The organism is Paenibacillus sp. OSY-SE, assembly GCF_000283315.1.
GTDB lineage: Bacteria > Bacillota > Bacilli > Paenibacillales > Paenibacillaceae > Paenibacillus_B > Paenibacillus_B profundus.
In genome coordinates, this window is record NZ_ALKF01000205.1 from 288356 (window position 1) to 346026 (window position 57671).

General features: G+C 51.6%; 50 protein-coding genes and 2 riboswitches (2 of these 52 running past the window's edge). Of the genes, 37 read left to right on the forward strand and 13 right to left on the reverse strand.

All coding sequences use genetic code 11. The annotated features are described in order from the left end of the window. From miaB to A372_RS0132220, 10 genes are all read left to right on the forward strand, one after another. Positions 1–805: the 3' portion of a tRNA (N6-isopentenyl adenosine(37)-C2)-methylthiotransferase MiaB gene (gene miaB, locus A372_RS0132175; protein ID WP_019425070.1), read on the forward strand. 749 nt of this gene lie to the left of the window's left edge; only the last 805 of its 1554 coding nucleotides appear in the window; its start codon lies beyond the left edge, outside the window; its stop codon occupies positions 803–805. An 87-nt stretch (positions 806–892) separates the two neighbouring features. Further along, the gene (locus tag A372_RS0132180; protein WP_019425071.1) at positions 893–1372 is read left to right on the forward strand and encodes a RicAFT regulatory complex protein RicA family protein; all 480 of its coding nucleotides are present in this window, start codon (positions 893–895) and stop codon (positions 1370–1372) included. 597 nt (positions 1373–1969) lie between these two features. After that, a complete protein-coding gene (locus tag A372_RS35160; RefSeq protein WP_019425072.1) occupies positions 1970–3667 on the forward strand; it encodes a GspE/PulE family protein in 1698 nt (565 codons plus the stop codon). Continuing rightward, positions 3668–4741, forward strand: coding sequence for a type IV pilus twitching motility protein PilT (locus A372_RS0132190; protein ID WP_019425073.1), 1074 nt, complete (start codon positions 3668–3670; stop codon positions 4739–4741). A 42-nt stretch (positions 4742–4783) separates the two neighbouring features. Next, positions 4784–5995 (forward strand): type II secretion system F family protein, encoded by a 1212-nt coding sequence (locus A372_RS0132195; protein WP_019425074.1) that lies wholly within the window; start codon positions 4784–4786, stop codon positions 5993–5995. A gap of 109 nt (positions 5996–6104) precedes the next feature. Then, positions 6105–6509 (forward strand): prepilin-type N-terminal cleavage/methylation domain-containing protein, encoded by a 405-nt coding sequence (locus A372_RS35165; protein WP_019425075.1) that lies wholly within the window; start codon positions 6105–6107, stop codon positions 6507–6509. Positions 6510–6572: 63 nt separating this feature from the next. Next, positions 6573–7343, forward strand: a complete 771-nt coding sequence (locus A372_RS0132205) for a prepilin peptidase (RefSeq protein ID WP_237728731.1) — start codon at positions 6573–6575, stop codon at positions 7341–7343. An 11-nt stretch (positions 7344–7354) separates the two neighbouring features. Beyond that, positions 7355–8524 carry a type IV pilus biogenesis protein PilM gene (gene pilM / locus A372_RS0132210; RefSeq protein ID WP_019425077.1) on the forward strand — a complete coding sequence of 390 codons (1170 nt, stop codon included), beginning with the start codon at positions 7355–7357 and terminating at the stop codon, positions 8522–8524. Further along, a complete protein-coding gene (locus tag A372_RS0132215) occupies positions 8521–9132 on the forward strand; it encodes a hypothetical protein (RefSeq protein WP_019425078.1) in 612 nt (203 codons plus the stop codon). Before pilM ends, A372_RS0132215 begins: the two co-directional genes overlap by 4 nt. 1 nt (position 9133) lies before the next feature. Then, complete coding sequence (locus tag A372_RS0132220) at positions 9134–9874, forward strand: hypothetical protein (protein WP_019425079.1); 741 nt, start codon at positions 9134–9136, stop codon at positions 9872–9874. 387 nt (positions 9875–10261) lie between these two features. On the opposite strand, the gene A372_RS0132225 is transcribed toward A372_RS0132220, so the two are convergent. The 5 genes from A372_RS0132225 to A372_RS0132245 form a co-directional block, all read right to left on the reverse strand. Next, positions 10262–11785, reverse strand: coding sequence for a hypothetical protein (locus A372_RS0132225; RefSeq protein WP_019425080.1), 1524 nt, complete (start codon positions 11783–11785; stop codon positions 10262–10264). Positions 11786–11936: 151 nt separating this feature from the next. Further along, positions 11937–12593 carry a prepilin-type N-terminal cleavage/methylation domain-containing protein gene (locus A372_RS0132230; RefSeq protein WP_237728733.1) on the reverse strand — a complete coding sequence of 219 codons (657 nt, stop codon included), beginning with the start codon at positions 12591–12593 and terminating at the stop codon, positions 11937–11939. After that, on the reverse strand, positions 12590–13045 hold the full coding sequence (locus A372_RS0132235) for a type IV pilus modification PilV family protein (protein WP_019425082.1): 456 nt from the start codon (positions 13043–13045) through the stop codon (positions 12590–12592). The genes A372_RS0132230 and A372_RS0132235 overlap by 4 nt, the downstream gene beginning before the upstream one ends. Before the next feature lie 259 nt (positions 13046–13304). Then, positions 13305–14309: an electron transfer flavoprotein subunit alpha/FixB family protein gene (locus tag A372_RS0132240; protein ID WP_019425083.1), complete on the reverse strand. Its 1005-nt coding sequence runs from the start codon at positions 14307–14309 to the stop codon at positions 13305–13307. Between the two features lie 116 nt (positions 14310–14425). Beyond that, the gene (locus A372_RS0132245) at positions 14426–15202 is read right to left on the reverse strand and encodes an electron transfer flavoprotein subunit beta/FixA family protein (protein WP_019425084.1); all 777 of its coding nucleotides are present in this window, start codon (positions 15200–15202) and stop codon (positions 14426–14428) included. 488 nt (positions 15203–15690) lie between these two features. On the opposite strand from A372_RS0132245, the gene A372_RS0132255 reads away from it, so the two are divergent. The 9 genes from A372_RS0132255 to A372_RS0132295 all read left to right on the forward strand — a co-directional run bounded on the left by A372_RS0132255 (position 15691) and on the right by A372_RS0132295 (position 27322). Then, positions 15691–16017, forward strand: a complete 327-nt coding sequence (locus A372_RS0132255; RefSeq protein WP_026011425.1) for a (Fe-S)-binding protein — start codon at positions 15691–15693, stop codon at positions 16015–16017. Between the two features lie 127 nt (positions 16018–16144). Continuing rightward, positions 16145–18562: a 3-hydroxyacyl-CoA dehydrogenase/enoyl-CoA hydratase family protein gene (locus A372_RS0132260; RefSeq protein WP_019425085.1), complete on the forward strand. Its 2418-nt coding sequence runs from the start codon at positions 16145–16147 to the stop codon at positions 18560–18562. A 68-nt stretch (positions 18563–18630) separates the two neighbouring features. Further along, complete coding sequence (locus A372_RS0132265) at positions 18631–19851, forward strand: acetyl-CoA C-acyltransferase (RefSeq protein WP_019425086.1); 1221 nt, start codon at positions 18631–18633, stop codon at positions 19849–19851. Positions 19852–19884: 33 nt separating this feature from the next. After that, a complete protein-coding gene (locus A372_RS0132270; RefSeq protein ID WP_019425087.1) occupies positions 19885–21669 on the forward strand; it encodes an acyl-CoA dehydrogenase family protein in 1785 nt (594 codons plus the stop codon). Between the two features lie 61 nt (positions 21670–21730). Then, positions 21731–23437, forward strand: coding sequence for a long-chain-fatty-acid--CoA ligase (locus A372_RS0132275; protein ID WP_019425088.1), 1707 nt, complete (start codon positions 21731–21733; stop codon positions 23435–23437). Positions 23438–23689: 252 nt separating this feature from the next. After that, positions 23690–24109, forward strand: coding sequence for a PaaI family thioesterase (locus tag A372_RS0132280; protein ID WP_019425089.1), 420 nt, complete (start codon positions 23690–23692; stop codon positions 24107–24109). A gap of 88 nt (positions 24110–24197) precedes the next feature. Next, positions 24198–24740 carry a cysteine hydrolase family protein gene (locus tag A372_RS0132285; RefSeq protein ID WP_019425090.1) on the forward strand — a complete coding sequence of 181 codons (543 nt, stop codon included), beginning with the start codon at positions 24198–24200 and terminating at the stop codon, positions 24738–24740. A gap of 50 nt (positions 24741–24790) precedes the next feature. Continuing rightward, positions 24791–26317 (forward strand): nicotinate phosphoribosyltransferase, encoded by a 1527-nt coding sequence (locus tag A372_RS0132290; protein WP_019425091.1) that lies wholly within the window; start codon positions 24791–24793, stop codon positions 26315–26317. Positions 26318–26464: 147 nt separating this feature from the next. Further along, complete coding sequence (locus tag A372_RS0132295; RefSeq protein ID WP_019425092.1) at positions 26465–27322, forward strand: SMP-30/gluconolactonase/LRE family protein; 858 nt, start codon at positions 26465–26467, stop codon at positions 27320–27322. Between the two features lie 498 nt (positions 27323–27820). Here the strand turns inward: A372_RS0132295 and A372_RS0132300 are convergent, their stop codons facing one another. From A372_RS0132300 to A372_RS0132310, 3 genes are all read right to left on the reverse strand, one after another. After that, positions 27821–28492: a hypothetical protein gene (locus tag A372_RS0132300; protein WP_026011427.1), complete on the reverse strand. Its 672-nt coding sequence runs from the start codon at positions 28490–28492 to the stop codon at positions 27821–27823. A gap of 93 nt (positions 28493–28585) precedes the next feature. Next, on the reverse strand, positions 28586–29263 hold the full coding sequence (locus tag A372_RS0132305) for a GNAT family N-acetyltransferase (protein ID WP_019425094.1): 678 nt from the start codon (positions 29261–29263) through the stop codon (positions 28586–28588). Between the two features lie 11 nt (positions 29264–29274). Next, positions 29275–30129 carry a carbon-nitrogen hydrolase family protein gene (locus tag A372_RS0132310; RefSeq protein WP_019425095.1) on the reverse strand — a complete coding sequence of 285 codons (855 nt, stop codon included), beginning with the start codon at positions 30127–30129 and terminating at the stop codon, positions 29275–29277. Positions 30130–30269: 140 nt separating this feature from the next. Between A372_RS0132310 and A372_RS0132315 the strand changes: the two genes are divergently transcribed. Next, positions 30270–31292 (forward strand): P1 family peptidase, encoded by a 1023-nt coding sequence (locus tag A372_RS0132315; protein ID WP_019425096.1) that lies wholly within the window; start codon positions 30270–30272, stop codon positions 31290–31292. 596 nt (positions 31293–31888) lie between these two features. On the opposite strand, the gene A372_RS0132325 is transcribed toward A372_RS0132315, so the two are convergent. Next, on the reverse strand, positions 31889–32842 hold the full coding sequence (locus A372_RS0132325) for an L-lactate dehydrogenase (protein ID WP_019425098.1): 954 nt from the start codon (positions 32840–32842) through the stop codon (positions 31889–31891). Positions 32843–33263: 421 nt separating this feature from the next. Between A372_RS0132325 and A372_RS0132330 the strand changes: the two genes are divergently transcribed. The 4 genes from A372_RS0132330 to metE all read left to right on the forward strand — a co-directional run bounded on the left by A372_RS0132330 (position 33264) and on the right by metE (position 37098). After that, positions 33264–33467: a cation transporter gene (locus tag A372_RS0132330; protein ID WP_019425099.1), complete on the forward strand. Its 204-nt coding sequence runs from the start codon at positions 33264–33266 to the stop codon at positions 33465–33467. A gap of 104 nt (positions 33468–33571) precedes the next feature. Continuing rightward, complete coding sequence (locus A372_RS0132335) at positions 33572–33862, forward strand: HesB/YadR/YfhF family protein (RefSeq protein ID WP_019425100.1); 291 nt, start codon at positions 33572–33574, stop codon at positions 33860–33862. 448 nt (positions 33863–34310) lie between these two features. Continuing rightward, positions 34311–34506: riboswitch (cobalamin riboswitch) on the forward strand. Further along, positions 34464–34601 (forward strand): hypothetical protein, encoded by a 138-nt coding sequence (locus A372_RS37835; protein ID WP_157259900.1) that lies wholly within the window; start codon positions 34464–34466, stop codon positions 34599–34601. Its footprint overlaps the riboswitch before it by 43 nt. Positions 34602–34770: 169 nt before the next feature. Beyond that, positions 34771–37098: a 5-methyltetrahydropteroyltriglutamate--homocysteine S-methyltransferase gene (gene metE / locus A372_RS0132345; RefSeq protein ID WP_019425102.1), complete on the forward strand. Its 2328-nt coding sequence runs from the start codon at positions 34771–34773 to the stop codon at positions 37096–37098. 113 nt (positions 37099–37211) lie between these two features. Here the strand turns inward: metE and A372_RS0132350 are convergent, their stop codons facing one another. Then, a complete protein-coding gene (locus tag A372_RS0132350; RefSeq protein WP_019425103.1) occupies positions 37212–38015 on the reverse strand; it encodes an SDR family oxidoreductase in 804 nt (267 codons plus the stop codon). Between the two features lie 199 nt (positions 38016–38214). Between A372_RS0132350 and A372_RS0132355 the strand changes: the two genes are divergently transcribed. The 4 genes from A372_RS0132355 (at position 38215) to A372_RS0132370 (ending at position 41195) form a co-directional block, all read left to right on the forward strand. Continuing rightward, complete coding sequence (locus A372_RS0132355; RefSeq protein WP_019425104.1) at positions 38215–38694, forward strand: DUF3939 domain-containing protein; 480 nt, start codon at positions 38215–38217, stop codon at positions 38692–38694. Between the two features lie 270 nt (positions 38695–38964). After that, on the forward strand, positions 38965–39903 hold the full coding sequence (glsA, locus tag A372_RS0132360) for a glutaminase A (protein WP_019425105.1): 939 nt from the start codon (positions 38965–38967) through the stop codon (positions 39901–39903). 89 nt (positions 39904–39992) lie between these two features. After that, positions 39993–40412: a hypothetical protein gene (locus tag A372_RS0132365; RefSeq protein WP_019425106.1), complete on the forward strand. Its 420-nt coding sequence runs from the start codon at positions 39993–39995 to the stop codon at positions 40410–40412. Positions 40413–40418: 6 nt separating this feature from the next. Beyond that, entirely contained in the window at positions 40419–41195 is a 777-nt protein-coding gene (locus A372_RS0132370; RefSeq protein ID WP_019425107.1) for a hypothetical protein, read from the forward strand. A gap of 101 nt (positions 41196–41296) precedes the next feature. On the opposite strand, the gene A372_RS0132375 is transcribed toward A372_RS0132370, so the two are convergent. Further along, positions 41297–41947, reverse strand: coding sequence for a nitroreductase family protein (locus A372_RS0132375; protein WP_019425108.1), 651 nt, complete (start codon positions 41945–41947; stop codon positions 41297–41299). A 436-nt stretch (positions 41948–42383) separates the two neighbouring features. Here A372_RS0132375 and A372_RS0132380 point away from each other — a divergent pair, with 436 nt between their 5' ends. Next, positions 42384–43268, forward strand: a complete 885-nt coding sequence (locus A372_RS0132380) for a DUF72 domain-containing protein (RefSeq protein ID WP_019425109.1) — start codon at positions 42384–42386, stop codon at positions 43266–43268. A 131-nt stretch (positions 43269–43399) separates the two neighbouring features. Here A372_RS0132380 and A372_RS0132385 read toward each other — a convergent pair whose 3' ends face one another. Continuing rightward, positions 43400–44254 carry a VOC family protein gene (locus A372_RS0132385; RefSeq protein ID WP_019425110.1) on the reverse strand — a complete coding sequence of 285 codons (855 nt, stop codon included), beginning with the start codon at positions 44252–44254 and terminating at the stop codon, positions 43400–43402. A gap of 241 nt (positions 44255–44495) precedes the next feature. Between A372_RS0132385 and A372_RS0132390 the strand changes: the two genes are divergently transcribed. From A372_RS0132390 to A372_RS0132400, 3 genes are all read left to right on the forward strand, one after another. Then, on the forward strand, positions 44496–46046 hold the full coding sequence (locus A372_RS0132390) for an ABC-F family ATP-binding cassette domain-containing protein (protein WP_019425111.1): 1551 nt from the start codon (positions 44496–44498) through the stop codon (positions 46044–46046). A gap of 143 nt (positions 46047–46189) precedes the next feature. Then, a riboswitch (purine riboswitch) is annotated at positions 46190–46290 on the forward strand. A gap of 328 nt (positions 46291–46618) precedes the next feature. Then, entirely contained in the window at positions 46619–47215 is a 597-nt protein-coding gene (locus A372_RS0132395) for a xanthine phosphoribosyltransferase (RefSeq protein WP_019425112.1), read from the forward strand. Further along, positions 47212–48558 carry a nucleobase:cation symporter-2 family protein gene (locus tag A372_RS0132400; protein ID WP_019425113.1) on the forward strand — a complete coding sequence of 449 codons (1347 nt, stop codon included), beginning with the start codon at positions 47212–47214 and terminating at the stop codon, positions 48556–48558. Before A372_RS0132395 ends, A372_RS0132400 begins: the two co-directional genes overlap by 4 nt. Positions 48559–49646: 1088 nt before the next feature. On the opposite strand, the gene A372_RS0132405 is transcribed toward A372_RS0132400, so the two are convergent. Continuing rightward, positions 49647–51986 carry a helix-turn-helix domain-containing protein gene (locus A372_RS0132405; protein WP_157259902.1) on the reverse strand — a complete coding sequence of 780 codons (2340 nt, stop codon included), beginning with the start codon at positions 51984–51986 and terminating at the stop codon, positions 49647–49649. A 103-nt stretch (positions 51987–52089) separates the two neighbouring features. On the opposite strand from A372_RS0132405, the gene A372_RS0132410 reads away from it, so the two are divergent. The 5 genes from A372_RS0132410 to A372_RS35170 form a co-directional block, all read left to right on the forward strand. Then, entirely contained in the window at positions 52090–53061 is a 972-nt protein-coding gene (locus tag A372_RS0132410; protein ID WP_019425115.1) for an ABC transporter permease, read from the forward strand. Positions 53062–53078: 17 nt separating this feature from the next. Further along, entirely contained in the window at positions 53079–53954 is an 876-nt protein-coding gene (locus A372_RS0132415; protein ID WP_019425116.1) for a carbohydrate ABC transporter permease, read from the forward strand. A 5-nt stretch (positions 53955–53959) separates the two neighbouring features. Beyond that, a complete protein-coding gene (locus A372_RS0132420; RefSeq protein WP_019425117.1) occupies positions 53960–55510 on the forward strand; it encodes an extracellular solute-binding protein in 1551 nt (516 codons plus the stop codon). Between the two features lie 43 nt (positions 55511–55553). Continuing rightward, positions 55554–56507, forward strand: a complete 954-nt coding sequence (locus tag A372_RS0132425; RefSeq protein ID WP_051004571.1) for a Gfo/Idh/MocA family protein — start codon at positions 55554–55556, stop codon at positions 56505–56507. Between the two features lie 120 nt (positions 56508–56627). Further along, positions 56628–57671: the start of an Ig-like domain-containing protein gene (locus tag A372_RS35170; protein WP_157259904.1), read on the forward strand. It continues 1260 nt past the right edge of the window; 1044 of the gene's 2304 nt are visible here — the first part of the coding sequence; the start codon lies at positions 56628–56630; its stop codon lies off the right edge, out of view.

The window sequence follows — 57671 nt, forward strand, 5'->3', positions numbered from 1 at the left end:
GGACGTGATCGCGGAAGTGCGTGAGCTTGCCCGTCAAGGCTTTAAAGAGATTACTTTGCTGGGACAGAACGTCAATGCATACGGCAAAGATTTTACAGATATGAAATATACGTTCGGGGATCTGATGGATGACATTCGCAAGGTTGACATTCCACGGATTCGATTCACGACTTCCCATCCACGAGATTTCGATGATCATCTGGTGGAAGTGTTGGCGAAACGCGGCAATTTGGTGGAACATATCCATCTGCCGGTACAGTCCGGGAGCAGCGAAATATTGAAGAAAATGAGCCGCAAGTATGATCGTGAACTGTTTTTGGATCTGGCCGGGAAAATTAAAAAGGCCATTCCTGACGTTGTGCTGTCGACGGATATTATCGTCGGTTTCCCTGGAGAAAGCGACGAGCAATTTGAAGAGACCATGTCGCTGGTGAAGGAAGTGGAATTCGACTTTGCCTTTACGTTCATCTATTCCCCGCGTGAAGGAACACCAGCAGCCGGAATGGAAGATAACGTTCCGATGGATGTGAAGAAGGCCAGATTGCAGCGATTAAATGAATTGATGAAACAGCTTAGCCGCAAGAGCAATGAAAAGCTGCTTGGCGAAACGGTGGAAGTGCTCGTCGAAGGCGAAAGCAAGAACAATTCGGACATTTTATCCGGCCGTACGCGCACGAACAAGCTCGTTCATTTCGCAGGATCGAAGGAATTGATTGGCCAATTCGTCAACGTCAAGGTGTATGATGTCATGACATTTTACATTAAAGGCGAGCTTGTCACAGAACCGATGCAAATAAGTTCTTAAAATTTTCCTCTTTTTAGGTTACAATGAACAGAGGATGCTTGATACATTTTCCAATACACTAGTTCGAATAGATGGGAGAGGTTCTCATTGTCGCAACAATCACAATCTTCGCCACAAGACTCGCAACAAGCCCATCAGACGGGCTGCGGTATACCTTCGTTCAATACGCGCGATTTACTCGTGCGCGATGATATTATGGCAAAGGCCAAACAAATGGCCGAATTGATATGCACAACTGACGAAGTGCAGCATTATCAGCAGGCAGAGAAGCTGGTTCAACAGCATAAGCGTGTGCAGGAGCTCATCCCCCTCATCAAGAAGAAGCAGAAGGAAATCGTCGCTTTCAAATCGTTCAAGAACGTGCAAATGGTAGACAAAATTGAAACGGAGATCAATTCGCTTCAAGATGAGCTGGATAACATTCCGCTCGTTGTTGAATTTCAACAGAGTCAGAGCGATGTAAACTACTTGTTGCAGCTCATTATGTCCGTCATTCGAGATACGGTGTCGGATAAAATTAATGTAGAGGCGGCAACACCAGAGGATCCGGAGACATGCAGTGACTAAGGTCTGCACAATGTAGGAACCAGCACCAGAGCGGTGCTGGTTTTTTTGTTTTTTATTTTGCAATATAGAATATATAAAAGTCATAGCGGAAGATCTTTTCATCTAGGAGTCGTCCCTTTCCCCATCGCGGAGAAGATATGCCTGTTTCATCCCTTGCCGTACTCTCCCCTTCATTCAGACTGATAGCATTACGCTTTCATTCAAACGAAACATACTGCCAGTCTTTCGTACAATGCCCTTAGCTCCATTCTCCCATACTGTCAGGAAGGAAAACGTCTAGGATAAAGAAAAGCCCTGCTTTTTCGTATGCCATACCATGAAACGACTGATTATACTGGCAGTTATCCAGAGCAAGTAGTCGATTTATGAACATAGGAAAGAGATAATGACAATTTATTGAACGAAATCGACAGTGTTATGGATAACAGTTGTCAAATGTGAGACAAATTTAAAATATATATGTGGGATATATTGACAATGGGAATAGGGTATGGTTATATAGCACTAAGAAAAAGTTTAAGCGCTTATCGTTATAGGTATATAGTATTACATATTTGAGGCAGGAAATAGTCATCAATACTCTGTACGAGGTGACTCATGAAGCAGCGCAAGCGAATCGGAGAATTATTGGTCGACGTCGGTCTCATTACACCTACCCAATTGCAACATGCTTTGGCGGAGCAAGCGAAGCGGAAAGGTCGTTTAGGAGATATTTTGCTGTCGGAAGGTTTCATTAATGAGCAGCAGTTAATCGAAGTGTTGGAATTCCAATTAGGGATTCCTCACATCCAGCTATACCGCCAACAGATCGATCAGCAAGCCATTGATCTCATTTCGCAGCGTCTTGCCGAACAATACCGGGTGCTTCCTTTGCGAATTGACGGGTCGAAGCTCATCGTAGCTATGGAGGATCCGTTGGATTATTATGCTCTAGAAGAGTTGCGTCTTGCCACCGGATACCGGATTGAACCGACAATTGCCTCGCGAGAGGAGCTTGCGCGCACGATTCGGCGTTATTACGGAATGCAGGAATCGGTGGACGAAATGCTGCAGCAGCTGCAGATGCATGAGGAAGAATCATTATCCGCCCAACTCGAAGACGAGCAATCCCCAGTTGTCAGAACGGTAAATCAATTAATTACACAGGCAGTTAATATGCGGGCGAGCGATATTCACCTCGATTCTCAAGATGATGAACTAGTAATTCGTTATCGTGTAGATGGCGTGCTGCGTACCGAGCGGACGCTTCCTAAGCATATGCAGAATGTCATTGTAGCCCGAATCAAAATTTTGGCCGACTTGAACTTGACTGAACGCCGTTTGCCTCAGGACGGCCGGTTCGAATGGCTCCACGATCATGCTCAATGGGACGTTCGCGTCTCTACTCTTCCTACGATCCATGGCGAGAAAGTCGTCATGCGGTTGCTCAATCAGCACCACGGCCTGACCGGGTTGGAACAGCTCGGTTTCACCCCACATAATTTAACCCAATTTCAGCAAGCAATACAATCGACATATGGCATTGTACTGCTGACCGGACCGACCGGCAGCGGCAAATCAACAACTTTATATGCGGCGCTATCTCAGCTTTATCACGAGGGCATCAATGTTATGACGATTGAAGATCCGGTCGAATATCAGCTGCCAGGAATCAACCAGGTGCAAGTGAACGCGGCAATTGGAATGACCTTTGCCCGCGGGTTAAGGGCGATGTTGCGTCAAGACCCGAATATTATTATGGTCGGAGAGATTCGCGATCTAGAAACGGCAGAAATCGCTATTCGAGCGGCGATGACCGGGCATCTTGTACTGAGCACATTACATACGAACAGCGCTGTCAATACGATGACACGATTGATGGATATGGGGGTAGAGCCGTATCTTGTCTCCTCATCTCTGCTCTGTGTCGCCGGGCAAAGGCTCGTGCGGAAGGTCTGCCCGCACTGTGCGCGGCCATATAGACCTGCATTGGAAGAGTGCGAGTGGTTAGGACGATATAACTTGCCAGTCGATGGGTTGCGACGCGGCGAAGGGTGCGAAACATGCTCACGGACCGGATATCGGGGAAGACTGGCCATTCATGAGGTGCTGACGATGGATGATAAGCTGCGGATGCTCACCATGAATAAACGTCCGGATAGTGAATACCGTGCGGCGGCGGCCGAGCAGAACTTTGCCTCTCTATTCGAGGATGGTCTGCGCAAAGCGGCAGATGGTCTAACGACGATTAGCGAGGTGTTCCGCGTAGCGAGCCCGACGGATGAAGAACGGCAGGAAAGGGGTATGCAGAACTAAATGAGCATTTTAAAGCATTGGTCCGAGTGGCTTGCAATCGCAGTGGCCAAGGAAGCGTCCGACATGCATCTGTCACCTGATATGCCCCCGATGATGCGCGTGATGGGCGAATTGCAGGTGATGGGGAACCGCATTCTGACTGGAACGGACTGTACCGAGCTGTGTGAAGGGTTATTGTCGCAGCAGCAATGGAAGCAATTCGTCATCCGGGGGGATGTGGATGCCGCAATCCAGCACAGCGAGGCTGTTCGCATCCGTCTGCATGTGTATCGCATGCAAGGAAATCCATGTCTTGCGGCCCGGATCGTTCATAGCAAGGCGGCCTCCATCGATTCGTTGGGACTGCCAGAAATCACGCGACAGCTTATTCAACAGAAGCAAGGACTTGTGCTTGTCGTTGGTCCGACGGGCAGCGGGAAGTCGACTACGCTGGGTGCTTTTGTGAACGAATTGAATCGGACGAAGCCGCTCCATATTGTGACGCTGGAGGATCCGGTGGAAAAGGTGCATCGCTCCCAAAAAGGTCTTGTTCATCAAAGGGAAATTGGAATTGACACGCCTACGTTTTATGATGGCTTGCGTGCTGCGCTACGGCAGGATCCAGACATTATCGTCATAGGAGAAATGAGGGACAATGACACTATCTCGACAGCCCTGAGTGCTGCAGAGACGGGGCATCTCGTATTCGGAACTCTGCATACGTCCAATGCCGCCATGGCTATCGATCGGCTCATCGACAGCTTTCCAGGCGAGACGCAGCAGCATATCCGCTCGCAATTGGCGTCGGTGCTCGTTGGCGTAGTGGCGCAGCGTCTGGTGCGAAGACAGTATGAGAAGGGGATGACAGGCATATTCGAATTGCTGGTCAATATTCCAGCAGTGGCGCACTGCATCCGCTCGGGCAGGACACATCAATTGCCCGGTATTATGCTGACGAGCCGAGCCAACGGTATGATTACCTTTTCCCAAGCGTTTGCAGACGCGGCGGCCAGCGGACTCATAGCTTATGATGCGGTGCAGCCGGATATCGATAGAGGCGCAGAACTTGGAGAAGCGGTTCGAGGCGAACACTAAATTAAAGCGCTTATATATTTGGGTGAAATGAGGTTGTTAACGATGCCTGATTTTCATTTCCAGGCGATTGATGAATACGGTGTGTTCCGGCGCGGCGTCGTGAAGACGTCGACGAAGAAGCAAGCTGCGGAGCAGCTGCAAGCAAGGAACTGGTGGGTTACGAAGCTTGAGGATCGCAAAGGTCATTGGCTGCATCACGATATTGCTCTTGGTGGACCGCGTGTGAAGGTAGGGGAGATGACTGTATTCTGCCGGCAGTTCGCCACGATGGTGCGTGCCGGTATCCCGCTGGCGGAATCCATTCGCATCCTTGCTGAGCAGACGGGCAATAAGCCGTTCGGCGAGGTGCTGCAGCAAGTGCTCGAGGATTTGGAGTCGGGCACGTCGTTGTCACAAGCTGCCGAACGATACCCAGGCGTATTTAGCCAAATGTTCGTTAACATGGTAAAGGCTGGCGAAGCATCGGGAAAGCTGGACGAGATGTTGGAGCGATTGGCCGTCTTCTATGAGAAGGAGCACCAAACACGCGAAAAAGTAAAATCAGCCATGATATATCCGATCATTATGCTCATCATGACCATCGTCGTCGTTACGGTATTAATGATATTCGTCATTCCGAAGCTCGTATACAGCTTCACGACGATGGACATCGAGCTGCCGCTGCCGACCCGGATCGTGATGGCAGTGAGCGAGTTCATGCAGCACTACAGTTATATTGTCATTCCGGTCATGGCGCTGCTTCCGTTTTTATGGATGTTCCTGAAGAAGCTGCCGCGCTTGAAGTACCCTTGGGACATGGCAAAGCTGCGCATGCCGGTGTTCGGCACGCTTCAGCAGAAGCAAGCGCTGGCGCGGTTCACCCGAACGTTCGCTTCGCTCTTCGGCGCAGCGATACCGATTGTCGACACGCTGACCATTGCGGCTCGTGTCACTGGCAATGAAGTGTACGGCCGCATCATACGTGATGCGCGAGAAGATATCAAGAGCGGGCAGTCGTTGATGGAAACGTTCAGTGAGCATGCTTGGTTTCCCCCGATGCTGGTGCAGATGATGGCTGTCGGGGAACGGACAGGTAATTTGGATGAGATGATGGAGAAGGTCGCCGATTTTTACGAGCGCGACGTGGAAACGATGTCGGATCGCTTGAAGGCAATGCTTGAGCCGCTCATGATTGTCGTGCTTGCTGTAGTTGTCGGCTTCATCGTGCTGGCGGTTATGCTGCCGTCGTTCAAGCTGATGGACAATCTGAGGTAATCAGTATTCCTAAAGGTGCAAGTTCAAACAGGGGACCTTCCACAAAAATTATAGCGGTTTTACGGGAGTAAAACATATATCATTTTTCTAGAGAGGGGAAAGGTAAATCATGAGTATGACATGGGTACAGGAGCGGGTGAAGGCCGCTCGGAACGAAAAGGGGATGACGCTGATCGAGCTGCTGGCGGTTATCGTCATTCTGGGGATTATCATTGCAATTGCAGCGGTTGTCATTATCGGTCAGTTTGATAAGGCGAAGACGACATCGGATGATGCATCGATGAGAATTGTGACGGATGCAGCACAGCGGTATCTCTTGGACCATCCTGATATTACGATTAATGAGACTGATGCTAGAGCAATCACTATGAATCAGCTAATTACAGGGGGGTACATCAAAGAGGCACCTGTAAACTCTATACGTGAAGAATTGACTGGAATTACAGTTCGGTATGCAGGACCTAATGATAAGACTCTAGTTATTGGTTGGACAGGATGGTCAAATACACCATAAGCTTTACTGATTACACGTAAAAAAAGGTAACTCGCAAGAGTTACCTTTTCCTTAGGGGGGACGATGATGGAAATGGCATTGTGGGTCGTTAGCTTCGCCCTGCTTGGGCTCTGCATCGGCAGCTTTCTTAACGTCGTCGCTTACCGGGTGCCGCGAGGGGAATCTGTCGTGGCTCCGCCTTCGCGTTGCCCCCACTGTGGGGAGCAGGTGCGGCCGTACGATCTGATCCCGGTCATCAGCTACATTATCCTGCGGGGACGCTGCCGCTCTTGCGGTATGCCGATCGCTGTGCGCTATCCGTTGGTGGAGCTGTTGACGGGTATCGCCTTCGCTGTCGTAGCCTGGAGCATGCCGTGGAACGGGGAAGCCATTGTCGGAGCACTGCTTAGTTCGGTCCTAATTGCAGTCGCGGTGACCGATATGGATTGGCGCATCATCCCGAACCGCATTCTTATATGGGGGATGGGGCTCGGGGTATTCATGCGCTGCTTCATTCACCCGCTGCCATGGTGGAATTATGCGCTCGCTGCCGTTGTATGCTCGGGGCTGCTTCTTGTGCTTGCTATCGCAAGCAATGGTGGAATGGGCGGAGGGGATATTAAGCTATATCTATTCATTGGGATGGTGCTCGGTCTAGCTTCAGCGCTGTTGTCGCTGTTTACAGCGAGTGTGCTGGGGCTATTGTACGGCTGTGTACTTCTATGCTTCAAGCCTGCCTTCGGCAAAGACCGCTCTTTGCCGTTCGCGCCATTCATTGCTGTAGGCGCATGGTGGGCCTATGTGTACGGGGAAGAGTTTCTGCATGCGATGCTTCAATATATCGTTGCTGCATAGGAGGTGTGCGTATGAAGCTGCGCAGGAACAGCAATAGAAGAGTAGGGCTGGAGATTAACGATACGTGGCTGCAGGCTGCTGAAATTATTGAACAGCCGTCGGAAATCCAAGTTGTGCAGGCAAAACGGATGCCGCTGTCAGCAGGGATCGTCGAGGAAGGACGCGTCATTCATCCGGAGCTCTTGACGGCAGCCATCTTAGAGCTATGGGAGGAAGCTGGTTTTCAGTCGCGCGAGGTGATTTTCGGCATTCCAAGCGCTTTTGTGTTGATTCGGCATTATCAGCTGCCGTCTGTCGTGAAATCGGAGCTGAAAAAAATGATTGATATGGAGCTTGAGCTGCGAACTCGGCTGCCGTTCGCCGATCCGATTTATGATATTGTGTCTTATCCGCAATCTCCGATTGAACGAAAAAAAGAAGATGACGAATTGGAACTGGATCCAGTACTGGCAGTCGGCAATGCATACGATGAAGCTGCGGCTGCAGTCGTAACAGAACGGCGCATGACCACGTTATGGAGCAGGCTCCGAAGCGGGTTGCGCAGGCCCTCGCACCGTGATCAGCCTCATGTCGAATTAACGGTGCGCAGCGATGTATTGTTGGTAGCTGTGCCGAAATCGGAGATGATTCGGTACCGCGATGCGATGGAAGCTGCCAAGCTAGTGCCGCGCGTCTTCGACATCAAGCCATTGGCGCTGCATCGATTGCTGCAGCGCCTCCCGCAGGTCGACGATGCCCGTACATATGTTACGGCCAGCATACATGCGATGCATACGGATATCTTTCTCTTCCATCGCGGGCAGCTGCGTCTGACGAGGAGCTTATCCATTAACATATCCGCCTCCATATCGATGAGCGGAAGCAGAGTATCGTACTTGTCTGGGACGATGAAGAATGAAACGGAGATATATGAATCGGTGTGCGATGAGTTGGCAATGGAATTGGAGCGGTTAATAGATTTTTACCGTTATTCATCCCAGCAGGAGAGTGAATCGATCCAGTTCGTGTTCATTTGCGGGGATACAGACGGCTTAAAAGCAATATATTCAGTGCTGGAACGGAAGCTGGACATGCCAGTCAGGATGATGGAGGAAACGGACGCGTTAACGACGGAGCTGGATGATCCTCTTTATCCATTTGCAGTTCCAGTTAGCTTGGCGTGTAGAGGAGGGGGCGTATGAACCTGATGCACAATACGGCGCCCATTCATCCAGAGCATATTAACTTGCTGCCGATTCGTCCGCGTCTCGAACAGCGTTTCCTGCTCTATTTATGGTCCGGCATCGGTGTGATGGTCGTTGCAGCTGCGTTGCTGACGTTCGCCTCCATTCAATATAGCCAAGGGACCGAACGCATGAAGGCGGATATGAACCGGCTGAGCAGTCAGATTGCCGAGGCGCGATTGCAGAAGGAGCCGGCCCCTGCTACAGTATTTTTCACACAATTGACAGGTCAATCTAACGCGTTGAAAGCAGAGCGGCTCGACTGGGGAAGCATGTGGAATCGGTTGACTGATGCGATGCCAGATATGATGAACTGGAAGCGAGCTGACGCGGAATCCACCGCAGATGGCAGGACTGATATCATCAACATGTCATTCATTGCTCGCGATGCGGATGCTGTCGCGGCTTATCTATCTCTTTTGCAGTCAATGGATGAGGTGCAGTCCGTACAATTCCAGCAATGGTCAGGCAATACCGAGCAAGGAACCAATGTGGAGCCGCCGTTATTGGAAGTGGATTACATCGTCACGTTACGGCCGCGCGGCATGAGGGAGGCGACGAAGTGATATGGCGGACACGATAGGCAGACGAACGCAGTCCTCATTAAAGAGCAAGAAGCTCTGGTTAATTCTCATATGGGTAGGCGGGCTCTTGCTTCTGCTTGCCATCTTTCTGTTCGGATGGCTGCCTGTCCAAGAAGCGCGTCAACAACTCACTGCATTAGAAGATGTGGAGATGCTTGAAAAACGGCTTGCAAGCATAAGCAGTCAACCTGATCCGATCCAAACAACTGCAGCAGATTGGCTCAGGTGGCATCGGGCTGTCCCCGGGCAGCATGACGAGAGCGCATGGCTGCAGCAGGTGCGGGAGCTATCGCGCAGAACAGGGATTAACGTGAAGAAGCTGCGCTTCGTAGAGCGTCAGCTTCTGCTTGCTCCGTCCGAGCAGAGGCTGGAAGAAGCCGATGCGAATGCGGCAGGAGCGGCATCAGGCGCCGAGAATGAATTCGGCGATGAAGGTGCACCTCCCAGAGTGGAGGAGAGGGCGCAGTTGGCAAACGAAGGAACTCCTGCGATTGAACAGTGGACGTATGAGCTGGAAGGAGCGGCTGATTACGAAAGCTGGTTGTCGTGGCTGTCAGATATACAGCGGCAGGAGCGGCTGCATCGACTGGAGAAATGGACCATGCAGCATTCGTACAGTATTGATATGGCTGCTACAGACAGCCACAGTAAGGAGCTGTACAATGTGCAGCTGACCATTCATGTGTATACATCCCCTGGTACTGACGCACTGGCGACAAGTTGACAGCTCTATTAGAAGTCCGGTGAAAAGTTAGACAAACTGCAAAAGTGCGTGTCAATGGGGTATTGAGCGTCGTTTACATGTACAATTACATCCTATGCCCCGAATATCGTCTGTTTTTACAAATTTGCATGCATATTTGCAGTTCCTCAAGTTGCCGATAGCAGGACTCGACGGTATCTACAGACTTCTGGCCGTTATTCACCAGACTTCTAGAGACATGCTACTAGTAAAAGAAGCGCTGGTTGCGCATGTCAATCATCAACGGTAAGTGGCGTGACGGTGGTAATCATTGATTGTCGTGAAGGCCACATCTCATTATACATCGTAGAACGTAAAAACAACCGGAGGCGGCAAACCTCCGGTTGTTCCTTTTGCTCCCTATGTTCCTTACTGTTCGCGGCGCGGCTCCCAATCGGGAATGCCGATGCAGATGCCGCCATCAATGATGATCGACGTGGAACGATCGCTATTGTTCCGCGGCAGGAACCGATTTTGGGACCCTTGCAAATCCATATTGCCGCCTATAGCGAGCGTGCCGCCAAAGTCAAATATAACGTTGTTATTCACAGTTAGATTATCCTTCACGAGAATATCCCCACGCACCTCTATTTTTGAAATTGTACTAGGGTCGGATTTGGCTTGAAGTAGAATATTTCCTGCTATAATATCACGAGTATGAGCGGAATCGATAAAGATGAGGTTATGGGCAATCAGGTTGTTGACAACGACAATGCGGTCTCCTCCCACTGTAGAATTCCCGCTGGTGGTGATGTTTTCGGCGTATAGCAGTTCGGTTGCCAGCAGTTGAGCATTGTCGTTTACCTCCAGCTTGTTTTTTACTATGATACGATTCGCCTTGATAACAGTGCGTTCGATCGTAGATCTGTACTCATTTTTCCAGTCGCTTGCAACAAGCGGACCGTCAATAATGAGATCACCATGAATCGTCAAATGTCCGCCATTATGCAACGTTAGCGATGAGAGATGCATGTTCCCGTAAATCTCTACGTTAACGTAAGAGTCGTAAGTGAGGCTGCCCCCAACGATATTCACTAGTCGATCGGGAGCGCCGATAGTATAGGAGCTTCGCTCCCCATTTCGATCGATAACAGCATTACCCAGAGCAATCGTTTCTCCAGCCAAGGCTTCCGGCTTGTCTACTTCAGACAAATCATTTTGGCACTTGCTTCCGCAGCTGCGATCATGGGAGGGGGCTGTCATTGCCGAACTTTCCTTTTGCTTTTCTTCTAAAAATTTGCCGATAGGCGTCTGCAAGTCAGAATGCTTGCGAATAACAACATCCTCAGCTTCGTTCTCTTCATCGTCGCTTTGTTTGAGATATATGGGCGGGTCTTGCCAATCATTGTGGTGCGGATCCTTGAATTTTCCCTGCAGCAGCAGCTTATCCAGCGTACAGTCACGATCGTCCGGATTTGGGGATACGACCGTTTCTCCGAAGCGCGGCGCCTTTAAAAAGGAATAGACCATTTCTTTCTTGCCTTTCTGCAAGGAGGCTTCGCTCTTCATATAGAAGCGGTCAGATTGTGCGTCGAGAAATTCATCGGTTACATCGTTCATGCACACGGTCGTCGACCAGCCGCTTCCCGTCTGTACGGTTTTATTACCCATTCCCGCGTAAGTGTTGCGATAATGCTCCGAAGCGACTGGCGAGCCGCCTATCTTGCGTTGGTATTGGTTTAAATAGCTAATGTAGCTTTCCATATTGCCTACCGTTATTTCCTGGGCAATGCGCTGCTCCGAGCTTAAATGCTGCTGCACCACACCGGTGCCGACGACCTGGAGCAAGAGCGGGACGGTAAGAAATAATAGGATCATGCACAAAAAGACAATCATCATAGCGCTGCCGCGTTCACGGCGCAGGATGTTCAAGCACAAATGCAACTTGTTCACGATATCAGTTCCTTTCCTTCAGATAACTCTTGCCGAGCTCAACGGAACGTTACGGGCAGCTTGCGGCATACCCCGCGGGCGGAGGGTCATCATCCGCGGCAGCATGTTCCACCAGATTCAGCATAATAACAAGCAATGATGTCCAGCTGCATTACCGATCCTTCATCAACTTTGCCGTAATCGTGTAGCGTGAATTGGCATTGCCGGACGTTAGCTCGGGCCGCCCCATCGAGTCTCTGCTGATGCTCTGGAATTCCAGCACTGCTTCCAGAAGGCTGCCTGCCTGAGCGATGGCGGGAAACTCCGCCGTATTCACCGACGTTCCATCCGGCAATTGAATGATGCGGATTAGCGGAGCGGCCGGCATGCTATGGGCAAGCGAATACAGGTAACGATAGCGATCAGGATGCGACTTCAAGGTGACGGAAGTATCGGCAAGCTTGACCATCACTTCTTCGTCAGTTAGGTCGGAGGCGGAGGGAATAGAGAATGAGTACACATTCCACTCCTCTGTCGATGAATGATGGATGATGGCCCGATAGTCCTTGCCAACTCGAAGTCTAATCTCCTGAGGAGACGAGAGGGCGGCAAGAGAGGCTTCCGATATGAGATGGTGGAATTGCTTGCTTGTCCAGCGGACGGATGTCTCTTGCATTTGTGCGGCAGTAACCATATTGCTGTTCGTTTGCAAGCTCCACCAGAAGGTCAGGGCTCCGCCCAGAATGACGGAAGTGATGAGCAATGCCGCCATCAGCTCCAGCAGCGTCAACCCGCGTTCATTGCGGATGAGGGACGGTATGTGCATCATGATTCCTCCCATGAGACCGAGACCGTCAGCAGCATCGGCCGATTGTGATAGGATGGTTCGTTCATGTAGACGATCGATTGTACGACAGCTAGATGGTCAGTAGATATGGGTGCGGGGGCTGCGCCGTCTACATATGACTGTAGCGGATGGATGGTCACTTGGTATGTGTTGGCTTGGCCAGGATGGGCGCGCACATCGTCGCGGGTGATGCCGCTCGGCCCGATCGATTGCGGTTGGGAACGATATTTATGTATGAATGATTCCGCGATCGTGACAGCTTCGTGAGAGCGGCCCATTGACTTGTCCGTCTGCTGCACAAAGGCGCTCATGGTGATAAAAACGATAAGCAGCATGCTAAATATGGCGGTAGCAGCCAGCACTTCGATCAGCGTCAGGCCGTCTCTGCGATACAGCTTAAAAGAAAAGCGCTTTAACATTAAGCGGGCAAACATGCGGGAACACCTTCCTTTATGAAGTGATCCAATAGGACTTGAGAATGATAGGTGAGACCATTATACCACTTATTCCGTAATTTGACAGTTGATTCTGTGAAAATATGATTACAAGATCGTGTTCAAAAGGGGGCTTTTTGAACAACCTCTACAATGACGACGAATATCCTTACATCGTCCGGTCCAATTCGACAAGAGACGATGTAAGGATGATAGGGTCTGTATGGAGCAGAAATCGAGAGCTACACGTCTGGATGTCTTAAACGAGCATTTTGCGGAATTCCGTAGTTAATAGCGGCACGACTTCGAACAAATCCCCGACGATGCCGTAATCCGCCACTTGGAAGATGGGAGCTTCCGGATCGATGTTGATCGCAATGATGACACGTGATTGGCTCATTCCCGCCAAATGCTGAATTGCGCCACTGATGCCGCAAGCAAAATAAATTTCAGGTGTGACGACCTTCCCGGTCTGACCGATTTGTAAAGCGTAGTCACAATAACCGGCATCGCAAGCCCCGCGTGATGCGCCGACTGCTCCGTTCAACACGAGGGCCAGCTGTTCAAGCGGCTTAAAGCCCCCCGCGCTTTTGACGCCACGGCCACCGGAAACAATAATTTTGGCTTCGGTCAAATCAATCGAACCGCTCATCTTCGTGACGACATCACGAACTACGGTCCGCAGCGAAGGCGCAGGAGCGGGAAGCGCAACGACAGCAGGGGAAGATACCGTCGCATGTGTAGGCAGCGTACCGTTTTCCGGTGTAAATGCTGGAAAGTTATTCGGCCGAATCGTAATAATCCACGGGTTCGATTGAGTCGTAAATCGTCGGGTCTCAAATGCTTTGCCTGCATACACCGGACGCCGGAAGGCGAATCCGTCCGTGTCTTGCGAGATCGAGCTGACATCGGAGATTTGCCCGGTGCGAAGGTGTGCAGCCAACATTGGGGCGAGATCGCGTCCCATCGCAGTATGTCCGAAGAGGACGACCTCTGGCGACTCTTGTTCCACGAAAGCGCGCAACGCAGAGAAGTACGCCTCCGAGTCGTAATATTTATATCGCTCATCCTCGGCGCAATACACATGAGCGATTCCAGGGATAGATAAACTTTGTACCGCTTCCTGCAGACCATATCCAATCGCAAGAACAATAATCCGATCGTCGGAAGAGGCCATCTGCTGAACGGCGTCAAGCGCCTCGAACGTTACCTGACGCAGTTGGTTTCCCCGCATTTCGGCGATGACAGCATAAGTGCAGCTCATATCGCAGCACTCCTTTCTTATAATCATCCATGTTGTTGGTCTCTTAAGAAGTTGCTTCAACGTACATTTCATGCTCGAAAATACATGTTTGAATGCTCTTTAAATGGAAACAGATGTCAGAGACATTTTGCTTCCTCATGCAGCAAGCGAATTAGCTCTTGTACTTGAGCAGCAGCATCGCCTGCAATCATTCTGCCTGCTTGACGCGGCGGCGGCGGCTCTAACGCTAGACGTTCTGTTCGGGGCTCCAGCGCCGCTTCTTGAGACAGCTCAGCTGCAGAGACTACGCGAATTGGCTTGCGCTTTGCTTTCATAATTCCGGGAAGAGAGGGGTAACGTGGTTCATTCAGCCCTTGCTGCGCTGTGAACAGGGCGGGCAACGATACATCGAGAAGTTCCGCGTTCCCTTCGGCATCGCGTTGAACTTGAACGAAGCTGTCTCCCGTCCTTTCTAGTCCGGTAATCGCGGATACGTGCGGCATATTGAGCAGAGTCGCGACGCGAACCGCAACCTGGGCGCTGCCTTGATCCACGCTGAAATGACCGCCAAAGATGATGTCCGGCTGCTGCTCCTGCAGAATGGATGCAATCCAGGATGACACGATATATTCATCATCTGACGTTCCCCGGCCCTCTGGAGGAACGATATGGATAGCATCATCGGCACCCATGGCTAGGGCGGTGCGCAACGCTTCCTGTGAACGTTCTGGACCTGCGGTTAGTACCGTTACGGTGCCGCCATGCGCTTCTTTCCAGCGCATAGCTTCTTCTAGCGCGTATTCGTCGTAAGGATTAATGACCCACTTTATCCCATCTTCCGAAAGCACTCCGTCTGTGAGGACGACTTTTTCTTCGGTATCGAATGTTTGCTTGATGAGGACAAAAATGCTCATGAAATCACCTCGAGTTATGGCTTCTTTAATACATGATATGCTCGGACGAGCAAGATATCTCCTGTTTAACCCATTGTCAACTCGGGGATATGAATTGCATTTTTTCTATCAAGCCTACATATCCATCAAGCAAGGGCAATCCTCTGGTTGTTGTGTCACAGCAGGGGATGCATTTGTTCATATCAGACATCGGTGGAGGGGGATAGAATGCTAATTTATGTTAAATGGCTTGTCTTTATTATCGTTGCTTCCATCGGTGTCGGCATGTTTGTCGAAATTTGATTTGCAGGCGTGTGCTCTATATGCGTCACGGTCAAGCAGGCGACCCGGTATCGAAGCGGTCGGTTCGGACGATGCAGGCGCTCGGACAGATACTCAGCGAAGGTAAGCTGTGACGAGATTTGCCAAGTGGTCTTATGCACGCAGTGTTGTTCTATGGGTTTATCTACTTGCCAATCGACTTGATGGGGGCGTAACGTACGCAGCGCGTGACGCAAGCGCTGGTCCGTCTGCTGCATGAGGCACTCCACTATTGTGACGGCCTGACCCCACACGTATCATACGTTGAAAGAAGAATATCCGGACTGCGGACTGCAACCGGACATCCAAGGAAAATCCAAGTATTTCATCACACGGAATGGTTACATAAGCTGTGGCTGGCCGGCAGGCTGCGTCCCGTTCACTCGATCCAGAAGCAGGTAGCATGGCATGACTCCTGTTACCTGGTGCGCTCCAACGGAGTGCTGGTAGCGCCGAGACAATTGCTGAAAGCGATTCCCGGCCTAGATCTGCTCGGACTGGAACGGCACGCATGAATGTCATGTGCTGCGGTGCGGGCGGAGACCGCATGTCAAGTGACCACGATAAAGTGGTTGGTACGGGCCAAGGGGGCAATACGCAAGTTGATGATGGTTGCGAGTGCATGATTGAGGAGGGACGAAGGTGAAGAAATGGAACGAGGTGGAGCGGGCGGCCGTGATCGGATCGGGCGTCATGGGAGCCGCCATCGCGGGGCAATTGGCGAATGCGGGCATCTCCTGCTTGCTGCTTGATATGATTCCGCCAGCGTTAACGGCGGAAGAAGAGAAAGCGGGTCTGAGCCTGGAAGACTTCCGCGTTCGCAATCGGCTGGCGAGGTCTGCGGTGGAGCGTCTGAAGCGAAGCAATCCGGCGTCATTATACGTGGAAGCGTTCGCAGAGCGGATTACTCCTGGCAATACGACCGACCATATGGCGGATCTGCAGCGCGTGGATTGGATTATTGAAGCGGTGACCGAACGGCTGGACATTAAACGCGCCGTATTGGAAGCAGTGGAACGGCAATGGCAGGAAGGAACGTTGGTCAGCACGAATACGTCGGGCATTTCCGTCGACCTCATGCTGGAAGGCAGGACAGAAGCGTTTAAAGGCTCTTTTGTCGGCACTCACTTCTTCAATCCGCCGCGCTACATGCATCTGGTAGAGCTGATTCCTGGAACCGATACGAAGACGGAAACACTGGCACAGGCAAGAGAATGGTGTGAACGCCGGCTCGGCAAAGGAGTCGTTGTAGCGAAGGATACGCCGAATTTCATTGCCAACCGCATCGGAACGTATGGATTGCTCATGACATTGAAGGAAATGGAAAGACTCGGCTTAAGCATCGAGGAGGTCGATACGCTCACTGGACCTGTCATGGGACGCCCGAAGAGCGCCACCTTCCGCACGCTGGATCTGGTCGGGCTTGATACGTTCCAGCATGTGGCGAACAATGTGGCCGAACAGGTGCAGTGCGATGAAGAGCGCGCCGCGTTCCAGCTCCCTGCCTGGTTTCAGGAAATGGTTCAGCGCGGCTGGATCGGGGAGAAAAGCGGGCAAGGATTTTACCGCAAAGAGCGGACAGGAGCTAGCGCCGATCCAATTCGAGCCGTGAGATGGTCGGATTGGAGCTATGAACCGCGCAAACCGGTGAAGTCTGCTTCGCTGGAGCAGGCGAAGCGCGCCAAAGGAACGGAGGCCAAGCTGCAGGCCATATTGAAGCTAAGCGATGCTCATGCGCAGTTCGTCTGGAATGTGCTCAAGCATGTGCTCTGCTATTCCGCTGCTAAGCTAGGGGAGATTGCCGACGATATTCGCGCCATCGACAAGGCGATGCGCTGGGGATTCAACTGGGAGCTCGGTCCGTTTGAATATTGGGATGCGATAGGCGTGCGCGCCAGCGTGGAACGGATGGAAAGGGAGGGAACAACGGTCCCTTCATGGGTGACGGATTGGCTCGCAGCGGGCCATGAACAGTTCTATGAACGTCGACCGGAAAGGTTGTTCCATGTTTCGCGCGGAGAATGGAAGCTGGTGGAGACAGACCCAGAATTGGTATCGCTCCGTGAATGCAAGGAGCAGGGGAAGACCATTACGCGCAATTCGGGAGCGAGTCTGATTGATATTGGGGACGATGTGGCCTGCCTTGAATTCCATTCGCCGAACAACGCGATCGGCGAAGATATATTGTCGATGATTCAGAAAAGCGTGGATATTGTTTCCCGCGATTACAGAGGTATGGTCATTGCCAATGAAGGCCGCAATTTCTGTGTCGGCGCCAATATTATGCTGCTTCTAGCAGAGGCGCAGGCCGAAGAATGGGATGAAATCGATCTGATCATCCGTCAGTTCCAGAATACGATGATGAAGCTGAAGGCGCTGAATCGTCCCGTCGTGGCCGCACCACACCAGATGACGCTCGGCGGCGGCGTGGAGGCGTGTCTGCCGGCCGATATGATTTTGTTCAGCGCGGAGACGTATTTCGGCCTCGTCGAGACGGGAGTCGGCCTCATTCCGGGAGGAGGCGGTTGCAAGGAAATCGCCTTGAGGCTGTCCAAGCGCTTCCCGCACCCGGAGGATGATGTCACGCAGCCGCTGCTGCGCGCCTTCGAAACGATTGCGATGGCCAAAGTATCCGGCAGCGGGCATGATGTGGAACGGCTTGGATATATGAGTCCGCAGGATAGGGTACTCATCCCAAGCGCACGCAGAGTGTTCGAGGCGAGGCAGGCGGTACTGTCACTTGATGCTGCCGGGTATTGGAGAACGGCGGCGGATGCAGGCAAGCCTACGATTCGCGCAGCAGGCCGAGAAGGGCGAGCTGTGCTGCAGCTGGCGGTCTCGTCCATGCTCGAAGGCCGATATATTAGCGAGCATGATGCCAAAATTGCGTGCAAGCTGGCCCGCGTGTTGACGGGAGGTGACGTTCCGGCCAATCGTCTCGTCTCTGAAGCGTACATGCTGGATCTGGAGCGCGAAGCGTTCCTGTCGCTGTGCGGAGAACTGAAGACGCAGCAGCGGATGCAGCACATGTTAAGCAAAGGCAAGCCGCTGCGGAATTAAAGGTAGCCCTGCATATGCCCAGGTTATCAGGAAGGAATATGGATGCGATGTGAAAAGGAGGGGCTTATATGGAAGCAAGCGCTTCCTCCCGTTCAGGGCACGAGGCGGTTATTGTTGCCGCCGTTCGAACACCCGTAGGAAAGGGCAAGCGCGGCGCCTTGGCGGAGACGAGAGCGGAAGATTTGGGCCGCGCTGTAATAAGGGCGGTATTGGAACGCGCGCCAGCCTTGCAAATGGCCGAGGTAGAGGACGTTATCCTTGGCTGTGCCATGCCGGAAGGCGAACAAGGCTTAAATGTCGCGCGGGTGATTGCATTGCATGCCGGGTTGCCGTATTCGGTGCCCGGAGTCACGATCAACCGCTTCTGCTCATCGGGGCTGCAGGCGATTGCCTTCGCGGCGGAGCGCATCATGGCGGGAGCGGCAGATGTCATTATCGCGGGCGGAGTGGAGAGCATGTCGCATGTGCCGATGACCGGCTTCAAGCTGGCACCGCATCCCGAGATAGCGGACACGATGCCGGAATTGTACATGAGCATGGGACATACCGCGGAACGGGTAGCGCAGGCGTATGGCATCTCCAGAGAGATGCAGGACGCCTTTGCGCTGCAGAGCCATGAGCGGGCGGCCGCGGCGCAGGCGGCGGGCGCATTCGATGCCGAGCTCGTCCCGGTGCAGGCGGCGCGTACGCGCGCGGAAGCGAATGGCCGCTTGCGCACCGTGACGGAGCCGTTCGCGCATGATGAATGTGTGCGCCCGGATACGAGCCTCGAAGCGCTCGGCATGTTGAAGCCGTCCTTCAGCATGGGGGGAACGGTGACGGCCGGCAACTCCTCGCCGTTCAGCGACGGCGCAGCAGCCTTGCTCCTCATGAGCCGGGAGCGGGCGGAAGCGCTTGGTCTGGAGCCGCTTGCCGTGTACCGGACGTTCGCCGTTGCGGGCGTTCCGCCGGAAGTAATGGGCATCGGCCCGACAGAAGCGATTCCGAAGGCGCTCCGTCAGGCTGGGCTGCAGGCTGATGACGTGGCGCTGTACGAGTTGAATGAGGCGTTCGCCGCGCAATGCTTGGCCGTCATACAGCAATTGCGCTTGAACCCGGAGCGGGTGAACGTGAATGGCGGCGCCATTGCGCTCGGGCATCCGCTCGGCTGCACCGGAGCCAAGCTGACGACGAGCCTGCTCTATGAGCTGCGCCGGCGCGGCGGCGGCTATGGCGTAGTGTCCATGTGCATTGGAGGCGGAATGGGGGCGGCCGGGGTATTCGAGGTGCTTGCCCCGGCCTCGGTATAAAGCAGCAATCCAGTAATGAAGGAGGAATTGCATATGGGTGCGACTTCCGAAGCGAGACAGGTTGGAGGCGGCTTTCTAATCTTTGATTCGGATCCGGCGCTGGTCGTTACACCGGAAGACTTTACAGAAGAGCAGCGCATGTTCGCGGAGACGACACGCGCTTTTTTGGAAGGGGACGTTCTACCTCAAGATGAGCACATCGAGCGGTTGGATTATGAATTGACGATTCGCCTGATGCGGAAGGCAGGCGAGCTCGGACTGTTGGCGGCAGATGTGCCCGAAGCCTACGGCGGACTCGGACTGGATAAGGTAAGCTCGACACTTATTAACGAAACGCTCGCCCAAGCATCATCGTTCGCCCTGTCCATAGGGGCACACGTTGGCATCGGCACCTTGCCTATCGTGTTCTTCGGTACGGAGGCGCAGAAGCAGAAGTATCTGCCTGACTTGGCATCCGGCGCGAAGATCGCGGCGTATTGCTTGACGGAGCCGACTTCGGGCTCGGATGCGCTTGGAGCGCGCACCACCGCCAAGCTATCGGAGGACGGCAAGCATTATATATTGAACGGCTCGAAAATTTACATTACAAACGCCGGATTCGCCGATATTTTCATCGTGTATGCGAAGGTGGATGGCACGCAGTTTTCGGCCTTTATATTGGAACGCGAGATGGAAGGCTTCAGTATCGGTCCGGAAGAGAAGAAAATGGGAATCAAGGGCTCATCTACCTGCCCGCTATACTTCGAGGACGTGCACGTCCCGATCGAGAACGTGCTCGGGGAGATCGGTAAAGGCCATCTCATCGCATTCAACATCCTGAATATCGGCCGCTTCAAGCTCGGCGCGGGCTGCCTCGGCGGTGCGAAGGAGACAGTGGCCCTCGCTGCGGCATATGCCAATACACGCGAGCAATTCGGGAAGCCGATAAGCCAGTTTCCACTCATCGGGAAGAAGCTGGCCGAGATGAATATCCTGACCTATGTGCTGGAGAGCATGGTATATCGGACATCCGGCTATATCGATGACATGCTGAAGAATCTGGATCATGCGGATGCGGAGGCCGGCAAGAAATCGGTTAAGGCCATTGCTGAATATGCGATGGAGTGCTCCATCAATAAAGTGTTCGCTAGCGAAGCGCTGCATACCATCGCTGATGAAGGGGTGCAAATTCACGGCGGATACGGTTACGTCCAGGAATACAAGGTCGAGCGAATTTACCGCGATGCGCGCATTAATCGGATTTTTGAAGGGACGAATGAGATTAACCGTCTGCTCATTCCGGGCACGCTGCTCAAAAAAGCAATGAAAGGCGAGCTTCCGCTAATGGAGCGGCTTGAGCAGCTTCAGGAGGAAGTGCTCTCGTATAGTGTTGCGGAAGGCGACGGTCCGCTTGTGGAAGAAGAACAGCTGCTGTCGCAGATGAAGACGCTAATCCTTATCGTGGGAGGCTCCGCAGTCCAGAAGTTCGGCACCCGCATCGAAGAGAAGCAAGAGGTTCTGTCCCATCTCGCTGACATGATCATTCAATTGTATGCGGGAGAAAGCGCCTTGCTGCGCACGAAAAAGATCGTTGAGCGCTTCGGAGAGGAGAAGGCGGATCTTGCGATTCAGATGACGCGCGTCTATTTGCGCGAAGCGCTGCAGGTGATGGAGCAACGTGCCAAAGAAACGCTGCAGGAAGCGGCGAGCGGCGACGTGCTTCGCACGCAGCTGTCCCTCTTGAAGAAATTTACGCGCGCATCCTCCCTGTCCACCCTTGCACTTAAGCGGGACATCGCGGCAAGCGTGATTAAATCTGAGCGCTATATCGTCTATTAATGAGCACGATGAACTGCCGCAACAACATTTCTCATACTGAGAGAGGAAGGGGAGGGTAGCAATGCTCGGCGAACGGACTTGGCTTCGCCATTATCCTGCAGAAGTGGCACCGTCCTTCGACTATCCCAAGCACAACGTCGCGCAGCTGCTGATTCAGGCCGCCGCAGATTATCCGGAGCGGCCCGCCGTTGAATTTTTGGGTGTGTCGCTAACGTATCGGGAGCTGCTTGAATCGGCTTACCGATTTGCGAATGGATTGCAGTCGTTAGGCGTGAAGACTGGCGACCGCGTTGCCCTAATGATGCCGAACTGTCCGCAGATGGTTATCGCATACTACGGCACGCTGCTCGTCGGAGGCATCGTCGTGATGACGAACCCGCTGTATATGGAGGGTGAGCTGACGTTTCAATTAAATGATTCCGGAGCAAAAGTCATCGTGACGTTGGACATTTTGTTCCCGCGCGTACACCATGTGAAGCGTAGCACTCCGCTGCAGCAATTCATTGTCGGGTCCATTCAAGAATATTTGCCGTTTCCGAAAAACTTGCTCTATCCGTTGAAAGCGAAAAGAGATGGTCAATCGCTGGACATACCGGATGTGCCGGGCGTGTTCCGCTTCAAGTCTTGGCTGAAGTCGTGTCCTGCGGAGCCGGTCAGCTATCCGGTCGATGCGGAGCGCGATATCGCGATGCTGCAATATACGGGCGGGACGACAGGCATGGCAAAAGGCGTCATGTTGACGCATTACAATCTGGTCTCCAACACGCTGCAAACCGCGAATTGGTTCATTGACGCCCACAGGGGAAAGGAAATCTTTCTGGCGGCTTTGCCCTGCTTCCATGTGTTCGGTCTGACGGTGCTGTTGAACTACGCGATGCATCTGGCAGGCATTCTCGTGCTGCTGCCGCGCTTTGAGACGAAGCAAGTGCTGGAGACGATTCAGAAGAAACGGCCAACCGTCTTTCCGGGAGCGCCGACGATGTACATTGCAATCAATCACCATAAGGAGGTTCATAAGTACGACCTCTCCTCTATCAAAGCATGCGTAAGCGGATCCGCGCCGCTGCCATTGGAAGTGCAGGAGCGCTTCGAATCCATCACGGGCGGCCGGCTCATTGAAGGTTATGGGTTGACCGAGGCTTCGCCGGTCACGCATGCGAATCCGCTGAAGGGCCTGCGCAAGAACGGAACGATCGGTATCCCATTTCCAGATACGGAGGCGATGGTTGTTCATCCAGATACAAGAGAGCCGCTGTCTGTCGGTGAGATCGGAGAGCTCGCCGTGCGCGGACCGCAGGTGATGATAGGGTACTGGAATCGGCCGGAAGAGACGAAAGCAGTGCTCAACGAGGGATGGCTGCTGACGGGAGACATGGCGAAGCTGGATGAAGACGGATTCTTTACGATCGTAGACCGGAAAAAAGACATGATCAATGCCAGCGGCTTCAAAGTGTACCCGCGCGACGTGGAAGAGGTGCTGTTCGAGCATCCGTCGGTCAAGGAAGCTGTCGTCATCGGCGTGCCCGATCCGTATCGCGGCGAGACGGTCAAAGCCTTTATCGTCCGGGCCGAAGGCTTGGACGTGAGCGAGGAGAAGTTGGAGGAATGGTGCCGCGCAAGACTGGCGGCCTTCAAGGTGCCGCGCATTTATGAATTCCGCAGCGAGTTGCCGAAGACGATCGTCGGCAAAGTTCTGCGGCGTAAATTGATTGAGGAGGGGCTGCGCAGGCAGCAGGGTGAAGAGCCGAATGAAAAACCGGATGAGTAGAAGGGGGACGAAGCGAATCCGCTCATTCTGAATAGAGTGGCATCCATATAGGACATCGTAAATTACATCTAATCAATGGCCGATCGTTGGCACTGGCGATCGGCCGATTTTTTTATAGACAACATAAAGGATAGGAGATGTAATCTTTGGGATGATCTGTAGATAGGCGTCGTATATACTAGTAAGAAGAAATGCATATATACCATCGCGGTTAACTACAATAAATAGCTTGAACAATTGTGAGGTGCGCACATGAGTAAAGAGAATGATGATCAGATGAAGCGCTGGAGCGAGTTGGCCGAACAGGCCCAAGCTTCCTTTTGGGGATATTTGGGCTGCGAACTGGTGCGAGTGGATGAACATGAGGCTGTCGTAAGGCTGAAGGTGGAACAGCATCACCTGAATATGATGGGCATCGTCCATGGAGGCGTGTTAAGTTCTTTGCTCGACAATACGATGGGGATTGCCGCCGCTGCAGTTAGGCCGCACGAGAACGTCGTGACAAGCAACTTGAATGTCCATTTCGTGCACCCGTTGAAGAGCGGGACGCTGGAAGTGCGCGCCCATGTCGTGAGCGCCACGAAACGCATGCTTACATTATATGGAACGGTTACCGACGAACAAGGCAGATTGGGAACGATGGGAACCGGCACTTTTGTCGCTAAGGGGTAGCTTATCGGTTGACTTTTAGCGCCATTTTGTCATAATGACGTTAAGCTGCCTATTGCTCGGCAAGGGTGAAGAGGGGGGACGAACTGCCATGAAGGCGTTGGTCGTAATTGATTATACGAATGATTTCGTTATCGGCCGGCTTCCGTGCGGACAGCCGGCTATTGATATTGAAGACCGCATTGCGGATCTGGTGGAGAAGTTTGCGGCTGCAGACGATTTTGTCACGATGGCGGTCGATATGCATGAAGAGCAGGATCCTTATCATCCGGAAGCGGCGCTGTTCCCGCCGCATAACATTAAAGGTACGGATGGACGGCATTTGTATGGCCGAGTGCAAGAGGTGTACAAGCAGAACGAAGCTCGCATTTACTGGATGGATAAGACACGCTACAACTCGTTTTGCGGAACGGACTTGGACCTGCGGCTTCGTACCCGAGGCATTCAAGAAGTACACCTGGTTGGCGTGTGCACAGACATTTGCGTGCTGCATACGGCGATCGAAGCCTATAATCTAGGCTACAAGACTGTCATTCATGAGGATGCTGTCGCCACGTTTAATGGACAAGCACATGAATGGGCCTTGCAGCATTTCCGCAATACATTAGGAGCTCAAATCGTTCGCGGCTATTAACGATAGAAGCTCCGCTCGACAGTAGGGACCTCAGAAAGAAGGATGAACAGATGAATACGTCTATGGCGTTACACACGGATAAATATCAAATCAATATGATGTATGCACACTGGAAGCACGGTACGCACAACCAGCATACGGTATTTGAGGCTTTTTTCCGCAAGCTGCCATTCCACAACGGTTACGCGGTGTTCGCTGGACTTGAACGTATTGTGGAGTATATCGAACAGCTTCGCTTTATGGAAGAGGATATCGAATATTTAAGTGAACAGGAAGAGCAGTACGATGCAGAATTCCTCGAGGAACTGCGGAATTTCCGGTTTACCGGACATATTGATGCGGTCCGTGAAGGCACGCTCGTCTTCGCGAATGAACCGCTTATTCGTGTGGAAGGACGCGTCTTTGAGACCCAATTAATTGAAACCGCACTTTTGAACTTCATGAATTTCCAAACGTTGATTGCGACAAAAGCATCGCGAATTAAGCAGGTGGCGCACAACGATATTTTGATGGAATTCGGAACAAGACGGGCCCAGGAAGCGGATGCGGCTTTGTGGGGAGCGCGGGCGGCTTACCTTGCAGGGTTCCATGCCACTTCGAACATGCTGGCGGGCCGACGCTTCGGCATTCCGACGAAAGGCACGCATGCGCACGCTTGGGTACAGAGCTTCGAGGATGAGCGAGAGGCATTCGAAGTGTTCTCCGAGGCGCTGCCTAACCAAGTGACGCTCCTGGTCGATACGTACGATACGCTGCATAGCGGCATTCCGAATGCCATTCAAATCGGCCTTGAGCTGAAGAAGCGTGGCAAAGAACTGCAAGCGATTCGTCTGGATAGCGGCGACATCGCGTATTTGTCGATCCAGGCGCGGAATATGCTCGACGAAGCCGGTCTGACGGATGTGCAAATTTGCGCTTCCAATGATTTGGACGAGTATACGATCTCTGACTTGAAGCTGCAGGGCGCGCGCGTTGATTTGTGGGGCGTCGGCACGCAGTTGATTACAGCATCGGATCAGCCTTCGTTGGGCGGGGTGTATAAGCTGGTCTCCCGGGAAGTCAGAGGAGAAATGCACCCGACGATCAAAATATCGGCGAATCCCGAAAAGGTGACGACACCAGGCAAGAAGGATGTATACCGCATTATTCATAAGAAAAAGAAGAAGGCTATCGCCGATTACATCTGCTTATCGGAAGAAGATGATGTGGAACGCCGTTCCAAAATTAAATTGTTCGATCCGATTCACCCGTATATGCACAAATATGTAGATCAATATGATGCGGAACGACTGCTGCAACCGGTGTACCGTGACGGTGAACTGCTATACAGCCGACCGTCGCTGGAAGAGATCCGCGACTATCACAAGCAGCAGCTGCAGCTATTCTGGCCGGAATATTTGCGCAAGACGAATCCAGAGCGATACCATGTCGATATAAGCATGAAGGCTTGGGAACTGAAGCGCGATATGATCGAAGCGTATGTGCAGGAAAAAGAAGCGCGGCGCGTATTTCAGACGGATACCGGCGACGGTGGAGAAGACGGCGCGGACGATCATAACAACGGAAATGCCCGCTGATGCGTTAGGATACCGGCACTCAACTGTTCCAATCCATTTATAATTAACGGCATTCATTATATTCGGCATATTGATTAATGTGGTTAATTATGCTCATGCGGCTGCCGAATAAGGAGTAAGGATAATGTATAGGGGGGAGCGGAAGGTATGAGTCAGGTTGAACGTAAGGCACAATGCCGCACAAGCGAGGTGTTCACAACTCCACACGGCTTTACCAATGGCGTAGAAGGACCAGCGTGCGACAAGGACGGCAATTTGTATGCGGTCAATTATGAGCGTGAAGGCACGATTGGACAAGTTACGCCTGAAGCCGAGTGCTCCGTCTTCCTTGAACTTCCGGAAGGAAGTGTTGGGAACGGAATTCGGTTTAACCGTAACGGTGATATGCTGATCGCCGATTATGCTGGCCACAACGTATACCGGTATTCATTCGATACGAAGCGGCTTGATGTGCTGGCGCATAATCCGGATATGAATCAACCGAACGATATTGCCATTATGGCAAATGACATCGTCTTCGCCAGCGATCCGAATTGGAGCAATGATACCGGCCAATTGTGGCGTATCCTTCCGGACGGAGAGATGACGCTGTTGGAGACGGGGATGGGGACGACCAATGGGATAGAGGTCAGCCCGGACGAAGCATCGTTATACGTCAATGAATCCGTTCAACGCCGGATATGGGCATATGACCTTGATGAACAAGGGAATGTTTCCAATAAAAGATTGTTCCACGAGTTTCCGGATTACGGACTAGATGGCATGCGCTGTGATACGGAAGGCTATTTGTACGTGAGCCGTTTCGGCAAAGGGACCGTGGCCATCTTCTCGCCGGAAGGCGAACTCGTCGAGGAAGTGCGTCTGCATGGCAGCAATTGCACGAACGTTACGTTCGGCGGAGAAGATGGACGAACGGTATACGTAACGATGATGGATCAAGGCAACGTGGAGACGTTCCGGGCAGAACGGCCGGGACGATGCCGGAGACTGTGCGGCCTTGTGTAATAGAATGCTCTACGGTGGTTACACTGTACAGTGTGACATGTGAAACTCCGTGCTATATGAAGCAAAAGAGCTATCCAAAAAGCAGATAGAAACACTTGAGGGATAGCTCAGTTTATTAGAATTGCAGCATGCGAATTAAAAAATGGTGGGGCAGAGATTATTCCTGCTCCACCATTTTGCGTTGTTGGACGACTGCGCATGCTGCTTGGACGCGATGGATGCAGTTGAGGAGAGCGGCTAATAAAAAGCGGGGACTGTCCTTTAAGTCCTGCAGACCTTTTGAGACAGTCCCTTTCACGTCTATGAGTGCCGCGATGCCGCCGCGACGAACGGATTATTGCTCGGGAAATCGCACTATGCTACAGCATCAGGCTTGCCGTGGCGGATGTCGACGCCGATATGTACCGAGGGCTGATATCCGCCTGCATTTTGTCTGTCGTTTCGTAAGAAAATGACAGGACACGCCATAACTCATCAAAAAGCCGTTGGGCAATTCCATTAGAGCGGAAGTAAAGCAATGTTATCCCGCTGCTTCAATTGCTCGATCATGTTGTACCAAGCTTCAGGCTTGTTCGGCAGTACGGCGTAATACCATTGCAGGAATGCAACGACAAGTTCTGCCGGTACGTCTTGCCTATTTTCTTGCAACGGCATAAAGCAGAAATCGAGTCCGCTCACCGCTTCTCCATCGTTAGACCAAGAAGGATGAACATAGGGGAAATCCAATCTTTCGTAGCCGAGGTGCGACAGCACCTCGCGCCGTACGACCGGATCCATCGGGCGCACGCCCCCGAACGAGAAATCACCTACACGATAAGGGTCGTAGATTTCGGCAAACATGCCGATGAGCGATGTGCCTGCTTCTTTAGCAGCTTGCAGCAGGTCGCGTTCGCGCTCTTTATACAAGAAGCGTCCAATGCCGAGTCCGGGTTGGCCGATAATGGTAAAGTCGGTCATCGCTACGTTCAGCGGCTCCACGAAGCGATATTCGGTCGCGCCGACGACTTCTTCGCCATGCACCGCGACGAATACGCGAATATCCGGGTCCTCCAATGGTTCTTTCCATAAATCGAATTCCAGCACTTCCTCTTTCGGAAAAATGCGGCCCATTAACGCGTGCATTTGGGAAAATAAAGGATCTGCTATAGATTGGATGCGAATATATCGCAATGCTGTCATGGCATAACATCCTTTCCTTGAACGTAATTGTATATCATTGCCATCTTTTCCTATTGCATAGTCAGACTGCTCATACTGGAACTGTTATCGCCAGCAATTCGTGATGAACGGATTGCGCCACTCCATGAGCAGCCCGTTATTCCTTGACTCTTCATCCTCAAGATAATCCGGGACGATGGCGACCGGCGTCCGCCCGCAGCGCAGCAGAAAGCTTACGACGGGATCATGCCATTTCCCTTCCATGATGCCTTCCACATATTGTTCGATTGAATACTGAGCCGCGGCCCGTCCGTAGCCGGGCATGCGCGCACCGCCGAGAAGGCGCTTCAATCCGAGATGAACGACCACGGCGTACATGGCCTGCATCATCACTTTGCCGATGCCGCACTTGCGATAATCCGGTCGCACGCTAATATCGACGACGTACAGCGTATCGCCATCCGGATGATGCGTTCGGATATAGCCGTTATCTGTTGCCTTGTCCCAAGGCAGGTGCTTCTCATATGCATCAGTCTGAATGATAAGGGCGGTCATTGAACCGATGAGCACGCCGTCCATTTCGGCACACAGTGCCCCTTCGGGAAAGATTCGCGCATGATTGGCAATCTGCTCTGTATTCCACCACAACTCCGATGGGAATGGAGGAGGGAAGCAGTCGTGTTGGATATCGATGAGCGCTTCTGTATCCTCTATTGTATAGTTGCGCAGCGTGACAAGTCGCGGCTTGCCATCGAGTATGACATATAGCGATTGGCGGAACATGCACACCCTCCTTACCAATCCGTATATAAATCGGTGCGGCGATCACGCCAAGTCGTGACCGAACCGCGTTCACGCACTTGGTGCAGCAAGGTGACATCTAAGTCGGCGGTTACGATCATGTCGTTGTTGATTTCACCTTCAATCATGATGCCGCGTGGCGGAAACGGAATGTCGTTCGGCGTGATGACTGCTGCTTGGCCGTAATTCAAACGCATAAGGTCAACAGTAGGCAGTGAGCCGACTGTGCCGGTAGCCACGACGTACACTTGATTCTCGATGGCCCGGGCATGGCAGCAGTAGCGCACGCGATAAAATGCTTGGCGATCGTCCGTGCAGGAAGGACAAAAGATGACGTCCGCGCCTTGCGCGCGCACCATACGCACAATTTCTGGAAACTCGATATCGTAGCAGGTTAAAATGGCGATCGTTCCTTTTTCCGTATGAAAGACGCGTACGCCTTCTCCGGCAGCCATATTCCAGTCTTTCACTTCGAAAGGAGTAATATGCAGCTTCGCTTGCTCTTCCACCTTGCCGTCAGGGTAGAACAGATGAGCGACGTTATATAGCTTATCGTTACGCGCAATGACATGCGTGCCCCCGATAAGATGCATGTTGTATTGCTTCGCCAACCGGCTGAACAAAGTGTGATAGGCTTCGGTATACTGCGGCAAATCCTGTATCGTCAGCGCTTCTCCCTGTTCGTCACCGATGGACATTAATTGTGTCGTCATAAACTCAGGGAAGAGCACAAATTCAGCTTCGAATTCCGCTGCTGTCTTCACATAATGTTCGACTTGGTGAGCGAATTGTTCAAAGCTGCTAATCGAATGCAAATGGTATTGTACGGCAGATACGCGCATTTTCATTGTGACACCTCCAAATGATGGCTTAGTAATCTCTCCCATTATGAGGCAGAAGTAAAGACAGAGCAAGATATATCCTGAAAAAAGGAAAGCGGGCTTCTTAATCGAATCTTATTATTAATAATAGTTAAGGGAGTGAGAATATGAAGCATTCGGATTCCGCTTTGCATCACGTGGGCGGCAAGGAGTTCTATCCGGGCTGTATAACTGATGTGCCTGGCATCAAACTGGGCAATGCACAGGATGACGCAGCCTTAACGGGCTGCACGGTCATCATTGCGGAGGAAGGGGCAGTGTGCGGCGTCGATGTGCGCGGTTCCGCACCAGGCACCCGCGAAACGGAGCTGCTTCACCCGACTGCGCTCGTACAGCATATTCACGCTCTTTGCCTGAGCGGCGGCAGCGCGTTCGGACTGGAAGCATCACACGGCGTGATGCGTTATTTGAAGGAGCAGGGGATTGGTATGGATGTCGGGGTAGGCAAAGTGCCTATCGTTCCGTCTGCGATCCTATTCGACTTGGGCTTAGGCGATCCGCATGTTACACCGAACGCTGCGATGGGCTATGCCGCTGCGCGTAATGCAATCGCTACCGCGTGCCCGCAAGGCAATATCGGAGCTGGCATGGGGGCAACGGTCGGGAAATATGCAGGTCCTGATCGGGTGATGAAGGGCGGCTTCGGCACTGCATCGGTGCAGCTGCCAGGTGGTCTTGTCGTCGGAGCGGCCGTCGCGGTCAATGCGATCGGCGAGGTGCGTGATCCGAAGACAGGAACGACGTTGGCAGGGGCGAGGCAGGAGGATGCGGGGAGCTTCATTGATCCGTTAAGCTTTCTGACACAAATGGCGAACCCATTCGGGCATACGCGCCCAGGAACGAATACGACGATTGCGGCGATTGCCTGCAACGGCGATCTGACGAAGACGGAGATGAGCAAGGTTGCGCAAATGGCGCATAACGGCCTTGCACGTACAATATACCCGGTCCATACGATGTACGATGGGGACACGGTCTTCGCCATGACGACGGGAGGTATTGCTGCTTCGGTAGATCTGATCGGCATATGGGCGGCGGAAGTGCTCGGCTATGCGGTGCACAATGCGATCATTGCAGCGGAGTCGGCTGGAGGCGTGCCGGCTTGGCGCGATTGGCAGCCCCATTCTTGAAGAAGAAGCGCACTGGAACAGTTTCCAGTGCGCTGTTCTGTTTGTGTCTGCTCATTTCTCCAGCGTTCCTCTTGTCGCCTTACCTGCTGGAGACTTTGGAGCCATTTTGTCATGCTTATGTTCATTCTCCCATATGCTCAGGACAACAACGACGAGCAGTTGTCGGCTTGTTGTTCGACGGACGCGATGCTGGAGGCTGCGACACAGGGGGTGCTTCGTCGTAATTCGCGGAGCATGCAAAGAATTGGAAAAAGCGAAATATGAGCCACACTAACCTTACTGATGCGAGGGGATAGTGGAGCTAGGGCGATTTATAACAACCTCAACCTTTCTCGCGATCAAGCATACTCGAGCTTGTCACTATCGAAGCGTCTAGTGCTGTACATGGCTGCTTGAGCTTGGGAAGCACGTAAAATGTCCGTGCGACATGAGAAAACCTCTGTCGAGGCCTTTCATAGATGAGCGACCGCATGTAGAGGCAGGTTTTGCCGCCATAAGGAATGTTTGATTCGCTTTACCGCTTCACAGAACTTTAGCTTTCCTTAATGGTAAATAAACCCCGAGACTAAGCCTCGGGGTTTGCTGACATCATTCAATTATTTAGGGAAAATCGAAGAAATCGCCTGCTTCAGTACGCCGGCCGAATGGTGCAGCTTCTGCTTCTCATCTTCTGACAGGTGAAGCTCGTACACATCTCTAATCCCTTGGCGGTTGACGACAGCTGGAACGCCGATGTAGACATCGTCCAACCCGTATTTGCCGGTTAACAAAGTAGATACCGACAGTACGGAATTCTCATTGCGGAGAATCGCCTTAGTCAGACGCGCGAGTCCCATCGCGATGCCGTAGTAAGTGGCGCCTTTGCGTTCAATGATATGATACGCGGCGTCGCGCACATTGATGAAAATATTGTTTAAATCTTCGTCTGTAGGCTTCCCGTGCGTCTTCCGGTAATCTTCGAGCGGTTGACCTCCGATGCTGACGTTGCTCCATGCCGGAAGCTCGGTGTCTCCGTGTTCGCCTATAATGTAGGCGTGGACGTTGCGCGGATCGACCTCAATCTGCTCTCCAAGCAGATAGCGAAGGCGTGCCGTGTCCAGAATCGTACCGGATCCTATGACGCGATTTGCTGGCAAGCCGGAATATTTCCATGTCGCGTATGTAAGCACGTCTACCGGATTGGTGGCAACCAGGAACAGTCCGTTGAAGCCGCTGTTCATGACTGATTCAACGATAGACTTGAATATTTTCGCATTTTTTTCGATGAGATCGAGACGTGTTTCGCCAGGAGCTTGGTTCGCACCGGCTGTGATGACGACCAAATCGGCATCTTTACAATCGCTGTAGTTCCCAGCCCAAATTCGCATGTTGGATGCGAATGGAAGACCGTGGTTTAGATCCATCGCGTCGCCCTCCGCTTTTTTATGGTTGGCGTCGATAATGACTAATTCGGAAGCTAAGCCCTGATTGAACAAGGCGAATGCATAGCTGGATCCGACGAATCCCGAACCGATCAATGCAATGCGGGATACTTTGGATATTTGGGTCATAATGTGTATTGCCTCCTTTGTGCTCAATGAAGCATGAGACAGCTTGTTCAAAATATGTAACAATTAAATTTTAACCAATATTCATACATATAGCCAACCTAAAATGAAAATTTCATGAAAGGAGGCATCACGACGTTATCGAGAGATGTAAAATGCAATTAAATTAAAAGCTTTCCTCTCGATATGAGGAGGCTCTGATTTTGAGCGGTAATGCGCCCAAGATTATTAGTTCGACTATATCAATTTTTCTCGAAATATATGTGTTTTGTGAAATGTGTTCTGTGGTTGTAAATCGTGCATGGAGTGCTCGTTTATATGTGAGTGGCCCCGAAACGTTTGCAGGAAAATGAGGAAGGAGTTATCTTGGAGATATGGATGACAATTCAGAAGTAACGATATGAATATAAAGGAGGCAGTTATGATGGCGAATTTGACGGTGAAAGTGGAAGGAATGACTTGCGGACATTGCAAGCAATCGGTCGAACGGGCCGTTGCTGGCATCGGCGGACAAGCACAGGTGGACCTGGCGGCGAAGCAAGTGAGTGTCACTTATGACGAGACGGCAGTAAAGCCGGATCAGATTCGCGAAGCGATCGAGGACCAAGGTTTCGATGTGATCTCGTGATCGTAAATGAATGATGCAAGGTGAAAAGTTGGTATTTTCATCGGTTTCTCCACATGGTATGATCGAGCTTAGAAGGGAACAGATTGAATAAAGGAGGTCCGTTGATGCAATTACGAGTGACACCAAAGGCGGCACAGCGGTTTCAGACCGATTGGGGATTCACAGCAGGAGATACGGTGCGCGTATTCGTGCGCTACAGTGGATTCAGCGCTTCGGGACCTTACTCTTTCGGCATCATGAAAGACAGTCCGCAATATCCTGGCGTAACCGAAGTCGTGGACGGCATTACATTCTACATGGAGCAGAACGATCTGTGGTTCTTGGACGATCGCGAGCTGACCTTAGATGAGAACGGGGAAGACATCGTGTTCCTGAATGAAGGAATGTCCATATAGCGTGTGTATTTTCATTGCCAAGCTAGGCATACTTGGGAGACGAGTATGGGTTCGACTTTCTGGGGATGCATTACCGGAAGACATGGGAGAAGGTAAACCTATTCTTAATCAAAATTGACTGGTATATCAGGAAAAGGTTAACCCTTTTCTGGAACCAAAAGAAAAATCGTCGTTACAAACACAGCAAACCCAGACAGGCGGCCGCAGCGGCACAGCTTGCGGGACTTAAGAAACTCGTCGTGTAAGGAAAGTACTTTAATGAGCAAGTAAGAAGAACATCGGAAACCCGGATGAGGGAAAACCTCACGTCAGGTTTGATGAGGAGGGGCTGAAATTTACTCAGCCCTTTACTTTACTGCTCATCCATTTGGAAAAAGCACTTGTCATCCGCTGCAAGACAGTTTATAATCGTTCTCAATTGGAAGGGTGTCCATCACGTTCCAACACAACTGCATATCAGGGAACAGGCGCTTTGCGAACATGTCAAAGCTTAATAGGGAAGTTCGGTTCAAGTCCGACGCGGTCCCGCCACTGTATCAGAAGAGGTGTAGCCTTCAGGCCACTGGTTTCGCTAATGCAACCGGGAAGGCCGCTAACACCGATGACGCTGAAGCCAGGAGACCTGCCTGTTCTGGCAGCACTGATTGTACCTACGGGAGATAGGGAAGTGTTCGTAAACATGGAAATCGCGTGTCGATGTCCGGCGCAGCCGGATGGCACGATGATAGGAAAGCGATGAGCCATTATTCCGTCATGGACGTTTACGGGACATCTCTGTCAGTTGGCAGGATGTCCTTTTTTGTGGTTTCCTTATGGCGAATAATGTTATATGCTAATTCCGTGTTAACAGATAGAAATTGTCCCTATTTGTCCCGCGGGGGAATCACATATGGAGAGGAGCAAGGATAATGACAGCATCATCAGTAAAGACAAGTGCAGCAGGATATCCGCGCATCGGCTATGATCGCGAATGGAAGAAAGCGTTGGAGCAGTATTGGGCGAAAAAGATTTCGGCTCAGGAGCTGGAGCAGGAATTAGACAAGATTGAATTGCAGCGATTGACCAAAATGCAACAAGCCGGTCTCGATTACATTCCTGTAAACGACTATTCTTGGTACGACCATGTGCTCGACATGACTACGATGTTCGGACTCATCCCTTTACGTTATTCGTATGAAGGCGGGGAAGTATCGCCTGATCTCATGTTTGCTCTTGCACGTGGAACCCAAGATGCAGTTGCTTGTGAAATGACGAAATGGTTCAACACGAACTATCACTATATTGTGCCAGAATGGGAAGGTCGTGCGCCACAGCTTACTTCCAACCGGCCGCTGCAAGCTTATCGCAAAGCGAAGCTTCAGTTGGGCATCGAAGGCAAGCCGGTCATCATTGGTCCTTACACGTATGTGCGCTCCTTGAAGGGGGTTCCCGCAGGAGAACGTCTGCAGGTCCTGAAGCAGTTCATCGGTGTGTACAGCGACATTCTTCGCGAGCTTGAAGCGGAGGGCGTTCCGTGCGTACAGCTGGATGAGCCGGCGTTCGTCTTGGCAATGAAGCCAGAAGATTGGCAGGCTGTGCAATCCGTATACGAACAGCTGCGGATAGCGGCTCCGACGCTTCCGTTATGGGTGCAAACTTATTTCGATGCGGTATCGGATTACGAAGCATTCGTTCAACTGCCGGTCAATACGCTGGGGTTGGATTTCGTGCATGGCAAAGCAAGCAACGAAGCCGCGCTTCGCAAGTCGGGCTTCCCTCAAGATAAAACGTTAGCGCTCGGCGTTATCGACGGCCGAAACATATGGCGTGCTGATCTGCAAGAAGCGGCGGAGTGGCTGGAATCCGTTGCGAGCATCGTGCCGAAGGAACGATGGATCGTACAGCCGTCATGCAGCCTGCTGCATGTGCCGTTGACGGCGACGCGCGAGACAGAGCTTCCGGAGGTAATTCGTGAGGCGTTGGCCTTCGCGGATGAGAAGCTGGAGGAGACGGTGCAATTAGCCCGTCATATCGCGCAGCCTAGTGAAGCAACGCGCGCCGCTCTGAATGACAGTGCCGCGCGCGTCCTTTCATGGCGCAACGAGCCTTCCCGCCAGCGTGCAGATATCGTCGAAGCATTGCACGAGCTGCTGGAGGAGGAGAAGGCGAAAGGAATTAAACGCACGCCTTATGAGGAGCGCCGAGTGCTGCATTCGAAGCGCTGGCCGGAACTCCCGCTCTTGCCGACGACGACAATCGGCAGCATGCCGCAAACGGCGGACATTCGCCGGGCGAGATTGCGTTACCGCAAGGGAGAGTGGGATGCCAAAACGTATGAAGCTTTCCTGGAAGATGAAATGACGCGTTGGATTCGCATCCAGGAAGACATCGGCATCGATGTGCTCGTGCATGGCGAGTTCGAGCGTACGGACATGGTTGAATACTTTGGCGAAAAATTGGACGGCTTCGCCTTTACCAAATTCGGCTGGGTGCAATCTTACGGCTCCCGCTGCGTTAAGCCGCCGGTTCTCTACGGGGATGTCGCGTTCACAGAACCGATGACCGTGAAAGAGACGGCGTTCGCCCAGTCTTTGACTGCGCAGCCGGTTAAAGGCATGCTCACTGGTCCGGTGACGATTCTGAACTGGTCGTTCGTCCGTAATGATGTCCCGCGCGAACAAGCGGCATTCCAGCTGGCTTATGCGCTGCGTCAAGAAATTGCCGCCTTGGAGCAAGCCGGCATCGGAATGATTCAAGTGGATGAGCCGGCGGTGAAGGAAGGCATGCCGCTCAAAGCGGAGGATGCATCCTTTTACACGGAGTGGGCCGTGCTTGCATTCCGCTTGGCCACATGCGGCGCGGAGCCTAAGACGCAAATTCATACGCATATGTGCTATTGCGATTTCTCCGACATGGTGGACACGATTCGCAAGATGGATGCGGACGTCATCTCATTGGAGACAGCGCGCAGCGGCGGAGATATGATTGCCACACTGGAGAAGCAGCATTACGAGCTCGGAATCGGACTTGGAGTGTATGACATTCACAGTCCGCGCGTTCCCTCCGTGGAAGAGATGGAGCAGCTGATTGAGCAAGCACTGGCCGTGCTTCCTGTGGAATCGTTCTGGATTAATCCAGATTGCGGCTTAAAGACGCGTCATGAGCCAGAAACGGTCGCGGCCCTTCGCCACATGGTAGAGGCAACAAAACGAGTCCGCCAACAACGAAAAGTTGCGGAAGTGCAGCCGCTCAGCTAAGCGGGGCATGCAACGCAAGAGATGAGTAAATAAGACACGTCCATCCGGATGACAAGGCACGGAAATTTTACTTTCTGTGACTGCGCTAAGGATGGACGTGTTTTAGTATCGAGCTAGAGAAGTGATTCGGCGCCGTCAATCATAATTTGCGCGCCGGTGATATGGCTTGCGGCGTCGGATGCAAGAAAGGCAACCAGATCAGCGACCTGTTCGGGAGACCCTGGCCCATGCTCAAGCGGCTGACTGCCTTCCGGGTAAGTCATCGGGATTTCGATGTCCTTCACGGACGGTTTCCGGTTCGTATTCTCTTCAATGTGCGTCTCAATGGCTCCCGGACAAATGACGTTGACTCGTATTTTATAACGAGCGAGCTCCAGCGCAGCCATTTTGGCAAATGCCACTTGAGCTGCCTTGGAAGAACTGTACGCACTCATGCCGAATCCGGAGAACTTTCTGCTGCCGTTAATAGAGCTTGTTATGATGATGCTGCCGCCTTGCTTTTTCAAATAGGGCAGAGCATACTTCACGGTGACGAATGTTCCAGTCAGGTTGACCTTCATCGTCTCCTCCCAGTCCTCGACTTTCAACTCTTCAATGGAAGAGAGCACGCCGTTAATGCCCGCGTTCGCGAATACCGCCTTAATGTCTCCACATTGCTCGGCAACCTGCTTGACTGCGTCTTCTACCCGTTTTGGATCTTTCAAATCCACATCATAAGCGTATGCTTGTCCAGGGAATCGCTTGGCAATGTATTCTTCCGTCTGCTGTGTACGCTCGTCCTTCAGGTCGAACAGCGCGACAGTCATGCCTGCCTCCGCCAGACGTATCGCAGCCGCCCGGCCAATTCCCGACCCTGCTCCGGTTACGATGGCTGTTCCTGTCATCTGATGTGTAGTCGTGGATTGCTGCGTGTTCATATATCGTTGCCCCTTTTGTCATATCAATATTTTTGATGATTCATGTTGATATTGATCCACTGATTGTGGATTTGGTTAAACCTACCTGTCATGCGTCATGTGAACCATATTGAATCTATGTTATAATGGATATGTAAGCGAATACATTATTCCTGTTTCCATCTGCATAACATAGGAAAACAGAGAGGTGGGTTCAGACATGCTCTGGTTTAAACGTCGGAAACAACAACAGAAACAAGAGAATGCTCCTGTACATGTGTCCTTGCAAGACGTAAAAAGAGCAGTGCTTCAGTTCGAGAACGACATGCCTGAACAAATTCAACGCACGACTTTGCTGAAAGAGGACCAAAGTATTGATCTGAAGCGTATCAGCCGTTATTTAGGCGGCGTATCGGATCAGAAGTTCTATATGTCCCGTTATACGTATGAAATTTTCGAGGAGAATGATATGCTCATCCCTCTTTATTTGGATATAGTTCAGACCGCGGTTGACGATTATATGGATGAGCATAAAGATTTGCCCGTCATGACCGGTACCCGGAACCGGCAGGTGCATTACGATTTGTTAATGCAGCGGCATTATTTGAAGGAAGTGCCCCCGATCCCGCTCTATCTCACGACAGAGCAGTTCCTGCTTACACATGAACCGGATTGGCATCGTCCCGGAATAATTCAATAACGTGCGAAGGGCTCTTTTTCCTGAAGTGGAAATAGGGTCCTTTTTTGCGCTTGGAAATGATATGCTAATAGAGATCATGGACATCATCGGCTGGATTGCAGAACAGATATTCAAGAAGTGAAGAAGGAAGCGCAGTGACTGTCGTGGGTTGGCGAAATGCCCTCAATGAATGGTTCCACATCGTAAATGACACTCTATAAATGCATGTTCAAACCGTGAACGACTGTGAACAGAGAAGCATATTATCGGAAGGAATGGAGCGCAGCACATATGTCTACCTATTGGCAGCAGCTAGAACAGGAGCTTCCCCATTGGTTGGAGGAGAGCAGGAAGACAGCAGCAAAAGGTGCAGTCGCCACGTATATTCCCGGCTTGGCAAATGCTCCGCGCGATGCGCTTTGCATTTCCCTGTTAGGAACGCAAGGTGAGCAGGCTCATGCAGGTGATTGCGGCTTTAAGTTTACGATGCAGAGCATATCTAAGGTGTTCTCTCTGCTGCTGGCTCTATTGGATAGCGGAGAGGCTAAGGTGTTCGAGAAGGTAGGCATGGAGCCTACAGGCGATGACTTCAATTCGATCCTGAAGCTGGAGCTAGTGGATCCCGGCAAGCCGTTCAATCCGTTCATCAATGCGGGTGCCATTGCGATTGCCTCGCTCATCGAAGGCCAGAGCCCGCGTGAGAAGGCAGAGCGCATGCTGGAATTTGTGCGTACGTTGGCTGACGATGACACGTTGACGTGGAATGAGCACGTCTATGAGTCCGAGAAGGCGACTGCGCATCGCAATCGCTCGCTCGCTTATTTTTTGAAGGATAACGGCATTCTAGAGGATGACGTGGAACCTACGCTGGACGTATATTTTCGCCAATGTGCCATTGAAGTGAACACGACGCAGTTGGCTCGGATGGCGCTCGTGCTGGCCAATCATGGCTGTGATCCGGTGACCGGAAGATGCTTTATCCCAAGACATTATGTACAAATCGTCAATTCGTTCATGGTGACGTGCGGCATGTACAATGCTTCAGGCGAATTCGCAATTCATGTGGGCATTCCGGCGAAGAGCGGGGTGTCGGGCGGAATTCTTGCGCTTATTCCGGGTCAAATGGGCATCGGTCTCGTAGGTCCCTCTCTAAATGAAAAGGGGAATAGTGTCGCAGGCGTACAATTGCTGGCAGCGTTGTCCGAACGCTATGATTGGAGTATTTTTTAAAAAGGCACATCTTTTTCTCACTACTCATAGGCTGTCATATATATTAAATTAGGAACGATAATAATCTTTAACAATAAAGGAGTGAATCCATGTCACCTTATGTGCCAGGAGCTACTTACCGCATCGGCTCGATTCAACGTATCGGACCCGTACAACGTATCGGTTCCGTACAACCTGTGCGTCCTGTGACTCAGCCTCCGTTTCGGCCGGATGAATACCCGCCTGTCAATCCGTCGCTATTTATCACATCCGCGGCGAATTCTCATCAACTTGCTCAGCAAGCTGCCAAAGTACTGGAACGGATTCGGCAGTCCAAGGAATTGGCGAGCAACATTATGGATGCTGCGCAGCGCGGCAATGATCAGGAAGTGCTCCGAATCATCCGCGGTGCGGGCGCAAGCTCCGCCTTGGCGGTCAAATTTTCCCCCGAAGGCATTCAGCTGATTTTTAAAACAGAAGAAGAATCGCAGAGTTGCTGTGAGCTCGTCGTGAAGATGCGTTGGAGTTGAAGTTGAATGGACAATCGTCAAATCGACATCAGAACATACGTATCGCTCTCTATTATCTTGGCTCTTTTTATCATCGTCATTTTTGGATTTTTTCATCTCCGGCAAGGTCCCGGCCCTAACTTGTATCAGTACGAGACCTTTACAAGCAAAGAACAGATCCAGCTTCATATCGTAAAAACTGCAGCAGATAATATTGAACCGATCTCGATAGCGACGAACGTGAAGGACAGCGGCTATATGGGAATCAATGCAGGCTTCTTTTACGAAGGTAATCTGTTGAGCGTCGCGATTGTGAATGATGACCCTGCAAATGGATCGCCTGCGGATTTCGGCTCGGGCGGCAGCAATGTCAAATATGAACGAGGAACATTCGTCTTCGACAAAGTTGCAAAGAAAACTTCGATTCAGGCCGTACAAAGTGCAGCGGACATTCAGGTCATGAACCGGGGGCACTATTGGGCGGTAGGAGGCATTAGCATGAGCTTGAATGATCTGCGCTGGAAGGAGCGGGCAGAGAAAGAAGCGCTGCCAGCTATGTATGAGGCCCGCTTGCGTTCTGGCATTCTGTATGATGAAGCAGCAAATGTCTATGCGACTGTAACTCCGGACCGCGTTACCGCAGAGCAATTTCGGCAGGCCATATATGAATACATGAGCATAAAAAATATTATCGGAGATGGAATCTTTCTGGACGGAGATGGCTCGGCGCAGCTCTATGTGCGTGAGCAACACATACGTGGCGATGAGCGCAAGGTGTACGCCATGCTTCGTCTGCTGCAATGATGATGCCGACTTGCAAAGGCTGTCGGAGTGCATAGGTAACTCTGTAACAAACAAGCGCCTGATCAGTTATCGATCAGACGCTTGGAACAGAGAAGTTGTTCTTATTCGTTCGAAGACGCAGCAAATGTCTCAAGAATGACGGTGCGTTCAATCGGGAAGCGTCCTGAGCCATGAGCTGGGGCAGCCGCCTGTCCCAATGTAATCAGCATGACAGGCACATAACGGTCAGGAACCTGGAATGCCTTGACAAGTTCAACGCGGTTAAATCCGCCGATAGGACACGTATCGTAGCCTTTTGCTTTGGCAGCCAGCATCAGCTGCATCGCGGCCAAGGAGCCGTTGCGAATGGCTTCCTCGACGCCAACCGTCGCGGAGGATGCGTATGCGCGTTGAATATTGCCCAGAAGCGTATCGTACACCTGCTGCGTAATCGCGCCAGCGTTCAAAGCCGCTCCATAGATTTCATCCGCCACAAGGTTGGCTTGCGTATCGCCAAGGACGACGATAACGGCAGAGCTGTCAACGATCTGTTGTTGGTTATAGGCAATCGGGAGCATACGCTGCTTGTTCTCTTCTTCTTGAATGACGAGAAAGCGCCAGTGCTGCAAGTTCCAAGAAGAGGGCGCCGTTCCGGCAAGCTCCAATATTTCGTTCAGTTCGGCTTCAGGGATACGGACATTGGGCACATATTTGCGAACTGAATGGCGGGAACGCATCGTTTCATCTGATGTTAACGTCTGTTTGTTGTTCATGCGAAGGGATCATCCTTTCGATTCATTTTGCTGAATAGGTATAGTAGTCATTATAATTTTAATTTGAATTAGAACTAACTTATATATAGTAACACGAATAATATTATTGCTACAATGTGTAAATTGTAACCATTGTATGTCGCATTGTCAGGTTCCCAATTCAGCGAAATTGTTATGCCCTAACCTGGCTGATACAAGACTAGTTGCACGCTTTATGATTAGACTCATAGCCATATCATTTGAATGAGAAGTATAGATAGCTATTCATTTGCGCAAAAGTGTTACCCCGGTTTGTAACCCGCCGCCACGACTGGAGAAGATTGCATTGTACTCTGGAAATGACGATAATATCAGTAACGACCTGCCTCTGATGTTTGAATTCAGTCGAGGGCAGAGGAGATAAGGGCGGGAGAAAAAGATAGCGGAGACGATAGGTATGCCTTTTAATGAAAATGAGCTCAATACGGAGCAGCGAATTCAGATTGGTCTGGCCGGATGGGGAGATCATGATGCCATATATGAGCCCGGAACGAAAGCTAACGAGAAGCTTGGCGTGTACGGTTCGCATTTCCCGTTGGTGGAGCTCGACAGCTCGTTCTATGCGGTACCGACCCCAGAGCGCATGATAAGCTGGAGCGAACAAACGCCGGAGCAGTTCGGCTTCATCGTTAAGGCTTATCAAGGCATGACCGGACATTCACGGGGGAAGATTCCATTCGATGACGCGAAGACGATGTTCATGGTGTTCCGGGACGCCGCGGAGACGCTTTGCGCTGAGGGGAAACTGAAGGCGGTTCTATTCCAATACCCGCCATGGTTCAACTGTGCGCGCAAGCATGTGGAGATATTGCGCCGGACGAGAGAATGGATGGATGGCTTGCCGCTGGCATTGGAATTTCGCCATCAAAGCTGGTTTGCTCCTGATATGCGCGAGCGAACACTCGCCTTTATGCGTGAGGAAGGCTGGATTCACAGCGTGTGCGACGAACCGCAGGTAGGCGAAGGCTCGGTTCCTACCGTGCTTGAGCCAACGCATGACGGAGCCACGATGGTACGCTTGCATGGACGCAACGATTCCGGTTGGCAATCGTCCAGCCAGCCGAACTGGCGGGAAGTCCGCTATTTATACCGGTATTCGGAACAAGAACTGACAGAATGGAAGCAGCATCTGCACATCTTGCTGCAATCCACCAAGAAATGCTGGGTTATCTTCAACAACAACTCAGGCGGCGACGCAGCATCCAATGCGAAGCAGCTTATGAAGTTGCTTCATATGAATGTTCCGCCAATGCCGCTGAAGCAGATGACGCTGTTTGAATAATATAGAACACATATGACTTGGACAGCCTTCCCGTATATGCAGGGAAGGCTTTTATTATATAATTCCATTTTGTGATACTGATATTTATTGTTAATGGTGAAATTCAACGTTAATGGCGTACTGCCAATTCATCAGCGGGATGTGATCAATTGTATGTGATTGCCTGAAGGGTCGCACGTGAACGGAATCTCGTTATCTGTCTTCACAGGTGCTCCAATCTCCGCTAACCGCTGCAGCACTTGCTGGCGTTCTGCGTCGTCAGGAAAGACGAGGGAGAACCATTTCAACCCGATGCTTTCTGGAGCGGGTGCAGGGGCCCCTTCGCCATTCCAAGTGTTAAGTCCGATATGGTGGTGATATCCTCCGGCCGAGACGAACAGCGCCCGGTTGCGGAATGGGATCGTAATGTCCAATCCTAGTCCATCACAGTAGAACGTCTTCGCCGCTTGCAAATCTGCGACGTGCAGGTGGACATGACCGATGATCGAACCAGATGGAAGACCGGTCCACGGCGTATCGTCCGCCGCGGCCAACAACCCGTCTCCATCTAGCGGATCGCTGACGAAGGGCAGCTCACCGTTACTCCACACCCATTCCGATCGCGGACGATCGGCATACAGCTCGATTCCATTTCCGTCAGGGTCGGATAAATAAATCGCTTCGCTGAATTGGTGGTCTGCCGCGCCCTGCAACGGATAGCCTGTGTGCAGCAAATGGGTGAGCGTGTGCGCTAAATCTTGGCGGCTCGGTACCAAAATGGCAAAATGATATAAGCCAGTGGTGCGCGGCTGCTTAGGCAATGGCTGTGCTTGCTGCTCAATGATCAGTATGGGCCGTTTGCCGTCGGTGGTCAGCTCAGCGACACGATCTTGCTGGCGGAGCAATTGCAGCCCTATCACTTCGCGATAAAAAGATAAGGAGCGTGTCAGATCGGCAACATATAAATGAACATGGCCAATATGAGTGTCTGTAGAATGTGTATTCATTTGTTATCGTCCCTCCATATTCAAATAGTGTATCGTTACTTCAAAGGATTGATACTGACAGTATACACTATAATAAATATAGTTACTATATAAAATATGATTATTTGTTTTATCTTTTTCTTGACAATTTGCTAATTCTAAAGGAGGATCGGGGAAGTTGTGTTCGTTTCCGGACAGCCTGTTGTACGCATCACGGGAACGAATAAGATTAGATGATTGTGATAGGAGAACTGAACACGTTATGAGTTTATTGACGGTTGAAGAGCTAGGTCACAGCTATGGCGGACGCGAACTGTTTAATGATGTATCCTTCCGTCTTCTGCCGGGAGAGCATGTCGGTCTGGTGGGCGCGAATGGTGCGGGCAAATCGACATTAATGAATATTTTGACAGGACAAGTATTGAAGGACAACGGGAAAGTCGAGTGGACCCCGAAGGTTCGTTATGGCTACTTGGATCAGCATACGAAGCTTACGCCGGGCAAGACGATTCGTGAAGTGCTGCAGGACGCATTCCTTCCGTTGTATGAAATGGAAAAAGAAATGATGGGAATCGCCGATCAGATGGCGGATGCCGATCCGGATACGCTCGAGCAGTTGCTTGAACGGATGGGCGAGATACAAGAAGAATTGGATCATAGCGGCTTCTATATGCTGGATGTGAAGGTGGAAGAAACGGCGAACGGCCTCGGTCTCGGTGCAATCGGCATCGAGCGGGATGTAGCGAGCTTAAGCGGCGGACAGCGGACGAAGGTATTGCTTGCGAAGCTGCTTCTGGAGCAGCCGAATGTATTGCTCTTGGATGAGCCGACCAACTATTTGGATGTAGAGCATATCGGTTGGCTGACAAGTTATTTGCAGAATTATCCCTATGCCTTTGTGCTTATTTCCCATGATACGGAATTTATGAACAAGGTCGTGAACGTGATCTACCATTTGGAATTCGCCAAATTGACGCGTTATACGGCTAACTACGAGAAATTCCTAGATATGGCGGAAATGAATAAAAGTCAACATATTAGTGCTTATGAAAAGCAGCAAGAGTTTATCAAGAAGCAGGAAGACTTCATCCAGCGCAACAAAGCGCGCTATTCGACTTCCGGTCGTGCCAAGAGCCGCGAGAAGCAGCTGGATCGGCTGGAACGAATCGATCGGCCAGAGGAAGCGGTCAAGCCGACGTTTGTGTTCAAGGAATCCCGCGCCAGCGGCCGACTTGTCGTAGAGGCGAAGGGCTTACAGGTAGGTTACGATCGTGCGCTGCTGCCGGAACTTAACTTTTCGATTGAGCGCGGTGACAAAATTGCGATCGTCGGTTGCAACGGGGTCGGTAAATCGACGCTTCTGAAGACGATGTTGGGCGTCATTAAGCCGTATGGCGGAGAGGTGTACTTGGGTGACTTCTTGTACCCGTCCTATTTTGAACAAGAAGTTAAAGCGCCAGCAGGCACACCTATTGATGAAGTGTGGAATGCCTTCCCGCATATGAACCAGCATGAAGTGCGGGCCGCGCTTGCGCGCTGCGGGTTGAAGAACGAGCATATTACCCGTCAGCTCCGCATGCTGAGCGGGGGAGAGCAGGCGAAGGTGCGTCTGTGCACGCTGCTCATGAATGAAAGCAACTGGATCGTCTTCGACGAACCGACGAACCATCTAGACGTTGTCGCGAAAGAAGAGCTGAAGCGTGCGTTGAAGGAATATAAAGGCACCATTCTGCTCGTATGCCATGAGCCTGATTTCTATGAAGGATGGATATCAAAGGTGTGGGACGTCGAACAGTGGTCGATGAATCAGTAAGGATATGGAAAGTGAAAGAAAGCTGGACTCTTTTCAGAAATTTCTACTTTCTTTCAACCATATCTTGATGTATACTACACAAACAACATATTAATAGCACGCATGTTTAATAAGGAGGAATTGGCGCCTTTATTAAACAACGAGCAATATATCGATGTTTTTCTCGTATATGTGCAGGAATAGGCCTGCACGTCTCTACCCGATCACCGGAAATGATTGGACTACGGGGAACCTGAACGTGAATGCCACATTGAACGAGAGAGCTGATTGGCTCGTGTCATCCGGCATCATTCACGATCCTTCTCTTGACTCTCATTAGCAAGAGATATGGTTCATTATTAATGGAAATGTGAATGCCCTTGTTTGAGACAGCGCCCGCTGATTTTAGTGACGCATACTTATAACGGGGCTTCCGACTTCTCATTAGCCCGGTCTAGTTATTTCCACTTTGGAAATCAATAGATCGGGTTTTTGTGCATTTATGAGAGTCAGGCAGCATGGATGTATATCGCGATGTGCAGAACGCAATCAGACTTTTAAGATCAAACATAAGACATAAGGGGGAGCCTTCTGTGAAACAACTACAAGATAAAGTGATGCAAGAAGGATTAGTTCTAAGCAACCAAGTATTGAAAGTAGACTCTTTTTTGAATCATCAGATGGATCCAGTGTTGATGTACGAAGTGGGGAAAGAATTCGTTCGCCGTTATGCGGGAGAAAAGATTACGAAAGTACTTACGATAGAATCCTCGGGCATTGCGCCGGGCGTCATGGCTGCCTTGGAGCTGAACGTACCACTCATCTTTGCCCGCAAGCAGAAATCATTGACCTTGCGTGATGATATTATCGTTGAGAAGATCTATTCCTTTACGAAGCAGGAGAGCAATGAAGTAACCGTATCGAAAAAATATTTGTCTGCGGACGATCGTGTACTTATTATTGACGATTTCCTGGCGAACGGGGAGGCTGCTTCCGGTTTGGCGCGCATCGTGGAACAAGTCGGCGCTGCCGTAGTCGGGTTCGGCATCGTGATCGAGAAGTCGTTCCAGCCAGGACGCAGCATGCTGCTTGACGCTGGCTACCGGGTCGAATCTCTTGTACGCGTCGCTTCTCTTCAAGACGGCAAAGTAAGCTTTGTGGAAGAGGAGCAGGAGGTGCCGGCTCGATGAGCAAGGTCGACAACCATGTCTTCCAGCGCAACCGCCATCCGCTGCAGACGTTCTCGCTTGGTCTGCAGCACGTGCTTGCGATGTATGCGGGTGCGGTCATCGTTCCCATTATTGTCGGGAGCGCGCTCGGTTTCACATCAGAGCAGCTTACTTATCTCATTGGAATCGACCTGTTAATGTGCGGCATCGCGACATTGCTGCAGGTGTTCACGAATCGCTTCACGGGCATCGGCCTGCCCGTCGTACTCGGCTGCGCGTTTCAGGCTGTTACGCCCATGATTGCAATCGGCAGTGATTTTGGAATTCCGTATATATACGGCTCCATCATTGCAATGGGCCTGTTCGTCGTTCTGTTCGGTGGTCTGTTCGGCAAGCTGATTCGCCTGTTCCCTCCGGTTGTCACGGGCTCGGTCGTTACGATTATCGGGGTGACGCTTATACCGGTCGCTTTTAATGATCTGGGGGGCGGTCAGGGAAGCCCCGATTTTGGCAGTCCGGAAAATTTGCTGCTCGGCTTCGGAGTGCTTATTTTCATCGTCATTATGAATAAAGTATCGACAGGCTTCCTGCGTGCGATATCGATTCTAGTCGGATTGGCCGTCGGAACGATCGCTGCAGGGTTTATGGGGAAAGTTGATTTTACGCCTGTAATGGAAGCGGGCTGGTTCCATGCCGTGCAGCCATTCTACTTCGGCGCGCCGAAATTCAATGTCACTGCCGTACTGACGATGATTATCGTCGCAATGGTCAATATCGCTGAATCGACCGGCGTATTCATGGCGCTCGGCAAAATATTGAACCGCGATCTGGACGGCAAGGATTTGGCGCGCGGCTATCGTGCGGAAGGGCTCGCGATCATGATCGGCGGCGTGTTCAATGCCTTCCCTTACACGACATACTCGCAGAACGTCGGCCTCATCCAGATGAGCCGTGTGAAGACGCGCGATGTTATCGTCGTGGCCGGCGGCCTGCTCGTGTTGCTGGGTTTCGTGCCGAAGTTCGCAGCCTTAGCGCAGCTTATCCCGCACTCTGTATTGGGCGGAGCTATGGTCGCCATGTTCGGCATGGTTGTCTCGAGCGGTCTCCGAATGCTCGGTTCGCAGGTCGATATGAACCGCCACGAGAACTTAATCATTATCGCTTGCTCGGTCGGTATGGGACTCGGCGTTACGGTCGTCCCCGAAATATTCGAGAGCTTGCCAGAAACAATGCGCATACTGACAGACAACGGCATCGTGGCCGGTACGTTTACGGCGCTCATACTGAACCTGCTATTTAACGGATTGAAACAACCGTCAACTAATGCGGAACCTCATCATGACGAAGAGCCGCACGTAGCATAAGAATGGAACATGTATAGGACAGCCCGTACCTCTGAGGAGGACGGGCTATATTTGTATTGCTCAGCACTCATCCCGTCCGTTGGAATCTGTCCAATGTAATTTGATTCAATTACCGCGGCGGCGTTTTTCATTGGAAATGATCCAACAGAAACAGCCTTAAACCACTATATTAGGAAAAAGGCGTGATTTGACTGGATGATTTCCAGTGGAATGATAATACCTCTGCTTGAAATGGTGTTAACACTGTATATTTTCCAATGGCCGACAGGATGTGCGTGAATTTCCTCGGAAAGAAACCGATTTTTTCAAGCTTTAAAGAACCACACAAGCGTTCTCTATCTGGACCATTTTCTCGACATTTTACCCCGTATATAGATTCGTGTAAAAGACAATTATCGTGTCTATTTAGTCTTTGCCCAATCTCCCCGTAGCTCAGAAGCTTTAATCAACGAGTTGGATTCTGCCAAATGGGGGTAGTGAATCACAGGGGAAAATTTCTGCATAGAGAAGGGATAATTCTGAGTGAGGTAAAGGGCAGGGTGGAGCTAGAATCAAAGATGATGAGCTGAGAAAGGGTGCATTCAGCGTATGGGAAGTTGGAGTTTCTGAGGTGACGGTAGAGTGTAGCTAGGATGATGAACAAGGAACAGGTTGCATTCATTGGCCCGGAAGTGGAGTGTTCCTGAGGTAAAGGGAGTGTGGAGCTAAGTTGATAAACTGAGAAATGGTTGCATTATTTCAATGTGCGAGGCGTGGGGGATTCTGAGGAACGGGGAGAATGAAGCTAAGATGATGAACTAAGAACGGCCGCATTTCAGCGTACAGGAAGTGAAGTGGGTTTAAGGAAAGGGCAGAGCGTATCAAAGTAGTATTGGAGGGGGGCGGTAAGGTGCAGGGATGCTTAGGCGCTTAGGTGCTTAGGTGCGGGATACTGAGATGTTGAGAATGAGATGTTGAGATATTGAGATGATGAGGTGGTTGTGCTGCCAAGCAACATGAGTCATGTTGTGAAACGAAAAAAAAGAACCGCGGGCAGCGGTCCTGGAAACAACAGGGGCATGGCAGCTGGTGAACAGGGTAGCGTTCGATCAGTCGGGCATCGCGTCGATTTTTTTGCGGTATTCACCGGGGCTGAGGCCGGTTGTGTTTTTGAACATGCGTATAAATGAATTCACGTTGTGGTAACCGACACGCGCCGCCACATCAAGGATTTTCAGTTCTGGCTGCCGCAGCAGCCGCTTCGCCTGTCTGATTCGCATGTCGTTCACATATTGGCTGAATTTCATGCCGGTCTTTTCTTTAAAGTACGTGGATACGTACCCGCTGGTCAACTGCAGTTCATCGGCGATGGTATCGAGCGAAATGTCCTCCCCGTAATGCTCTTCAATATATTGCTTCACGAACTTCGTCACCGAGTCCTCCTCATGCAGGCTCTGGGCAATCAGAGCGGCGGCATCATGCAGAAAGGCGAGCAGATAGTCATGCAGCCTGCCCAAGTGGTATCCTCTTTTTACATGGTCCCAGTCAGCAAACTTCGCCTTTAGCGCTTCCGTCGGCAAATTGAGGGCAGAGAGACCTTTGTACACGGCTTGAATGCAATCATCCGTGAACCGTTGTACGTCTTCCCCCGTCGCACGCATCTCATGGAATCTGCGCATTATTTTATCTAACCAAGACTTCAGCGCATCCTCGTTCCCGCTCACCAGCACGGCGTTCAGCTGTTGCTCCTCCTGACCCGTCATGGATATCTCACTCTGCGGCAATGACACGCGGATGAGCTCTGTTTCCTCATGAAACAGGCGCTGCCGCTCCATGCAGATCGTTTCCTCGTAAGCAGCGTTGAATTCGGCGGATGAGGCATATGCGGAGCTGATGGCGATCGTAAAGAACAAATATTCTTTATCGTGGTCGAAAACCTGCTTAAGTGTGTGGACGGACTCCTCAAGTGGCTCTTCCTCTTCGCGCAGCATAACCAGTGCGATAATCTGATCTCGTTCCATCTGAAAAACGAGCGCTTCCTCGTATTTGGCGGATAAAGACGATTGGATGAATTCCATCACGAAATAGGCAGTGCGTCCTGTGGAAGCTTCGGACGTCCAGTCGTGGCTCTGCTTCCGATACAGCTTGAACAGTGCCAGACGGTATGGGCGTTCTTCCTGCAGCAGTTCCTGAAAATCAGCGCTTCGCGTATGTATCATTTTCAGCTTGTTCGTATAGAAATAGTGGCGCAGCAGGGAGTTTTTCCGCATCAGATCGCGATTCATGCTCTGATTGCTCATGAGCAGCTGTTGTACGTTTGAACCGATTTCCTCTAACTCAATAATCCCTTTGTATTTGAGCGCGTCCGCGCGTTTCAATTGGATTGTCCGCAGGAGACTGCGAATCGGTTGATGAATACGCATGCTGAACCAGATAGAAGCCGCCAATCCGATAACGAGAACAAGCGCTAGAATGCCGATCAGCATCCAATTAAGCTTGGCGATTTGAGCCGAGAGACTGGATGCAGAGATGACATTCACATATACGGAGCCGGTAACTGGTCCTTTTAAGTAGAAGAAAAACAGGTCTCCATCGTGTACATATTCTTTGTCCCTCTGATAAGCGGCCATCGCCTGAGCAGTATTGAAATGCTCTGCAGTGCCGAACAACAGGGAGCTAGTATCCGGGGACAGAATACCGAATCCATCCGATACCGGAGGCTGATAGGCGCGAAGGAACGCGTCCGCATTCAGAAAGGCGCTTACATAAAAATGACGCTGCAGCTTGTTCTTGACGACGAGCGGAATAAGATTTCCTTTGCGCAGCGCTTGGCTTATACCTTTCTCCGAGAATTCTCTTGCTGGGAACAGCTTAGTGGACTCCGATTGGTTGAACTGTTCCATCCAGAAGGAAGGGGAGTAGTCGGCACTGGCGTAGAACTTTCCATACATCTGTTCCGGTGTGTTGATTCCGTCCTTCTCAATGACAAGCTTCGGTTCGCGGAACGCAATGGCAATGTTGTCCACGTAAGGATAGAAGCTGCCTGACATTTTTTTGAGCTGAATCCGGATCTGGTCGGCAATGTCGTACCGGATGCGGTCGTTGTTCAGCGTAAATGAGGAGACGGCATCGTCCATGTATAAACTTAACATCGATGTTGTCAACATGCCGAGCTGCCGCTCATAGTTATCAACGGCATGCTGCAGGCCAGCTTCATTATAACGGATGATTTCCTCCTGCATGAGGGAGCGGAAGAATGCAAACGACAGCACGTGGAATGACAGCAGCAGCAAAATGATGACTAAAAAGCTGGCGAGCAATTGCATGAATAGGGAACGTCTCTGGGGCTTAATCGATTTGAACGATAGCGCGCGCGGCATGAGCTCCTCCTTTTCAATGAGCGATAAGTGAATCGCACTATAATGGTAGGTGTGATCGCAGTTCTCCACAATATTCTTTTTTCCTCATTTATATGCCGATGTTCGGATTTTAACAAATTCGCAGATGGAGCCGAAACTTTGCCGATAGGCAGGGTGCGCCGTTCCGAATACGATGTCGTTGTTACGAGATGATCACGAGAGGAGGATATGCGAAATCAGACACATCCGCGTCCGGTCTGACAAGAATCTGCTGCGCAAGCTCAATCAGACCAAATATTTATGGCTGTTGTTTCTGCCTTGTTTGCTATATTATGTCGTGTTCAAGTACGCCCCGATGTTCGGTATCGTCATCTCGTTCAAGGACTACAATTTGTTCAAAGGCATTCAGGAAAGCGCTTGGGTCGGATGGAGGTATTACCGGATGTTTTTTGAGAATCCCGATTTCATGAAGCTGATGCGCAACACCTTGCTGCTCGGTGTGTACAATTTGGCGTTCGGGTTCCCAGCCCCGATTGTGTTGGCCGTGCTGTTGAACGAGGTGAAGCATTCGTTCTTCAAGCGCTTCGTGCAAACCGTCAGCTATTTGCCGCACTTTATTTCCAACGTGGTCGTCGCATCGATGGTAGTGATGTTCTTGTCGCCGACTGGGGGCATTCTCCACGAGCTGCTGAAATGGTTCGGCGCGGCCAATGCGAATGTGATGATGGAGCCCGAATGGTTCCGGACTGTATATGTCGCTTCGGAAATTTGGCAGCATGCCGGGTGGGAGACGATCATTTATTTGGCGGCGCTCACGACGCTCGACCCGGTGCTGTACGAAGCGGCCGACATGGACGGAGCAGGAAGATTCCGCAAGCTGTGGCATGTCACTTTGCCTGGGATTCGCCCGACGATTATCATTTTGCTCATTTTGAATATTGGCAAGGTGCTTGAGATCGGGTTCGAGAAAGTGTTTCTGCTCTACAACCCGGCCACTTATGAAACCGCTGACATTATCGGCACCTATGTGTACCGGGTCGGACTCGTGCAAGGCAACTACAGCTACGCGACGGCGATTGATCTGTTCATGGGCATTATTAGCCTTATCTTCGTCATAGCAGCCAATACGATTAGCCGCAGGGTCGGCAATACAAGCATCTGGTGAAGGAGGTGGCATGCGTCATGAGGCAATTTTTCCAAAAAATCAGTCTGTTTCAATGCATCAATGCGCTCATCCTGGCAATCGTCGTCGTTGTTACAGTGTATCCGTTTATTTATATGGCTGTCATCTCCGTGAGCGGGGATGTATACGTCATGAGAGGCGAAGTGTTTCTCTGGCCAAAAGGCTTCAACCTAAAAATGTACAGTCTCGTTTTAGGCGATCTGTCCATTTTGCAGTCCTATTTGAATACGATTATATACACCGTGTTCGGAACAGGCATCGCGCTTGTCATAACGTCAGCGGGGGCATATGCGTTATCTCGCAGCGATATGCTGTTCAACAAAGGGTTCACGTTAATGATTATATTTACGATGTTCTTCAGCGGCGGCATGATTCCCTCCTTTCTCGTCGTCAAGGAGCTGGGCATCATCGATACGGTCTGGGCGATGGTGCTGCCTGGCGCGGTAAGCACGTGGAATTTGATCATCATGCGAACTTTTTTTGCGAACATTCCGAAGGAGCTTGAAGAGTCGGGCAAGATGGACGGTCTGAACGACCTCGGCCTGTTCTTCCGTATCGCGGTTCCGCTGTCCAAAGCCTCGTTCGCCACGATCGGCTTGTTCTACGCGGTATCACTCTGGAACAACTTCTATTTTCCGTTGCTGTATTTGCGCGATCCAGAGCTGTTTCCGCTGCAGGTGCTGCTGCGTAATCTGGTGCTGGCGGGTCAAGTGATGTCGGGGGACGTCACGCAAATCGGGGGTGATCAACTCATCGTGGAGGAGTCGTTGAAATACGCGACGATTATGGTGTCGACACTGCCGATATTGCTCGTATATCCGTTCTTGCAAAAATATTTTGTGAAGGGCGCGCTCATTGGTGCGGTAAAAGGGTGAGACAGATGAAGAAGAGTTCGGCACGCATTCGGAAGTGGACGGCTATAGTGATGGCAGGCTGCCTGCTTGCCTTGGCACTCGCAGGCTGCGCGAAGGAAGGCGGGAAGAGCGGCGCGGATATGGCACAGAAGGGCGGGGATCCGCCTGATAAAAAGATATTTACGATGCTTATCGATTCGAATCCAACCTTCCCGTATAAGAAGGATTGGCCGATATGGAAATGGATTGAAGAGAAGACTGGAGTATCCCTTCGCGTGCAGCTCCCGTCGGGGAAGCTGGCCGATACGTTAAATCTGGTCATCGCCTCGAACAGTTTGCCGGATTTGATGTTCATGACCGATCGCCGGACTGCCAACAAGTATGGTCAGCAGGGGGCGTTGGCGAACATTTTGGATTATACGGACGATATGCCGAACTTCAAGAAGTGGATGGAGAAGTATCCGGAAATGGTGCGGCAGGCGTTGTCTGCGGACGGCAAGCTGTTCATGTTCCCGAATGAAGGCTTCGGGGAGACGAACCGGATGATATGGATGTACCGGGAGGACGTGTTCGCGAAGCACGGTCTGAAGCCGCCGGCCACATTCGACGAGCTGTACGAAGCGGCAAAACAATTGAAGACGCTATATCCGGACAGTTACCCATTCAGCTTCCGGTTCGGCGAAGAATTGGGTATTTTCGTCAACTTGGCGGAGAACTTTGAGACGGGCGGCGACATCTATTACCATTTCGGCTCGAAGGAGTGGGAATACGGTCCGATTCAAGATAATTATAAAAAATTGGTCGAAGCAATGCATCGGATGTACAAGGACGGTCTCATTCCGCCGGATTGGCTGTCCATCCAGACGAAGCAGTGGCAGGATATCGTGTCGACGAACAAAGCGTTCATCACGGTCGATTACATCAGCCGGATTGATTTCTTCAATATCCCGCTGCGCAAGGACGACCCGTCATTCAATCTGGCCTTTATGGAGCCGCCTGCCGGCTGGGCGGGCGCAAAGCAATTCAATCCGTACTTGCACACGCTGGAGACTGGGCTGACTGTTGCCTCCACTTCATCTCACATCACAGATGTCATGAAGTATATGGATTTCTTCTATTCCGAGGAAGCTCGTGTCATCGCGAGCTGGGGGAAAGAAGGCGAAACGTTCACGACGGAGGGCGGCACGCGCAAGTTCAAGGCTGACTTCGCCGATGCGGTTGATTTGCGGTCAAAGACGGGCATCGCGACGAACGGCGCTTATACATGGATCGATTACGATTCCCAGCTCGCCCTCGCATCGGAGGATTTGCAGAAGGCTTACGTACAAGCGCGCAAGTTCGATGCGAAGCTGCAGCCGAAGCCAGCGTTCAATGAGCAGGAGACGGAGGTGCTCGCTTTGACCGGCGAAGCGGTTAAGAAGCATCGGAGCGAAAATATCGCCAAGTTTATTCTGGGCACGCGCCCCCTATCCGATTGGGATCAATATGTAAAGGAGGCGGAAAATCTCGGACTGCAGAAGCTGCTCGATATTTATAAGCAGGCGTATGCGCGTGCTGCTGAGTTGCAGCTCAAATGACAGATGGACCAATTGATACGAACAGGGGGGGCTTATTGTCATGATGAACCACAGTAGTGCAAATAAGAAGGCGGTGTTCGATCCGGTGCATTCTCGGGAGTGGTTGCGCATCGGTATTGTCGGCACCGACACCTCTCATGCGGTCGACTTCACGGAGCTATTGAACAATAAGGAGCATCCGCATCATGTTCAGGGCGGTGCGGTGACCATCGCGTATCCGGGCGGCTCGCCCGATTTCGGCATGAGCATCAACCGGGTCAGAGGCTTTGCGGAGAAGCTGGCCGAATCGTACGGCGTTGAGATTGCGTCTTCACCCGAAGCGGTGGCGGAGCGCTGTGACGCGATTCTGCTGGAAGCCGTGGACGGGCGCGTTCATAGCGAGCTGTTCGCGCGCATCGCCGATTACGGCAAGCCGGTGTTCATCGACAAGCCGCTCGCGGTATGCAGGGCGGATGCGGAGATGATTGCGGAGACGACGGAACGGGCGGGCGTGACCGTTATGAGCTGTTCGGCGGTCCGCTTCGCGGAAGGCATTGCGCAGTGCTTGCGGGATGTAGCGCCGGACGGGATCGTCGGGGCGGATTGCTTCGGCCCGATGGACCTGGAGCCTACTCAGCCGGGCTTGTTCTGGTACGGCATTCATACGGCGGATATGCTGTATGCTTTGCTGGGCCGAGGCTGCCGCAGTGTCCGTGCCGCATCCAGCGAAGGGCATGACATGGTCATCGGCGAATGGGCAGACGGCCGTATCGGCACACTGCGCGGCAACCGTGTAGGGAACCGCAAGTTCGGCGGCACTGTCCATACGAAGAAAGCGACGGTGTACGTCGATGTGTACGCACACGCCAAACCGTATTACGCCAGCATGCTGGAGCAGGTAATGGCCATGTTCCGAACGGGAGCCGTTCCCGTCGAGCTGAGTGAAACGCTGGAAATTATCCGTTTTATTGAAGCGGCTAATGAGAGCCGACAAACAGGCAGGATCGTGCATTTATAATCACGAGTTTAACAAAGCAGCCGAATTTGCTCCCGTCCTGCCTCGTTATGCAATGGGGAAGTGGTAAACAACCTCATTAATTGAGTGTTAACAACCTCTATAACGTGGAGCGTGATTCAGATGAAGCGTAGTGCCGTAAAATGCCTTAGCGTTGTTGTGCAGGTAATGTGCTGTGCGGTTCTATTGTTGACAACGGTGGTGTCTGCGATGCCTAGTGCGGGTCTGAGCGCAGGGAAATCCTTCATCACCATCGATCAGGTTCAGGAAACGGAGGGCAAGCGCTTCATCATCACCGGGAGTTATGACGGTGTGTATAACGTCGTGCTGTCCGTGGCGGGCCGTGAGACAGTCGGTACGCAAATGATCCCGACCCTTGGCCCGCATGCGGGAACATGGACAGCGACATGGGACGCTTCCGCTTATGACGGGGATATGGAAATCGTGGCTCGCGGCAATGATGCTGCAACTCGATATGGTGTATGGTCACCGTTCATAACCGTCTCGGTAGACAATCCGCCCCTCAGCAAGCCGAAGGTGAGGGTAACCGGACCAGCGGATGGAGAAGTCGTAAGCGGACAGGTGAAGGTACGGGTGTCGGTAGACAGCAAGAATCCGGTGGCGAGTGTCGAAGTGAGAGTGACTGGACAGCCGTGGCAGACGGCCCAGCAGACGGATGGCGGATATGAATTTCACTGGAATCCACCCAATGATGAACGTCTCGTCTACGCCATCCAAGCAAGGGCAACAGACAGTGTCGGAAATATCGGGATGAGCTTAACCACGTACGTGAAGACCGAGTCCGAAGAGGAGGACAATGGTGCGGAAGAAGAGCATGCCGTCTTGCCGCGTCAGGACCGCGCCATGTGGATCTGGGAGCCGTCGTCGTACACCTTGCTGCTCAATCCGGGCTCCCGCGACGTGCTGGAGCAATTTGCGAACGATACGACTACGTTCCCCTCTCAGCCCGTGACGACGCTCTATTACGCGACTGGCAAATATGCCGGTATGGAAATGCTCGAGGATGAGTCGGCACAGGTGGAGGAATTCGTAGAGTGGTCGCATGAACAGGGATTTCAGGTTCATGCGTTAATTGCCGGCGGGACATCACCGCCTTATATTGCCGTCTATCCGCAGTATCATGACGATGCGGTCCGCGAAATTGAA

Excerpts from the sequence above, each read along its gene's own strand:
- A372_RS0132355 (WP_019425104.1), top strand. The coding sequence starts at position 38,215 with ATGCTCTGGTTTAAACGTCGGAAACAACAACAGAAACAAGAGAATGCT.
- A372_RS0132265 (WP_019425086.1), top strand. The coding sequence starts at position 18,631 with ATGGAAGCAAGCGCTTCCTCCCGTTCAGGGCACGAGGCGGTTATTGTT.
- A372_RS0132245 (WP_019425084.1), bottom strand. The coding sequence starts at position 15,202 with ATGAGCATTTTTGTCCTCATCAAGCAAACATTCGATACCGAAGAAAAA.
- A372_RS0132390 (WP_019425111.1), top strand. The coding sequence starts at position 44,496 with ATGAGTTTATTGACGGTTGAAGAGCTAGGTCACAGCTATGGCGGACGC.
- A372_RS35160 (WP_019425072.1), top strand. The coding sequence starts at position 1,970 with ATGAAGCAGCGCAAGCGAATCGGAGAATTATTGGTCGACGTCGGTCTC.
- A372_RS0132400 (WP_019425113.1), top strand. The coding sequence starts at position 47,212 with ATGAGCAAGGTCGACAACCATGTCTTCCAGCGCAACCGCCATCCGCTG.
- A372_RS0132420 (WP_019425117.1), top strand. The coding sequence starts at position 53,960 with ATGAAGAAGAGTTCGGCACGCATTCGGAAGTGGACGGCTATAGTGATG.
- A372_RS0132215 (WP_019425078.1), top strand. The coding sequence starts at position 8,521 with ATGAACCTGATGCACAATACGGCGCCCATTCATCCAGAGCATATTAAC.
- A372_RS0132425 (WP_051004571.1), top strand. The coding sequence starts at position 55,554 with ATGAACCACAGTAGTGCAAATAAGAAGGCGGTGTTCGATCCGGTGCAT.
- A372_RS0132370 (WP_019425107.1), top strand. The coding sequence starts at position 40,419 with ATGGACAATCGTCAAATCGACATCAGAACATACGTATCGCTCTCTATT.
- A372_RS0132380 (WP_019425109.1), top strand. The coding sequence starts at position 42,384 with ATGCCTTTTAATGAAAATGAGCTCAATACGGAGCAGCGAATTCAGATT.
- A372_RS0132280 (WP_019425089.1), top strand. The coding sequence starts at position 23,690 with ATGAGTAAAGAGAATGATGATCAGATGAAGCGCTGGAGCGAGTTGGCC.
- A372_RS0132325 (WP_019425098.1), bottom strand. The coding sequence starts at position 32,842 with ATGACCCAAATATCCAAAGTATCCCGCATTGCATTGATCGGTTCGGGA.
- A372_RS0132270 (WP_019425087.1), top strand. The coding sequence starts at position 19,885 with ATGGGTGCGACTTCCGAAGCGAGACAGGTTGGAGGCGGCTTTCTAATC.
- A372_RS0132190 (WP_019425073.1), top strand. The coding sequence starts at position 3,668 with ATGAGCATTTTAAAGCATTGGTCCGAGTGGCTTGCAATCGCAGTGGCC.
- A372_RS0132350 (WP_019425103.1), bottom strand. The coding sequence starts at position 38,015 with ATGAACACGCAGCAATCCACGACTACACATCAGATGACAGGAACAGCC.
- A372_RS0132385 (WP_019425110.1), bottom strand. The coding sequence starts at position 44,254 with ATGAATACACATTCTACAGACACTCATATTGGCCATGTTCATTTATAT.
- A372_RS35165 (WP_019425075.1), top strand. The coding sequence starts at position 6,105 with ATGAGTATGACATGGGTACAGGAGCGGGTGAAGGCCGCTCGGAACGAA.
- A372_RS0132365 (WP_019425106.1), top strand. The coding sequence starts at position 39,993 with ATGTCACCTTATGTGCCAGGAGCTACTTACCGCATCGGCTCGATTCAA.
- A372_RS0132330 (WP_019425099.1), top strand. The coding sequence starts at position 33,264 with ATGGCGAATTTGACGGTGAAAGTGGAAGGAATGACTTGCGGACATTGC.
- A372_RS0132205 (WP_237728731.1), top strand. The coding sequence starts at position 6,573 with ATGATGGAAATGGCATTGTGGGTCGTTAGCTTCGCCCTGCTTGGGCTC.
- A372_RS0132220 (WP_019425079.1), top strand. The coding sequence starts at position 9,134 with ATGGCGGACACGATAGGCAGACGAACGCAGTCCTCATTAAAGAGCAAG.
- A372_RS0132315 (WP_019425096.1), top strand. The coding sequence starts at position 30,270 with ATGAAGCATTCGGATTCCGCTTTGCATCACGTGGGCGGCAAGGAGTTC.
- metE (WP_019425102.1), top strand. The coding sequence starts at position 34,771 with ATGACAGCATCATCAGTAAAGACAAGTGCAGCAGGATATCCGCGCATC.
- A372_RS0132410 (WP_019425115.1), top strand. The coding sequence starts at position 52,090 with ATGTCGTTGTTACGAGATGATCACGAGAGGAGGATATGCGAAATCAGA.
- pilM (WP_019425077.1), top strand. The coding sequence starts at position 7,355 with ATGAAGCTGCGCAGGAACAGCAATAGAAGAGTAGGGCTGGAGATTAAC.
- A372_RS37835 (WP_157259900.1), top strand. The coding sequence starts at position 34,464 with ATGACGCTGAAGCCAGGAGACCTGCCTGTTCTGGCAGCACTGATTGTA.
- A372_RS0132290 (WP_019425091.1), top strand. The coding sequence starts at position 24,791 with ATGAATACGTCTATGGCGTTACACACGGATAAATATCAAATCAATATG.
- A372_RS0132310 (WP_019425095.1), bottom strand. The coding sequence starts at position 30,129 with ATGAAAATGCGCGTATCTGCCGTACAATACCATTTGCATTCGATTAGC.
- A372_RS0132415 (WP_019425116.1), top strand. The coding sequence starts at position 53,079 with ATGAGGCAATTTTTCCAAAAAATCAGTCTGTTTCAATGCATCAATGCG.
- A372_RS0132335 (WP_019425100.1), top strand. The coding sequence starts at position 33,572 with ATGCAATTACGAGTGACACCAAAGGCGGCACAGCGGTTTCAGACCGAT.
- A372_RS0132375 (WP_019425108.1), bottom strand. The coding sequence starts at position 41,947 with ATGAACAACAAACAGACGTTAACATCAGATGAAACGATGCGTTCCCGC.
- A372_RS0132230 (WP_237728733.1), bottom strand. The coding sequence starts at position 12,593 with ATGATGCACATACCGTCCCTCATCCGCAATGAACGCGGGTTGACGCTG.
- A372_RS0132195 (WP_019425074.1), top strand. The coding sequence starts at position 4,784 with ATGCCTGATTTTCATTTCCAGGCGATTGATGAATACGGTGTGTTCCGG.
- A372_RS0132275 (WP_019425088.1), top strand. The coding sequence starts at position 21,731 with ATGCTCGGCGAACGGACTTGGCTTCGCCATTATCCTGCAGAAGTGGCA.
- A372_RS0132240 (WP_019425083.1), bottom strand. The coding sequence starts at position 14,309 with ATGAGCTGCACTTATGCTGTCATCGCCGAAATGCGGGGAAACCAACTG.
- A372_RS0132295 (WP_019425092.1), top strand. The coding sequence starts at position 26,465 with ATGAGTCAGGTTGAACGTAAGGCACAATGCCGCACAAGCGAGGTGTTC.
- A372_RS0132305 (WP_019425094.1), bottom strand. The coding sequence starts at position 29,263 with ATGTTCCGCCAATCGCTATATGTCATACTCGATGGCAAGCCGCGACTT.
- A372_RS0132235 (WP_019425082.1), bottom strand. The coding sequence starts at position 13,045 with ATGTTTGCCCGCTTAATGTTAAAGCGCTTTTCTTTTAAGCTGTATCGC.
- glsA (WP_019425105.1), top strand. The coding sequence starts at position 38,965 with ATGTCTACCTATTGGCAGCAGCTAGAACAGGAGCTTCCCCATTGGTTG.
- A372_RS0132285 (WP_019425090.1), top strand. The coding sequence starts at position 24,198 with ATGAAGGCGTTGGTCGTAATTGATTATACGAATGATTTCGTTATCGGC.